The following is a 56,533-nucleotide window of genomic DNA, read 5'->3' as shown; positions in this document are numbered from 1 at the left end:
AAAGCGACCAAGCGGATCGACGATTCCCTGCATGAGCTCGAAGCGTTCGCAACAGGCAAAACGATCGCCGAGCTGGAAAGCGCCCTAGAAGGCAAAAGCCCCGAAGAAATGGTCGATGCGGTCAGCGGCGCGACGCTCCAGGACACCAAAGGCTACCTGACGGCGATCCTGGACGCGGCCAAAGCGGCCAAATAAATTTTTCGATTTATTAAGTGAAAAAAGTAACAATATGGCTTGAGCGGATTCAAGCGCATTTACGCATAAAGTTTCGGACGGTCCGGTTCAACGGGCTGCCCGAAACTTTTTTATTTTTGTTCTCGCCATGCTCGCCGAATCGGTTTAGAATGAAAAGGGAATTATGGAATACATAGAAGAAAGAAGAGGGATAAGGATTGAATAGAGCGGAAAGGGATTTCAAAAAGCAGTTGAGGAAGCGCAGATGGATCGGCTGGTCGTGCACACTGTTCTTCGGGTTCTGTCTTGCCGTGGCGGTCGCGATAGGCGACGTCCTGTTTAGTCTGCTGAGTCTGCTGATGACCGGACTGGGCATCTGGGTACTCGCAGGCGCAAGAAAGATGAGCGCGTATACTTCGGACTACCGTCCGGGCGAAGGTTTCAAGCGTTTTCGCAAAACGAGAGGCCAGAAGCTGCGCGCGCTGACGCTGACCCAGTGGGCGATCCTTGTCTTCGCGGCGGCGGTGCTGGTGTTCGATGCGGGCAGCCACACAACGATGCTTACGGTATCGCTGGTCAGCCTGCTGTCGATCCAGTTCTACATCAAGCCGAGAATCAAACTGCACCGCAGCGTGGACGCCCTGGTACTGGACGAACTTCGATATGTCGGGCTGTTTGCGCCGGAGGAAGAAGTGCGTGCTCTGTACAAAGATTTCGAATTGTGGACCGACGCGCGTCCGGGCAGCATGGTTCTGGCGGCTACCCGGTACGATTATGTCGCCGCCGCGCTGCGGCCTGACGGACACTTCGACGCCGTTCGCATTCCGCTGACGGAAGTGCGGCAGCTCCGCATCCAGAACACGGGCATGTCGGGCCGCGCGCTGCTGCTGTCGGTCGGCGACGGACGCTACGAGCAGATCGAACGCCATCTGCGCGGCCGCAGCCGGACCGACTCGCCCGAGGAATTCATTTCCGATTTCCTCGCGATTCTCGACGAATGCCGGCCCGGCTATGAACGGCCGCAGAACGATTCGTGGCCGGCATAAACAAGGCGGCGTTCCGGTCCGGATCGCCGGGGCGCGATAAAGGACGGCACTCCGCCGTCCTTTTTTTGCGTTGGCTTCCAGCGGTTTGCGCGCAGAAAATGACGATGCCCGCCGATTCGGGTATGCTGGTAGAAGAGCATCGCAGAATCGAGACAAGGGAGTGCTGAGCGATATGGAACAATTGGCCTGGATCGGAACGGGATATATGGGGCTGCCGATGGCCCGGAATTTGTTGAAAGCGGGTTATCCGCTGCGCGCGTTCAACCGGACGGCCGCCAAAGCGGAGCCGCTTGCCGATCACGGAGTGGAGCTTGCGCAGTCGCCGCGGGCGGCGTGCGAAGGCGCGAAGGCCGTTTTCGTCATGCTGACGAAAGGCTCGGCGGTCGAGGACGTCCTGAACGGCGCGGACGGAGTGCTGGCCGGTCTCGGCGCGGGAGCGCTGGTCGTCAATATGAGCACGATCGCGCCGGACGAAGCGCGGGAGTTCGCGCGGCTGACGGAAGAAGCGGGCGGCGTGTATGTGGACGCGCCGGTGTCCGGCTCGGTCGGTCCCGCGGAGAACGGTCAGCTGGTTATTCTGGCGGGAGGCGACGAACAAGCGGTCGACGCCTGCAAGCCGTACTTCGAGATTCTCGGCAAAAAAACGATCCGCTTCGGGGAAGCCGGCGCGGGCAGCTCGGCCAAGCTGTCGATCAATCTGCTGCTGGGCGTGATGGCGCAGGGCATCTCGGAAGCGCTGCTGATCGGCGAACATGCGGGATTGGACCGGGCGCAGCTGATCGAAATGATCGGCGAATCGGCGGTCAATACGCCGATGCTGGCCGGCAAGAAAGACATGTGGATGAACGAAGAGTTTCCGGCGGCGTTTATGGTGAGTCTGCTGTCGAAAGACCTGGGCCTGCTGGCCGCGGAAGCGCGGCGGGAGCAGATCGATCTGCCGCTGGCCGAAGCCGTCAACCGCACCTACGCCTCCGCCGTGCAGAGCGGTCTGGACGAACAGGATATGGCCGCGATCTGGACAGAGCTCAAGCGGCGCATGCCGGAGCGGAAACAATGAACCGTTCGGCGCCTGCGGCTTGCATTCGCGCATGTTCGGTCTGCCGGGCGCGCCGCGGCAAGGATGACGATAAGGAGTTTAGACAGGTATGAAAGCTAAAGGAATCGCCTTGAAAATATTTGCCGCGCTGCTGCTGATCGGCTACGGCGGCTGGCTGCTGTATTTGATGTTCTGGGGGTTCGGACGGGCGGAACATCTGAGCCTGAATCACGATTTGCGGTACAACCTGAAGCCGCTGGAAACGATCCGGCTGTTCGCCCGTTCGGCAAGCTGGCACAATATCCGCGCGCCGCTGATCAATCTGGCCGGCAACGTGGCGCTGTTCGTGCCGTTCGGCATTCTGTTTCCGTTCCTGTTTCGCGGCTGGCGGGGGTACTTCCGGTTTATATTCCGCTTCCTGATCCTGATCGCCGCGCTGGAGCTGCTTCAGGGCGTATCGGGCGTGGGCGTGGCGGATGTGGACGACCTGATCCTGAACGGGCTCGGCGCGACGCTCGGCTATGCGTTGTACAAGCTGGGCGGCGGCAACAAGCGGAAAGCAAAAAGCCGCGCTTCCGGCCGATCTCCGTCTGCGCGCAGACGGGAAGAGGCGGCGCGCAAAAGGAGGCGGTAGGAGATGAAGCTGCTGATCCAGGCTATATCGCTGTACTGGGACAAAGAAGTGCGCGGCGGTCCGTACGCAGGACTGCGCAAAGAAGCCGAATCCTTCGAGCTGCCGCCGGCCGAATCTTTTTCATTCGGCGCCGGGTCCGTAATAAGCGCCGGGGCAAACGCCGTCTACGTGCACGAATTGTCGCTGCGGCACAATCCGGGCGGCTTGAATAAATTTCGGGAAAACTGCGCGGGTTACGAGCTGTCCGCGGGAACCGTTTTCGACAAGCAGGAAGGATTGAGATTTTCGCTGCCGGAAGACCGGCGGGAATTGAACGTCCGTTTCCGCTACAGTCCCGCTTTCGGCAGGCCGATCCGTACCGACGGGCTCAGCGGGCTGCTGGACGAGCCCGCTTTCGCGCTGGCGTCCGAACAGTACGGCAGAATCGTCGTGAACGGCAGGCATCCCCGGGACGACGGCAGTTTGTACGAACTGCGGATCTGGAATATTCGCTGCGCGGAGAAATACCGGAAGAATGCTTTTACCGCCGACTTGCCGGAGCGCATCTACGATAAGCGCGCGTCTTTATACCGCGGCTGATTAAGATAAAATTGTAACTTTCGCCTTCCGCCGCGCGTTTAGAGGATAACGACCTTTATTTATTCGCGGAAGGAGGCAGGGAAGATGTGCTTGTTTACAAATCGAATCAGGCCGCTTTGGAGTCTGCTCGGCGTGCTGGCGATCGCTGCGGCCGCTCTACTCGGCGGACTGTTGGCGGAGACGAAGCCGGCATACGCGTGCAGCTGCGCGCTGGGAAGTTTGGACGAAAAGCTCGAATGGGCCGGCCAAGTGTTTGCGGGAACGGTGACGGACGTTCGAAAGCCGGGACCGGGCTTGAACGGAACGATTTCCAGCGGCGACCCGGTTTCGTATACGTTCGAGGTGGAACGCGCCTGGAAAGGGCGGGTCTACGAAACGACGACTTTGGAAACGCCGAGAGGTTCGGAATCCTGCGGAGCTTCGTTTACCAATGGACAAAAATATCTGGTATTCGCCCGCGAAAACGGAGGCGTGCTGACGACTTCGCTTTGTTCCGGCAATGAGCTCTACGACGGCTCCGTCGAGCCTATCGTCAAGCGGCTCGGGGAGCCCGTCGAACTGACGGCGGGCGCTTCTCCCGGCACGCCCGGCTCGGGCCGCTCCGTCCTGCGGATGATAGCGCCGATCGCGGCCGCCGCCGTTATTCTGTGCGCGGCGCCGATTATCTTGATCCGCCGGCGCAGACGCTCGCAGGCAGCCGGTAGATGAAGGAGAACCGCGCCAGTGAAGCGGAACGCAGGCGGGCAAGGAGCGGGAACGAACGCAAAGAGCGCGCGGAGAAATGCCGCGCGCCCGGGGTGTAGAGAAAGGCGGGTAGGGTTCCAAACGGAAAATAGCGCCGCAGTTACACTTATTTGGGGCGAAACGCTTCGGTTTGTTCAAATAGCGACACAGGTGCAACTATTCGAGAGCCAAAGGCCGAATCGAAGCGCAAAAGCTCGAAATAATTGTACGAGCGCAGTTATTTTCTCGAAAACGTAAGATTAAGCCTGAATAAGAGTCTATACGCAGCTATTTTGGATTCGCCCTGCCGCTCGCTTTATTTTCTCGGCTCCTTGCCCGACCGACCTTTCATTCCGATCGAGCCTACCTATTAGGTTGACGTCAAGTCGCTTCTCGACAATCCAAGCGCGCGGAGAAATACCGCGCGCTCTTGAAAGCGGGGAGACGGTGAAGCCGGACAGCGGATCGGGGAAGATCCGGGTCGCTTGCGCTAGGTTCCGCTTCCGTTCGGAGCCGCTTGCGTCAGCGGGTCGGCTTGCCGCCCAGCAGTTCGAAGATGATCTTCGCGTTGTCCGTGTTGTCGATCAGACCGGCGAAGCGTTCGCTGCTCGGGCCGTACGCGTATACCGGAACGTCTTCGCCGGTGTGTCCGCCCGTCGTCCAGCCGGTGAACGAGCGCGTATCGAAGATCTTCTCGATCGCGTTGTCGATCGTCGTCACGTCTTTGGTCGCAGCCGCTTTCTTAACCGAAGCCCGTTCTTCCTGCGTCAGCTTCAGCTTGATATTTTGCAGCAGAACGCGGTCGACCGGTTCGCCCGCGGCGATCTTCGCCGCCATGTAATCCGGCGTATGTACGGCCGCTTTGATCGGGGTCACGTCGAAGTTGTATTCGCCGTTTGCGCCCAGGCTCAGTCCGCCCGTCGAATGGTCGGCGGTCGTCACGACCAGCGTATTGCCGTCTTTCTTGGCGAAATCGATCGCCGCCCGGAAGGCGCGCTCGAAGTCTTCCATCTCGCTCATGGCCGCGACCACGTCATTATCGTGTCCGGCCCAGTCGATCTGGCTGCCTTCGATCATCAGGAAAAAGCCTTTGTCGTTCTTGCTCAGGCGGCTGATCGCCGCGTCTGTCATCTCTTCCAGCGAAGGGGTGGCCGAGGTGCGGTCGATCATTTTGTCGAGTCCGCCCGTGGCGAACAGCCCGAGCAGCTGATCGTTTTTATTCGCCAGCAGCCCTTTGCGGTCGGTGACGTAGCCGAAGCCGGCTTTTTTGAATTCGGCCGTCAGGTCGCGGTCTTTGCGCACGAAGTTGCCGCGGCCTCCGCCGAGCATGACGTCGATCTTGTGCTTGCCGCCGATCATTTCGTCGAAATAGTCGTCGGCCAGCGAATCCATGTTTTTGCGGTTGGGATCGTGCGCGCCGTAAGCGGCCGGCGTGGCGTGCGTGATCTCGGACGTGGCGACGAGGCCCGTCGACATGCCGTTTTCCTTGGCCTGCTCCAGCACCGTTTTGACGTTCGTTTCGTCGTTGTCGACGGCGATCGCCGCATTGTACGTTTTGACGGCGGCGGACATGGCTGTGGCGGCGGAAGCGGAGTCCGTGATATTCTGGTGCTCGTCTTCCGGGTAAGTCGTCTGTGCGCCCACCAGGTACGAATCGAACGCCGTTTTTTCCATCAGCTTCGTCGACGGCTTGTCTTTCATATAACGGTGGGCGGCCATATACGAAGGTCCCATTCCGTCGCCGATCAGGAAAATAACGTTTTTGGCGGTGCCGGATGCGGGTGCTGCGACAGCCGCGGCTGAATCGGCGCTCGGAGCGGCGACTCCCGTCACCACCGTACCGGCGGTGAGCGTCAGGCCGAGCAGGGCCGGAAATCCTTTTTTCAACAGACTGTAAATCGTAATCTCCTCCTTCGGATGATGAAAATAGGCGGTTTGCGCCGATAGCTTGAACACATGCTCAAGTATAGAAATCGAATGTGAACGCAGGCGGAGTTTTTTGTCAAAACCTTGTAAAAGGCATAAAGTATCGTTTCGTTTACAAGACCGCTTCCCTTTCTCTTCTCCGGCGAGTAAAGTGGAAGCAAACGAATCGGGGAGGGATCGGGAAATGCAAAAATTGTTCGAGTACAACTGGCTGGTGCGGGGCGAATGGTTCGATTGGTGCGGGCAGGTGCCGGAAGAAGAATTGACGCGGGAGCGGACGGGCGGCTTCGGCAGCATTTTGAAAACGCTGGTTCACGTGGTGGATATCGAGCATGCGTGGATTCGCGGGCTGATGGGCGAACCGGAAAGCCATTATCCGTTCGAGCCGTACGCGACGCTTGAAGCGGCGCGGAAGCTGTCGGACGAAGCCGCGGCCGAGATCCGTCCGTTCGTGCTGGACTGGACCGACGAGCTGGACGACAAACGGATGGATATCTTTACATACGGCGATATTATGCGGCATCTGATCGCGCACGAGATTCATCATATCGGGCAGCTCTCGATCTGGTCGAGAGAACTGGGACTCAAGCCGGTATCGGCCAATTTGATCTTGAGAGGACCGCGCTGACCGGAAAGAACCGGTAAAGAAAACGGACAGAGCAGAACCTCCGCGCCCAAAATGCGCGGACGCGAAAGGTGAGGAAGCAGCTTGACGATCTTTTATTTGATCCGGCACGGCGAACCGGACTGGCATACGTACAAGCCGCTGAATCTGAAAGGCAACGGCCGGGATCTGGTGCCGCTGACGGCGGAAGGAGAGCGGCAGGTGCAAGCGGCGGCGGGCGATTCCCGGCTCAAGGACGCCGGGCTGATCCTGTCTTCGCCGTATACGCGGGCGATGCAGACGGCCGCGATCCTGTCGAGGCGGCTGGACCTTGAACTCAAGGTTGAATACGATCTGCGCGAATGGCAGCCGGACCTGACGTTCGAGTACGACAGCGAAGAGCGGATGCGGGAGCTGCGCGACGATTACAACCGGAGCGGCGGCGCATATCCGGACGGAGAGCGGCGGCTGTGGGAAAGCCGGAGCGCGCTGCTCCGGCGTATCAACGGCGTATTGGAGCGGTATTCGGACCGCGGCAAAGTGATTGTGGCGGGGCACGGCACCCTGTTCGGGACGCTGATCGGACGCGCCGATATCGCGCTGGCGGAGATTGTGGAATACGATCCGGAGGCGGACGCCGAATGAGGGGCAGCCGAAGCCGGACGCACCGCCGGAAGCGGTATCCGCTCAGGCGGAGCTTCTATCTGGCCGCGCTGCTGGCCTGCCTGGGCCTCGGACTGGCTTCGCGGGCTTACGCTGCCGCGCTGCCGCCCTGGCTGGCGGAGAGCGCGGGCGACGCGCTCTGGGCGTCGATGGTCTACTTCGGCATCCGGCTGCTGCTGCCGGGGCGCCGCGCGCTGCTCGGAGCGCTGCTTGCGCTGGCGTTCAGCTTCGCCATCGAGTTCAGCCAGCTCTACCGGGCCGGCTGGCTTGATAGTCTGCGCGCCCAACGTCTGGGCGCGCTGGTGCTCGGCCGCGGCTTCCTGCCGGCCGATCTGCTGCGCTACGCGGCCGGCGTTCTGTGCGCCCTGGCGATCGATATCGCCGTTGTCGCGGCCGTCAAGCGCGGGCGAAAAGCGCGCAGGCGTCGAACGCGCGCAAGATGAACCGGGCGCAAATTGGCGCAATCGGGCGAAGGGAGGGATATGCCCGTGAAGAAAACGGTAATCGGCGGGGTATTGACCCTGGCCGGAGCCTGGCTGACCGGGTGCATTTTTGTTGCGGCCGCGCTGTTCGTGCCGAATATGTCCACCTGGCAGGGCACCCGGCTGTGGTACGCGATTTACGGCAGCGGAACTTACGAATCGGTAATTAAACAAAGCATGGCGCTCGGCGTTCCGTTTACCGCCGGCGTGCTGATGTTTGCGCTGGGCCTTGTGGTCCTGGGCATCGAATACTTTCGCCCGGAGGAGAACCGCCGCGCGCCGGCCGGAGAGCCGGCCCGGCCTTCTTCGACTTCCGCTTCCGCGGCATCCCCGTCCGCCGGACTGAGCGAGTCCGGAAGCCCGCCGGAGGAAGAACTCCCGACCATGACAAAAATAACCCAGGATGACGGACAGGAGCGCATATGATCGAAATTCGCGGCATTCAAACCCCGGAGCTTCCGCTGCTGGGCGCTTTATACGAAGAACTGCTGGACAAACCGTCCGATCCCGCCGCGATGGCGGAAACGTTTGCGGCAATCGAACACGATCCGAATTATTACCTGCTCGGCGCCTATGACGGCGAGCGTCTGCTGGGCAGCGTAATGGGCGTGGTCTGCCGCGACTTGATCGCCGACTGCCGGCCGTTTATGGTCGTGGAGAACGTGATCGTGTCCGCAGCGGCGCGCGGCAAGCGCGTCGGGCGGCTGCTGATGGAAGAATTGGAGCGGACCGGGCGCGAGCTGCGCTGCGGGTATGCGCTGCTCGTGTCGAGCGGCTACCGCAAAGAAGCGCACGCATTCTACGAATCGCTCGGCTACGACGAAGATGTGCGGGGGTTCCGCAAACGGCTGGATCGATAAGATCCGGCTTTCTTTTTTTTAGTAAAAGTTTAAAACCCGTCTTGTAATCGCTTTAGCTCCTGTGTTAGAATGACATCAACAACAGGATTGTGACCGGTAACGCGGGCAATGCCTAAGTTAAATCAAATACCATTAACTCGATTTGCGCTTCGTGTCGACTTGATGTTATTTGCATTAACTTAGGCTTTTTTTATAGCCTCATCCGGAAAAAAGCGGGATCGGGCAACCGGAAACGCGGAAGCTGCACTCGGGAGTGAGAACGATGATTATTGAAAAAGTGCTGAATAACAACGTGCTGCTCACCCGGAACGCCAAAGGAAAAGAAGTCATTGTGATGGGACGGGGGATTTCGTTCAACAAGGTGATCGGCGATCGGGTGGACGAGCACAAAATCGATAAAATTTTCATGCTGAATACGAACGAGCTGACGGCGCGTTTGACCGAACTGCTGAACGAAATTCCGGTCTCGCACCTGGAAGTCGTCAAAGCGATCGTGGAGCATGCGGGAACGGTGCTCGGCACCGAACTGAACGACAATATTTACCTGACGCTGACCGACCACATCTCGTACGCGATCGAGCGGCAGAAAAAAGGCATCGAGTTCAAGAACGCCATGCTGTTCGAGATCAAGCGGTTCTACAAAAAGGAATACGCCATCGGGCAGGACGCCATCCGCATGATCGACGAAGCGATCGGCGTCAAGCTGCCGGAAGACGAAGCGGGCTTTATCGCGCTGCATATCGTCAACGCCCGCACGGACGGCGCGGAGATGCGCATGACGATCGAGATGACGGAGATCGTGCACCACATCCTCAATATCGTCACTTACCATTACGGCATCGTGCTCGACGAGTCGTCGCTGAGCTACTCCCGCTTCCTGACGCATCTGCAGTATTTCTCGATGCGGCTGCTGCGCAAAGAAGTGCATCAGAGCGGCGAGGATTTCCTGTACGATCAGGTGAGCAAAAGTTACAAGCAGGCGTTCGACTGCGTGAAGAAGATCGACGAATACCTGCAAAACACGTATCAGCAGTCCCTCAGCAAAGACGAATACGTTTATCTGACGATCCATATCCAGCGGATCACGATGCGCGCCGAGTCGTAACACATTCGATCGGCGGGCCCACCATAATCGCATAGCATCATCTCCATTGGGAAACAGGGTGTAACTGGTCATGCAGGCAAAACCTGAGCTGGTGAGAGAACAAACGTTTTAATTTCGAGCGGCGAATCCGTAATCGGGTTTCCGCCAGGGAAGCGTCTGTTCCGTCACGAGTTCAGGTTTTTCTGCGTTTTACGGAGGCGAAAACGGCAGCCGGCGCCGCTTTTGTCGAGGATAAAACGCAGCAGAATCCGCTCGGTTCAACCCGAATTCGATATCCATCCAAAATCAAGCAGAGAGGGTGTCATCATGAGCGCCAAAGATCAGGAAATCGCCAAGAAAGTCATCGAAGGAGTCGGAGGGGAAAGCAACGTCAGTTCCGTGTTCCACTGCGCGACGCGTCTCAGATTCAAATTGAAAGACACAAGCAAAGCCGATAAAGACGGGCTGAGCAAGACCCCGGGCGTCGTCACCGTCGTCGAAAGCGGCGGGCAGTTCCAGGTCGTCATCGGCAACAACGTGCCCGAAGTATTCAAAGGCATTATGGATCAAACCAAACTCAAAGACGCGGAAAGCGCGGACAACAGCGAAACGACGGAAGAAAAAGGCAGCTGGCTGAACCGCGCGGTCGACCTGATCTCCAGCATCTTCTCGCCGCTGCTCGGCGCGCTGGCCGGGGCCGGGGTGCTCAAAGGCCTGGTCGCCCTGTTCCTCGTGCTCGGCTGGATCAACCAGGAATCCGGGACATACCTGATTCTCAACGCGGCTTCGGACAGCGTGTTCACGTTCCTGCCGGTGTTCCTGGCCATCACGTCGTCGCGCCGTTTCAAGACCAATACGTTCGTCTCCGTCGCCATCGCGGGCGCGCTGGTGTATCCGGCGATCGCCACGGCGCAGGGCGCTGGCGCTTCCCTGTATTTCCTCGGGATTCCGATCGTGCTCGTGACGTATACGTCGACCGTTATCCCGATCATCCTGGCGGTGTGGGTGCAGTCTTACGTCGAACGCTTCTTCGCTTCGTTTATCCATCAATCGGTCAAAAATATTCTCGTGCCGATGTTTACGCTGCTCGTGGTCGTGCCGCTGACGTTCCTGGCGTTCGGTCCGGTCGGCAATATCGTCAGCGAAGGATTGGCCAGCGGTTACACCTGGCTGTACAACCTGAGTCCGATCGTGGCGGGTCTGATCGCCGGCGGATTCTGGCAGGTATTCGTAATCTTCGGGGTGCACTGGGGCTTCGTGCCGATCATGCTCAGCAACCTGGGCGAGCTCGGCTACGATACGATGCTGCCGATGCTGGCGGCGCCGGTGCTGGCGCAGGCCGGCGCGGTGCTCGGGATCTTCCTCAAAACGAAAAACCGCGAGCTCAAAGCGCTGTCCGGTTCGACGACGGTTGCCGGGATCTTCGGGATTACCGAGCCCGCGATCTACGGCATTACGCTGAAATATAAAAAGCCGTTTATTCTCGCTTGTATCGGCGGAGCGGTGGGCGCCGCGATTATCGGCGCGGGCGGCGGACGGGCGATCTCGTTCGCGCTGCCGAGCGTATTGGCGATCCCGGCTTATGTCGGCACAGGCTTCGCCATGACGGTCGTCGGCATCGCCGTCGCGTTCTTCCTGTCGGCGCTGCTGAACTTCGTATTCTTCAAAGACGCGCAGGTTGAAGGAACTTCAGCCGCGGCCGTAACCGCGGACGGCGAACCGGCTTCGGCCCGTCCGGAAGAAGCGGTCTCCGCTTCGGCCGACAGCCTGGTCAAGAAAGAAATCATCGTCAGCCCGCTGGAAGGCGAAGTCAAACCGCTCGATACGCTGCCCGACCCCGCGTTCTCCTCGGGCGCGATGGGACAGGGGATCGTGGTCGATCCGATTTCGGGCCGCCTGACTTCGCCGGCCGCCGGCACGGTGACGACCGTGTTCCCGACGGGCCACGCGATCGGCATCACGACCGACGGCGGCGCACAGCTGCTGATCCACGTCGGCGTCAACACCGTCCGGCTCAAAGGGCAGTTCTTCGATAAAAAGGTCCAAGAAGGCGACCGCGTCGAAGTCGGCCAGCTGCTGCTCGAATTCGATCTGGAACAGATCAAAGCGGCGGGTTACGTGACGGCGACTCCGGTCATCGTGACCAACTCCGCCGATTATCTGGACGTGCTCAAAACGACCGAGTCTTCGGTCAACAACGGCGGTTATCTGCTGACGGCCGTAGTCTAAGCGCTGGTTGTCGGTTTGGACCGGCACAACGCCCGCTGCATGAAAAGCCCCGCGGCTTCGAATTCCGAAGCCGCGGGGCTTTTCGCCGTTTGCGCGCGCGGATTCACGGAACGAACCGACAAAGCAGGACGCGTTATATTTTTGGCAAAGAAATGGTTTCATTATGTGAAGATTGGATGAATCCGAAAAAGTGTTCGTTTGAAAAAGCCCCCTGGGGTTAACTATTGATTGTGTGTGTTTTTTATACTTCATCTACAATACTGGGAGGAAACCGGAAATGTTCAAACGCATGGAAGAGATCATGATCGAGATTCCGGATGTCGAAAAACCGGATGCCAACGCCGCCGCGGCCGTGCAGGAACTGCTCGGAGGCAAATTCGGGGAGATGTCCACGCTGAACAATTACCTGTTCCAATCGTTCAATTTCCGTTCCAAAGAAAAACTGAGACCGTTCTACGACCTGGTGATGAGCATCACCGCCGAGGAACTGGGGCACGTCGAGCTGGTCAGCCACGCGATCGGCAAGATCTATCAGGGCGGCACCAAGCCGGGCGATCCGGACAAAACTCCGCTCGAATCGATTAAAGACGCCCGATTCTCGTATCCGTTCCTGGCCGGCGGCCAGGGGGCGATGCCGTTCGATTCGATGGGGAACCCGTGGACCGGCGCCAACGTGTTCAACAGCGGCAATCTGGTGGAAGACCTGCTGCATAACTTCTTCCTGGAAGTCGGAGCGAGAACCCACAAGATGAAAGTATACGAATTGACCGATCATCCGGCTGCGCGGGCCGTTGTCGGCTTCCTGCTGGTGCGCGGAGGCGTCCACGTCGTGGCTTACGCCAAAGCGCTCGAAGTGGCGACCGGCGTCAATGTCACCAAGCTGATCCCGATCCCGTCGCTGGACAACCGCAAGTTCAACGAAGCGAGAAAATACGAGGAAAAAGGCGTGCATACGAAGCTGTATACGTGGAGCGACAACGACTTCGGCACGATCGACCAGATCTGGAAAGGCACGCACCCGGAAGACGGATCGCCGCTTGAAGTCATTGCCGGCGTGCCGAAAGGCGTTCCGATTCCGGAAGCGCCGGCGGTCGACGAAGAATTCGCGCCGGGCATTTCCGCGGAAGATTTCAAAGCGATTGCCAAGCGCCTGAAACAAGCGGGCAATATTTCGGAATAACGCAAGCCGATTGGCATATATTCGCATCAAAAAGCCGCCCCGCGCCGAGTCTTCGGTTTGCGTGGCGGCTTGTTTGCGTATGGAGAAAAGCGGTCCGGACCGAGCGCTCGGCGCTTAATTGCCGCCCTGAAGCAGCTTGGCGATCCGGACCATGTCCGCGTTGTCGAGAGCGGTCAGACCGGACATCAGCTTGCAGCCGTCTTCGAAGCCGACCCGACGGTCCAGGCCGAGCAGCACCGCTTCGGTATACATCGGCCAGACGGTGGAATCGAAGCCGTGCAGCAGCTGCGGCAGATAGCACTCGGTTTCGCGCAGAATCTGCCGGATGCGGCGCACGGTGCCGCGGTCGTCTTCCGGCGACTGCATCTCGATCAGCACGCGCAGGCAGCGGTCGCGCTGCGGCATGGACGCGAAGATTTCGGCGTCTTCCGGCGAAGACAGCCCGGCCTCCACGCCGATGCCGCGCTTCAGCAGGGCGGCGATTACCGGCTCCGCGTCTTCCTCGTTTACGTTGACGGAGACGTAATCGGGCAGTACGTTCCAGGCCCGGATGCACTCCAGCCGCGCCACGGGATCGGGCAGGATGCGCCAGGCGGTGGACAGGCCGACGGGGATTCCCGGCACCTTTTCCCGAACGACCCGCAGCAGCCGGTCCACATCGGCCGGTTCCATGCTTTCTTCGCCGTGTTCGGCGTAGACGTGAATATGCAGTTCATCCGCGCCGGCGAGCACGGCTTTCTCCGCTTCCGCGGCGACTTCTTCCGGCGTATGCGGGACCGCCGCATGGTAATCGCGGCTGCGCGAACCGTTCAGACAGGCCTGAAGCATCTTTTCTCCTCCTCCGATTCCGGACATGGCGCGATGGATAAGCCGGCGGTTCTATCCGCTCAAGGGAGCTCCGGGCAGAAGCGGCGCAGGCTTGGGGATTCAGTATAGCCGATCGGCAAAGCGGGAGCAAGTGCTCGCATAAAATCGTCACAAAGAAAAAAATGCAAATACTGTTTGTCGATTCAAAATGAACAAGAAACCGACTAGTAAGTTTGCCTCATTTTAGCGGGGGGTTTACCGGACTAAAGTACGGATTGTTCTGCGCTTTCTAATAAAAAAAAGCGGATTTCCGATATCTTTTTATATAATGATAGAAAAAAAGATGCGAGAATACCCAGGGGGTGCCCAATGCGAGTCCATGTAACGGAGCTTCAACACGGCGATATGCTGAGAGAAGACGCGTTCAACCCGATCGGTCTGCATGTGCTGCCGCGCGGCACGGTGATCAAAACGGAAGAAACCGATCTGCTGAACCGGCATCGGATCGACTACGTCGAAATCGAACCCCGGGGCGGCGATACGGGAGCGGGCGTACTGAGCCGGGCGATGCAAAGCCATATCGAGCTTGCGATCCGCGGTTATCAGTCGATCTTTCTGGAAGCGCTGACGAGCGGCAAATTCGATGAGGAAACGGTGGATATGCAGCTCGAACCCCTGCTGCGCGCGGTCGACGACCACCGGGATATCGTATCGCTGCTGCTGGTGCTGGAGCGCGAGGACGTCAGCTTGTACAACCACTCGATGCAGGTCGGGATGCTGTCTTATTACATAGCGACATGGCTCGGTTATTCGCGAGGGGAATGCTACGCAATCAGCAAATGCGGCTACCTGCACGATATCGGCAAAAGCAAGATTTCCCCGACGATCCGCAACCGGACGGATAATCTGACGGAGTACGACCGGCAGGAGCTGCGCAAGCACGCCAAGCTGGGTTACGACGTTATTCTTAAGTCGATGGAAGACAAAGTCACGGCGCTGGTCGCCTGGCAGCACCACGAGCGCGAAGACGGCACGGGGTATCCGCAGGGACTGACCAAGCCGGATATTCATCCTTACGCGCAGATCGTAGCGGTCGCCGATACCTATCTCAGATTGTCGGAAGGCAGGAAAGACGCGCCGAAGCGGGCGCTGCTCGACGTGCTGCACGAAGTGTACGAACTGGGCTTCGGCAAGCTGAACGAAAAGCCGGTCCAGGCGCTCGTCCAGCACCTGATGTCGAATCTGATCGGCAAGAGCGTGCGCTTGAACAACGGGGAGACCGGAACGATCATCCTCAACAATCCGTCGGATATTTTCAAACCGCTCGTCCGGGTGGACGATCAGTTCCGCGACCTGTCGCGCGAGCGCGGGCTCGCCGTCGAAGAAGTATTCGTTTAGAATATAAAAGCATCGGGTGTTTACCGGCTCGCTCGGAGCTCTGGAAAAGACTTTCTTTTGCGGAAAGTCTTTTTTTGCTTGAAGCCGCTTTGCGGCGGGAACTTTGAAGGAGGAATACATATGCAGCCGAAGTGGTTGGAATGGGCGCGGCAAATCCAGGCGATCAGCCAGGCGGGTCTGGAATACTCGCGGGATGTGTACGATCTGGAACGATTTCCAAATGCTGAGGGAACTCAGGCTGCTGGCCGTGCTGGACAAAAAGTTCCACGAACATCCGGTCTCGCCTTTTTACGTCTATAAGATGTTTATCCGCTGCGAAATTACCGGGGGAGAAGCGGCGAGCGGCATCGAGACGAGCGAGGTCGGATTTTTCGGCGAAGACGAACTGCCGCCGCTGTCGGCCGAACGCAATACGCAGGCGCAGGTGCGCGAACTGTTTGCGTTTCTGCGCGAGCCGGATCGACCGGCATGGATAGACTAAGGTCCGGCATGAGCCGACGGAAAGAAAGGGATACGAAGCGATGGAAAAAGAAACAAAAAACGGAGAAACAACGAACGCTGAAGCCGGCGGCCGCGGCGCCGCGATCCGGCAGATCCGCATGGAGGACGCGGAGAACTGGCTGGAGCTCTGCCGGAGCCTGGATGCCGAAACGGCGTTTATGCTGTACGAGCCCGGAGAACGCAGGACGACCGTGCCGGAGCAGACGGAGCGTATCGCGTCCGCGCTGCTGCATCCCCGCAGCATTGTCCTTATAGCGGAGTGCGAAGGCCGAATCGCGGGTTATATCGAAGCGCGCGGGTCGAACGTGAATCGCATTCGGCATTCGGCGCAGATCGTGGTCGGCATCCTCCAGGCTTATTCGGGCCGGGGCATCGGGACCCGACTGTTTGAAAAACTGGAGAACTGGGCGCGGGAACGCGGGATTTATCGGCTGGAACTGACCGTAATGGCGCATAACGAGGCCGCCGTTTCGCTGTACCGGAAGATGGGATTTCGGCAGGAAGGAATCCGCAAACATTCGCTTCGGGTGGAAGGCCGGTATATCGACGAATACGCGATGGCGAAACTCTTATGATTTTTTGGCGGCTTCCTATATTAAAAGAACATGGGATGAAAAATTCATGATAGAATATACCGATTGATTAAGCAAGGAAAAAGGACGACAATATAAGCAGAAGGACTATAAAGGGGATCACTGGGGGATGAACGAATGATCGAATTGCTGGTCGTGCGGCACGGGGAGTCGCAGGCGGACCTGGAAGACCGACACGAAGGGAGGGCCGATTTCGTGCTGACGCCGCTCGGCGAGCGTCAGGCGGGGCTTGCCGCGGCCTGGATCGCAAGATCCTACCGCCCGCACGAGATTCTTGCGAGCCCGCTCAAGCGCGCCGCCCGCACCGCGGAAGCGATCGCGCAGGAATGCGGAATCGGGGTCGCCTACGACGAAGACCTGATGGAGTGGGACAACGGTTTGCTTGCCGGCTTGAAGCGGGAAGAAGCTTCGGTCAAGTATCCGCTTCCGGCTTCAGGCCGGCAGCCGCACGATACGTTTGCGGAGGCCGAATCCGAGATTCAGTTCCGGGCGAGAGCGGAAGCTTTTCTGTCGGGACTGCTGTTCGCCAACCGCGGCAGGAAAGACTTTCACCGGATCTGCATCGTTTCTCACGGCGGTACGATCAATATGCTGTTTCACAGCCTGCTGAAGCTGCCGTTCGATACCGGCGTTTCGCTGGCGACCGGCGACACCGGCATCCACCTGTGGCGGATCGACGGCTCGCGCAGACGGATTGTGTTTACGAACGCGCAGGAGCATCTGCGGGGCTGAAAAAGGCCAGGGCTCTGCTCTATTTCCCCGGGCCGCTCCGGTGCTTCAACCGTAATCTGCATGATAAGAAAGGCCCTGTCCGGGCGTTAAAGCCGGATAAGGCCTTTTTCGTTTTGCAAATTTTGGGCCGTTGGTCTACGCTTAGAGAAGCACAGCTTTAAAGGAGGAAAGAAAGTGGCAAAGGTGATCGAACTGAAAGGCGTCTCCTGGAGACGGGGCGACAAGATGATTTTGCAGAATATCGACTGGGCGGTCGAAGAGGGACAGCACTGGGCCGTGCTCGGGCTGAACGGATCGGGCAAAACGAGCATCCTGAACATGATCAACGGGTATATGTGGCCGACCTCGGGCGAAGTCTCCGTGCTGGGACACAAGTTCGGCACGATCGATCTGCGCGAGCTGCGCAAGTCGATCGGCTGGGTCAGCTCCTCGCTGCAGGAGAAGATTCGCCCGAACGAGCAGGCGCTCGATATCGTCGTCAGCGGCCGGCATGCTTCGATCGGCTTGTATGCGGAGATGCAAACCGCGGATCGCGAACGCGCGGAAGAGCTGATGCGCGACCTGGGCTGCGGCCACCTGCTCGGACGGATGTACCAGACCTGCTCGCAGGGGGAGAAGCAGAAGCTGCTGATCGCACGCGCGCTGATGGCTTCGCCGAAGCTGCTTATTCTGGACGAAGCGAGCAACGGACTCGATTTTATTTCGCGCGAAGCGCTGCTGCGCAGTATCGACGCCCTGGCCGCCAAACCGGACGCGCCTACGCTGCTGCTGGTTACGCACCATGCGGAAGAAATTTCGCCGGTGTTCTCGCACTCGCTGCTGATCCGGCGCGGCCGCGTTTTTGCTCGGGGCGCTTCCGGCGAAGTGCTGACGAACGAACATCTGAGCGACTTTTTCGAAATGCCGGTGCAGGTGGACTGGCGCGGCGGGCGAGCCTGGCTGTCGGTCCGCTGACGAAAGTTTGCGCGGGGGATGTTTTCAATTTTCGGCAGCGGGTAATGATAGGTTGTCAAGGATTGCATATCCTAAATGTTGCATATCCCATTACAAGCTGAGGAGGAATTCATGATGACTGACAACAACACAGATCCGAACCAGAAGAGCGCCGGCGAAGACACGCTGATGGAGAAAGAAAAGAAAGAAAAAGGCGCAAACGTCGAAACCCAGGCGGACGAGTGGGCGGCCAAACCTTCTCCAAAAGCTTCGGGCGACGAAGAAAAGTAATGGCGAACATCGAAGGCTCCGCGTGAGTTTTCGCCAAAACGGGCATCCGGCTCAGGCCGATGTCCGTTTTTTGCGCCTGATTTAAGGAAGAAAAACTGCTGGTTTGCCTAATAAACGGAATTTCATGTAGAATAAAGAACGCCATCACACGGCTGCGGCTTTCCGCGGTCATTTTACATAGGACAGGAGCGAATACAATGAGCGAATTAATTATGCGAACGGCGGCAACGTCGGATATCGAACAGCTTGCGGCCATGCGTTTCGATTTTGCGCTGGAAGAAGAAGCGGGGCTGGAGGTCACCCATGAGCAGAAAAGCGATTACCACGACGAAATGCACGAATTTCTTGTCGAAGCGATCGGCTCGGAGCACTGGGTGGTCTGGGTGGCGGAATACGAAGAGCAGGTCGTGTCCCATATCTATCTGGAGATGATCCACAATGTGCCCCGCCCGGGCCGGTTGACCCAGCCGTTTATTTATATGACCAACGTCTATACGCTGCCCGAGTTCCGCGGCCGGGGCATCGGCAGCCGGCTCGCCCAGGTCGTCGAGCAGTGGGCGAGAGAACTGGAGCACGAATTTATTCTCGTCTGGCCGGAAGGCCGCGGCGAGACGTTCTACGCGAAGAACGGGTACAGCGTCTGCTCGGGTCCGATGGAGCTGACGTTCGGCCGGAGACAGGCGGAATAAGCGTGGCGCAGCTGTCGCCGGAGGCGCAGGCAGCCGCCCGCGGCTTCGGTATCGGACACATCCGATCGGAGAATAACGCGTCGGCCGGCATATCGTCGGGCGCGCGCCTGATTGCCTCGGAAACCGGTATTTACGTGCTGAGGCGCATGCGCGGCCGGGAGCAGGCGCTGACCGAATATCGCATCGCGGAAGCGCTGAAAGGCCGGTCGGTTTGTCCCGAAATACGGATTGCGTCGGACGGGAATCCGTGGATCGAATCGGAAAGCGCTTTTTACAATCTGCAGCATTATATCGAACCGCTGCCGCCGGGAGCGGTTGTCGTCGATTTTGAAGAGCTGGGCGCCAAAGCCGGTCTGCTGCATACCGCGCTTTCCGGACTGGAACTGGACGCGCAGCCCGACCGCTTCGAGCTGCAAAGCAAATGGAGCGCTTTTCTTGCGCGTTACCCCGGCGCGGAGCGGAATGCGGCTGTGAAGCGGATCGGAACGGCCGTCTCGGCGTGTTCGGAAGCCGAAGATGCCGCCCGCGCGGCGCGGTCCGGGCAAGAAAAAGCCGCGGAAAGTTATATCCACGGCGATCTTGGACGCTGGAATCTGGTGTTCGGCGCGGAAGGCGCGCGGATTATCGACTTCGGCGAAGTGCGCCGGGGAGACCGGCATTTCGATCTGGCCGCGCTGCTCGTTTCTACGCTGGAGCTCAAGGGCACGGAAACGGCCCGGCGGAATTTGCGCGCGTTCAAGCGGGGATACGAAGAGCGGGCGATACGCATCGAAGACACGCTGCTGCATGCCGCCATCAGGCTGTGGAACGTTCGCGGGGCGGCCGCGCTGCTGGAGAGCCGGGGACCGGACGAAAAGGTATTGCGTTATGCCGAATCCCTGCTGGTCCGTGTGGACGATTACGAGAAACTGCTGTTCGATAAGGAAAGCGGCAAATCGCAAAAAGTCCAAACCTGATCAAAAAGCGCGAAAACGGGCGGATGGAAACGATTGACCGCCGCGCAGCGCCCGCAAAGGCCGCTAAGCGGCGAAGATCGTTTTTGTTTTTAGCGGAAGCCGCTTTTATAATAAAGACGCAAGGTCAATAAAGGTCAAGATTCGTTCCAACGATCGCCAATTTCGGAAAGGGGAAATGGAAGATGTTTGAACAGGGTCCTTTTGGCAGACATGCGGAAGAGATATTCAATCAATTGGCCAAAACGTTCGGAGATACGTTCGGCGAAGAATTTGCCGGGCCGATGCGCGAGCGGGCCATGTCGTTTCGTACCGATATTCACGAGCGGGACGGCCGGTATTGGGTGGAAGCGGAACTGCCCGGCTTCAAGAAAGACGATATCGACGTCGATTATACCGCGCCTTACCTGACGATCCGGGCGGTTCGGCAGGAAGAAACCGCGCAGGAAGAAAGCGAACAGCGGCGTATCGTTCGAAGCGAACGGCGCTTCGGCGAGTTCGTGCGGCGCTTCTATATCGAAGACGCCGACCGCGAAGGCATTCGCGCTTCGCTCAAGGACGGGCTGCTCAAGCTGGAGATTCCGAAGCGCGACAATCCCGCCGTCAAACGCATTTTGATCGAAGGCGAAGACTGAGTCCGTTTAGCGTTGACAAAGGTACTGAGCGGCCGTCTCGCTCAAACAGTGAGATCGACGGTGTATTCGGAATGACGATACAGCCTTTGGCTCAAAAAAGGCGACAAATCGAGTAAGAAAAAAGACACCGGCAGCGGTGTCTTTTTTGGTCCTGTTTCGCTTCCTGACCGATAGAAAATCGCAGTCACGCGTGCACGGTGGACTTGAACTTCTCGACGGCTTTGCCCAGCGAAGCGCGAGCTTCGGTCAGCTTGGAAGCGCCGGCCGAACCCGACAGGGACGAAGCGGCCTGGTTGATTGCTCTGCGAAGCTCGCCGAACGCGGAACTCGGATACTGGCCGCTGCGGATTCCTTTGGGCGACGAGTCCATCAGCGAACGGGCCTGCGCCAGATCGGCGGCCAGGTTCAATCCTTCGGTCAGCGCCTCGTAAGCGCTCTGCACGGCGCGGTCGGCGCCTTCCACCGCCAGCTGGGTGGCGTTTGCGGCGAGCAGACGGTCGAGTCCGGCGGCGTGCGCTTCGAAGGAAGCCGTCAGCTTCGCGAAATCTTCGCGGCTTTGCAGTTCGCTTAGGCGCGCCTGGATATTCTGGCGTTTGGCGTCGAGCGAAGCGGCGTACGAGCCTTGGTCGTAGATGCGCGACTCCTGCAGTACCGCGAATCCGTCCACGTATTTGCGGTAAGCCGAGCGCAGCTGTTCCGGCGTGGCGTTCGGATCGTAAGCGACGGCCTGCGCCTGATCGATCACCGCCAGCATGGCGTCGACCGCCTGCTGCGGATATTTGCCCGGCGTCGTGCCGGCGGCATTGCTCAGCATTCTCGCGGTCTGGAACGTCTGGCGCTCCAGGATCGAAGCGTCGCGGATGTATTCTTTGATATAAGCGTCGAGCGCGGCGCTCAGACTGCGCTCCGCCGAAGCTAATTTGGTGGAAGTCACATCGGTTTCCTGAAGCAGCGCACGCGCGCGGTCGACAGCCGACTTCACCTCGACATACTTCGCATTGTCCGGATCGCTGTAGAAGTCGTCGGAAGCTCTGGCGCTTGCGGAGATGACTCTGAGAAGAGACGAGCGGGCGGGACTGGTCCAGTCCACGGCCGACTGCTCGGCGGACGAAGCGGCATAAACGGACGACTCGGAAAAAGGCGAGAGCGCGACTCCGCCGAGCGTCACCGTACAGGCGAGCGCGACCGGCAGCCATTTTCTCATACCCGGCAGCTTGATTCTATTCAAAAAGAACTCCTCCTTATGTCCCTGATGTTCATTTGCAAATTATGTATCCTTTTATTTAAACCACTACCCGGATATGAAACGAAACGCCTGTAAAAATCCCGGTAAAAGTATGCCATAAGACCATGTCTTCTATAAGACTGGGATTAAATAACCGATTCTTTCGCACCAGGAACCTCGATTGTAACCGTCCGGTATGGAGAAGCGGGAAGCAAAGCTTGAGAAAAGGAGGTACGAACAGAGCCAACCCTATATAATAGAGGGTAAAAGATCGATATAAGCGAAACGGCACAGTCCGGTTCGATCGCGGGGGAGGAACAGCCATGCCGGAAAAAAATTACTACGACGTACTTGGGGTCGGCGCCGACGCGGCCCAATCCGAAATCAAAAAAGCTTACCAGAAACTGGCGAAACAATGGCATCCGGATGTCAATAAATCGGCGGAAGCGGAAGGCCGATTCAAAGAAATCGCCGCCGCTTACGAAGTGCTGGGCAGCGAAGACAAACGCCGGGAATACGACGAAACGCGCCGGTATTCCGGCGGTTTCGGAGGCGGGGCTTCCCGCCGTTCGGGCGGATTCGATCCGTCCGGACAGGGGAACGCGCCGGGCGGCTTCGACTGGATCAACGATCTGGCGCACGAAGATATGTTCGATATGTTCTTCAACGAACGTGTGGGCGGATTCGGCTCCGCGGCCGCGGGCTCCATTCCGCGCCAGCCGGCCCAATCGACGCTGGATATTACGCTGGAGCAGGCTTATAACGGCGAGACCGTCCGCGTGCAGATCGGCGGCAAAACGATCGGGCTGAAGCTGCCGGCGCGTTCGCAGAGCGGGAACGTCATCCGGATGAACGGAACCGGTTCGAACGGCCTGGCGCCGGGCGAAGAGCTGCGCATCGCGTTGAACATTGTCCCGCACGCCGTCTATGCCGTCGAAGGCGACAACCTTGTCGCCGTGCTTCACATATCGCCCTGGCAGGCGGCGCTCGGAAGCCGGGCGAGAATCCTGCTGCCGGACGGCGCGGCGGTGAACCTGAATATTCCGCGCGGCATATCCGCCGGGCGCAGACTGCGCATTCCGCGCCGGGGACTGAGCGCTGGCGGAGGCGGGCACGGCGATCTGCTGGTGGAGATCGAGATCGTCGTGCCGGATCCGTCGGCCGAAGAAGAAGAATTGTACCGCCGGCTGGAAAGTCTGTCTTCGTTCCGGCCGGAACTGGGCAAACGCAAATCTTGAGCGGGAGGGAAGCGCGATGGACTTTAACCGGTTGACGCAGAAACTGCAGGAAGCCGTCTCGGAGGCGCAGTCGCTTGCGGCTGTCGGCGGCCATCAGGAGATCGATACGCCGCATCTGCTCAAAGCGCTGCTGATGCAGCGGGGAGGGCTGCTGACGAGACTGTTCGAGCGGATGGACGCAAGCCGGGACCGCGTGCTTGCCGCCGCGGACGAACTCCTGCGGCGGCGGGCGCGCGTCAGCGGCGCGGCGGCTCCTTACCTGTCGCCGGCGCTGCTGGGCGTGCTGGAAGAAGCGCAGCGCGAAGCGGAGCGGATGCAGGACGACTTTACGGCCGTGGAGCACGCCCTGCTGGCGTTCGATCACGACAAGCGCGGCGGCGCGCGGGAGATTCTGCGCGCCGAAGGCGTCACCCGGACCAAGCTGCTCGGCGTGCTCAAGGAGATTCGCGGCAGCCGGCGGGTGACCGGCCGCGAGCCGGAAGCCGTCTACGAGGTGCTGGAGAAATACGGGCGCGATCTGGTCGCGGAAGTGCGGGCCGGACAGGTCGATCCGGTGATCGGGCGCGACGCGGAGATTCGACGGGTAATCCGCATCCTGTCCCGCAAAACGAAAAACAATCCGGTGCTGATCGGCGAACCGGGCGTCGGCAAAACGGCTATCGTCGAAGGATTGGCGCACCGCATCGTCCGCCGGGACGTGCCGGAAGGACTCAAAGACAAAACGGTCTTTTCGCTCGATATGAGTTCGCTCGTCGCCGGGGCCAAGTACCGCGGCGAGTTCGAGGAGCGGCTCCAGGCCGTGCTGCGCGAGATCAAAGAATCCGACGGGCGGATCATCCTGTTTATCGACGAAGTGCACACGATCGTCGGCGCCGGCAAAGCCGAAGGCGCGATGGACGCCGGCAATATGCTCAAACCGATGCTGGCCCGCGGCGAGCTGCACTGCATCGGCGCGACTACGCCAGGCGAGTACCGCGAGCATATCGAGAAAGACCCGGCGCTCGAACGCCGTTTTCAGAAGGTGCCGGTCGGCGAACCGAGCGTCGAGGACGCGATCTCTATCCTGCGCGGACTCAAAGAAAGATTCGAGGTGCATCACGGCGTCAAGATCCGCGACAGCGCGATCGTGGCGGCGGGCGTGCTGTCGAACCGCTATATCCCGGACCGCTTTTTGCCGGACAAAGCGATCGACCTGGTGGACGAAGCGTGCGCCATGATCCGGACCGAGATCGACTCCATGCCCGGCGAGATGGATGAAGTCACCCGCCGCATGATGCAGATGCAGATCGAAGAAACGGCGCTCAAGAAAGAAACGGACTCCGCCAGCCTGCGGCGTCTGGAGAACCTGCGGCGCGAACTGGCGGATTTGAAAGAAAAGCACCTCGGTATGAAAGAACGCTGGGAGCAGGAGAAGCGGGTGATCGAGAACGTGCGCGATCTGCAGCGCAGACTGGAGCAGGCGCGCAAAGAACTGGAGCTGGCCCAGGAGGACTACGATCTGAACAAATCCGCGGAGCTGAGCTACGGCATTATTCCGGGATTGGAGAAAGAACTCAAGCAGGCCGAGGAAGCGGCGCAGCAGGGGCGCGAACAACGGATGCTGCGCGAAGCGGTAACCGAAGAAGAAATCTCCGATATCGTATCGCGCTGGACGGGCATTCCGGTCAGCCGTCTGGTCGAAGGCGAGCGCGAGAAGCTGCTGCGGCTGGAGGACATCCTGCAGCGGCGCGTAGTCGGGCAGAGCGAAGCGGTTCGGCTCGTCACCGACGCCGTGCTGCGCGCCCGGGCCGGTATCAAAGATCCGAATCGGCCGATCGGCTCGTTCTTGTTCCTCGGACCGACCGGGGTCGGCAAGACGGAACTGGCGAAGGCGCTGTCGGCCGCGCTGTTCGATCGCGAGGAGAGCATGATCCGCATCGATATGTCGGAATACATGGAGAAGCACAGCGTTTCGCGTCTGATCGGCGCGCCTCCGGGATATATCGGCTACGAGGAAGGCGGCCAGCTGACCGAAGCGGTGCGCAGACAGCCGTATTCGGTCGTGCTGCTGGACGAAGTGGAAAAAGCGCATCCCGACGTATTCAACATTTTGCTTCAACTGCTCGACGACGGACGGCTGACCGACTCGCGCGGAAGAAACGTGGACTTCAAAAATACGATCGTAATCATGACGTCGAATATCGGTTCGGCGCATCTGACCGGGATAGCGGCTTCGGCGGATAACGCCGTGCGGCAACATATTCCGGAGCAAGCGCGAGAACTCGTCATGCGCGAACTGCGGAGCCGCTTCCGGCCGGAATTCCTGAATCGGGTCGACGATATCGTATTGTTCCAACCGCTGGGCCTGGCCGAGATCGAACGCATCGTGCTCAAACTGGCCGGCGAGCTTCGCGGACGGCTGGCCGACCGCCGGATCGAGCTTGAACTGTCCGGCGCAGCCGCCCGCCTGATCGCCCGCGAAGGTTTCGATCCCGTTTACGGGGCGCGTCCGCTGAAACGCTTTATCCAGCGCACGCTGGAAACCCGCGTCGCCCGCGCGCTGATCGCCGGCGAAGCGGGCGAAGGAGACATGCTGCGGGTGGATGAGCGAAGCGGCGAACTGAGCATCGCCGTGCTGCGCGCCGGCGAATCGATTTCGGAAGCGGCGGCGAAATAAGATCATACCCGACATACCCGATAGACATAGACGAGCACACACAAGGAGAACGAATATGAAAGATACGCAAACCGGGATTACGGCGCGGCAGCGCAATATTTTGCGAGCGGCCGAAGAACTGGCGCGGCGCGAGCTGGAGCACGAAGGCAGCGGGCACGACTGGTGGCATATTTACCGGGTGACGCAGCTGGCGAAACGAATCGCGGCGGGGGAAGGCGCGGACCCGTTCGTCTGCGAGTTGGCCGCGCTGCTGCACGATCTGGCGGACGAGAAGCTGGTCGACGATCCGGAAGAAGGCAAGCTGCGGCTCAAAGCGTGGATGCTGGAGCAGGGGACTCCCGCGGACGATGCCGATCATGTCATGGAGATTATCTCGACGATGTCGTACCGCGGAGGAACCGGAACGCCGATGACCACGCTCGAAGGCAGGGTCGTTCAGGACGCGGACCGGCTCGATGCGATCGGGGCGATCGGGATCGCGCGCACTTTCGTCTACTCCGGCAAAAAAGGGCGTCCCATGCACGATCCGAACGTGCCGGCGCGCGAAGCCATGACGGCGGAAGAGTACCGCGGCGGCGGCGATACGGCGATCAATCATTTTCACGAAAAACTGCTCAAGCTCAAAGATTTGATGAACACCGGTGAAGGCCGCCGCATCGCCGAAGACCGGCACCGGTTTATGGAAGCGTTCCTGGACCGGTTCGGCGGCGAATGGGACGGATTGGAGTAAGGCAAGCTGTGATTTCACGCATGGAGTTTTCCGCGTACGACGGTTATCTTGGAGAAATACATACCGAGCAGCCAAATCGAAACGGAGGAAACGGACATGAGTGAAATCGTCAAAGCTTATTACAATGAAGGGGCGCAGCGGGAGTGGGAACGGCTCGACAATCCGTATACCGCCATAGAGCTGGCTTGTACGCTGCATCTGATCGACAAGTATTTTCCGCCTGCGGGCAGAGTGTGCGACATCGGCGCGGGACCGGGACGATATTCGCTGGAACTGCTCAAACGCGGATACACAGTCAGCCTGTTCGAACTGTCGGAGCGCGAACTGGAGATTGCCGAAGCGAAGATCGAAGAAGCCGGTTATGTGGCGGAAGCGTATATTTGCGATAACGCGGTCAATCTGCATACGCTGGACGGCGAAGCTTACGACGCCGCCCTGCTGATGGGTCCGCTGTATCACTTGACCGAACGGGAACAGCGCGTCGAAGCGCTGCGGCAGACGCTGCGCATCCTGAAACCGTGCGGAACGGCGGTGCTGTCGTATATCAATTCGTGGGGAAGCCTCAAAGCCGGGGTGCTGGAATTCAGCGAAACCTATCGTCTTTTGGACAATGTGCACGCGTATCGGGACGAACAATCGTTCGACCGCGAACGCGGTTTCACCGAATGCTACTTTACGATTCCGCCGAAAGCGCTGGCCGAGATCGATGAAGCCGGATTTGAAGTTTTGTCCCGCGCGGGCGCGGAAAGTTTCCTGGCCGGTTTGGGCCGCGAAGTGTTCCGGCTGCATCGCGAAGACCGGCCCGTTTACGACAATCTGCTGACGGCGGCGCCGGAGCTGTGCGAAGCGCCGCAGTATCGCGACGCGACCGAGCATCTGCTCGTCGTCGTCAGAAAGCCGCTTTAAGCCGGGCGGCAAATCATAAAGGAGGCGTTCCCATGCCCGCTCATACCGACAACGATCCGATTCTGCTGGATTTTCCCGAACAATTTCAAACGGAGCGGCTGCTGATCCGCGCGCCGCTATTCGGGGACGGACCGGCGCTCAACGCGGCGATCCTCGAAAGCCGGGCGGAATTGGCGCCGTTTCTGCCCTTCGCCCGCACGCTGCCGGAACCGGAAGAAACCGAGAGCGTGGTGCGCCGCGGCCGGCTGCATTTTCTGGACCGGACCGATCTGATGCTGATCCTGACCGACCGGCACAGCGGACACATTCTCGGAGCCAGCGGGCTGCACCGCATCGATTGGAAAGCCCGCAAGTTCGAGATCGGCTACTGGATCCGCACATCGCGCTCCGGGGAAGGACTGGTTACGGAAGCGGTGCGCGGGATTACGGATTTCGCCGCTGCGCATCTGGAAGCCAACCGGGTCGAGATCCGCTGCGACGACCGCAACGCGCGCAGCGCGGCGGTGGCGAGAAGAGCGGGTTTTACTCTGGACGGCGTGCTGCGCAACTGGAAGCGCGAAGAAGACGGCACGTTGATCCATGAAATGATTTTCTCCAAAGTGCGCGGAACCGATTTTTGAACAAAACGAAGATGAACGAAAACGGAGGATCGGCTATGACGCAAATCGCGATTATATCGGACATACACGGCAATCTTCCGGCCCTCGAAGCGGTACTCGAAGATATTGAAAGCCGTGGCATCGAAGAAATTTACTGCCTGGGCGACCTGATCGGCAAAGGACCGGACGGCGATCTTACGGTCGACCTGGTCCGGCGGCGCTGCCGGCATACGGTGCGCGGCAACTGGGACGAATTCACTTCGCAGCCGACCGAATACGAAGCGCTGCGCTGGCACCAGAAGAAGCTCGGCCGGGAGCGTTTGGATTACCTGGCCGCGCTGCCTTTTTCGATCGAATTCAGGCTGAGCGGACGCTATGTGCGATTGTTCCACGCGTCGCCGCGCAGCGTGTTCGAACGCATCCAGCCGTGGGACGACTACGAGCGCAAGCTCAGCTTGTTCGATCCGTCGGATCTGAGCGTGGAGCCGGTCAAAGCGGACGTGGCGGGTTACGGCGATATCCACAACGCTTATATGCAGCATATGGACGGACGAATGCTGTTCAACGCCGGCAGCGTGGGCAATCCGCTCGATGCGACGCAGGCGTCGTACGTCATTCTCGAAGGCGACCCGGGCGAACGCAGGAAAACGCGCTTCGATATCCGGTTTGCGCGCGTTCCTTACGATATCGCGCGTTCGATCCGCCTGGCGGTCGAAGCCGGGATGCCGGAGCTGGACGCTTATGTACAGGAGCTGCGCACCGGGCGCTACCGGGGGTTGAAAGACTGAGTCCGGCGCGGCCGGCGGAAACTTTATCGCATACGGAGATTTACGGACAGAACCGAACCTTCGGCACGGGACCGGCTTGGGCGCGAACGCGCGGGAGCGTTTCGAAGGGGCGGTTCTTTTTGGCATGAGCGGGTAATGAACAGAAAGAAATACGGGTGTACGTCCGGCATGCGTTCGAAGTCATCGGGGAAAATATCAGACGAGGAAGGTGCGCACATGGAGACCAATCAAACGACGCAGAACCCGCACGCGGAACGGCCGAAAGTCATTTTGACCGGAGCCAGCGGCTATATCGGCCACAATCTGATGCAGAAACTGAAAGAAGACTACGACGTGATCGCGCTGTCCCGCCACGGAAGCTCGCACGAGGACGAAGAGCATGTGGAGTGGAGAAGCTGCGATTTCTATTCGATGGACGACGCGGTGGAGGCGCTGCAGGGCGCGGATTACGCTTTTTACCTGATCCATTCCATGATGCCGACCGCGAAGCTTACTCAGGGCGACTTCGAAGACATGGACGCGATCCTGGCGGATAACTTTGCGAGGGCGGCCAAAAAGAACGGCATCGGGCATATCGTGTATCTGAGCGGAATCGTGCCGGACAATATGGAAGAAAAAGATTTGTCGCGCCACTTGAGAAGCCGCCTGGAAGTGCAGCGCATCCTGGAATCGTCCGGCGTGCCCGTGACCACGATTCGCGCCGGATTGATCGTCGGGCCGCAGGGTTCGTCGTTCCCGATCCTGTACAAGCTGGTCGACCGGCTGCCGCTGATGACGCTGCCGAAATGGACGCGCACGGAAACCCATGCGATCGCGCTGGACGACGTGCTCAATTCGCTCAAGAACAGCGTCGGCAACGAAGAAGTCCAGGGACGCGTCGTCGACGTGGGCGGTCCCGACGTAATGAGCTACAAGGAGATGATGCGCCAGATGGCCGAGGTGCTCGGCGTCAAGCGGCATTTTATCGACGTGCCGTTCCTGACCGTCAATCTGTCGCGGCTCTGGGTCACGCTGGTTACCCAGGCGCCGCGCGAGATGGCTTATCCGCTGATCGAAAGCCTGATCCACCCGATGGTCGCCGATCCCGACAAGATGGTCGAAGGGATCAGCTACGGGACCAAATCGTTCAAGGAAGCGGCCAAAGAATCGCTGGAAGAAGAAAAGCGCAAACAAGAAGACGCCGAGCGCAAACAGCGCGAATCTTCGCGCAACGAGGAATCGAAGCCGACGGAAAGCAGCGCGAAAAAGGCCGACGTCCGTTCCGTGCAGCGCGTGACGCTGCCGGAAGGCAAAGACGCGCATTGGGCCGGCGAATACTATATGGATTGGCTGGGCCGCGTAATGACGCCGTTGATCCGCACGGAAAGAGACGAAAACGGCGTCGGCCGCGTGTATATCCGCTTTTTCAGCCGGCCGATCCTGGAACTGACCTACGATGCCGCCAAAAGCGGCCCGGACCGCGCCGTTTACCGGATTACGGGCGGGATGTTCGCCAGAGCGGAGGAAGGACACACCGGGCGGCTCGAATTTCTGCAAATCCCGGGTTCGAGCGACTGTGTCATTGCAATCCACGATTATATGCCGGCTATACCGTGGTTCCTGTACAAATATACGCAGGCCAAACTGCATCTGATCGTGATGTACGTCTTCCGCAAACATCTGGAGCGGCTGGGTAATCTCGGCCCGTCCGCCACGTCGAAGCACGCGGAAGAATCTCCGCGCACGGAAGATTCGGCGTCGGGCATCGTACCGGCCGGAGCGGAAAGCTGACGCCGGAGTCCAGCCCGCAAGTCGAAAAAGCCGCTTCGATCGTCGATCGACGATCGAAGCGGCTTTTTGGCGTAAAGTCAGCCGGCGAACGCGATAAAAGGTATCTCTTCAACGAAATGACGATTTGCAGGCTGCGGACTGTGATAAAAATCTTTGCGTATTTATAAGATTTGGGTTATTATTAGATTATAATCATTCTAATTAGAGATGGTAAGACATAGGCGTCACAGAAGTTCAAAGGAGGTTCGAATACATTGATTACCGTGGAAGAACACCTGAAATCGATGAAACAGCAGATGATCGCCAAAGGCTACAAGTCGACCGTCCAGCGCGAAGCGACGATGCGGGTGCTGCTCGAACACGAGCGGGACCACATGAGCGCGGAAGACGTATATATGAGAGTCAAAGAAAGATTCCCGGAGATCGGCCTGGCGACCGTGTACCGCACGCTCGAACTGCTGACGGAACTGCATCTGGTGGAAAAAATGAATTTCGGCGACGGGGTGGCCCGGTTCGATCTGCGCAGCGAAGACCACGAGCATATGCACCATCATATGATCTGCTCGATCTGCGGCGAAGTCGAAGAGATCAAGGACGATTGGCTGACCGAACTGGAACAGCGGGTCAAACGCGAATACGGCTTCAACGTGACCGATCACCGGCTGGACTTTATCGGAACGTTTTCGGCCTGCAAACACGGCGAATGCCGGCGCACCTGCGAAACGGCCTCCTGAACCTGAATCGCGGTACGAATGCGCGGGGACGATAAATGAAAAGCTTTATCGAACAGAGACGGCCGCCGGCCGTCTTTTTTGCGATAAGATACTATTGACACAACAAGTGTAAATGAATACATTTGTATACACAGGTATACAAATTTCTTGAGCAGAGCGGAGGATTAGCGATGTCCCGTCACGGAAAAAGAGAAGAAGACCCAGTATCCGGCCGCGCGCACAATGAAGAAAGCGGCAGCGGATCGGAACGTCCCGGCGACAGCGGCGGACGCGTCCGGGGCGAAGGCGCGCAGACGTTCCGCCGCGGCCGGGCGCTGCATTTCCTGGAGCGCCTGGAGCTGCGCCGGCAGACGCTGGCCGATCAGTTGGAGCAGGAAGCGTTCGCCAGTATTCACCCGGTGATCGCGGGCGAGCTCAAAGCGGTGGACGGCATCATGCGGGAATTTGTGCAGGTGTTCGAGCTGCACGAGATGCCGGAAGGCGGATGCCGCAAAGGCGGGGATCGCCGGAGAAAGGAGGACAATTGAATGTGGCGGCTGTCGAAATACTTGAAGCCTTACTGGCTGCCCGCGCTGCTGGCGCCGCTGTTTATGGTGCTTGAAGTGTGCATGGACCTGGCGCAGCCGCGGCTGCTCCAGACCATTGTCGACGACGGCATCTCGGCCGGCAATCCGGATATAATCCGGCATACCGGGCTGCTGATGCTCGGCGCGGCTCTGCTCGGCGTGATCGGCGGGGTGGGCTGCACGATCTACTCCAGTATCGCTTCGCAGAACTTCGGACGCGATCTTCGCTCTTCGCTGTACCGCAAGATCCAGACGCTTTCCTTCCGAAATCTGGACCGGCTGCCGACAGGCACGCTGATTACGCGCGTAACGAACGATGTGACGCAGCTGCAAACGTTCGTGCAGATGCTGCTGCGGATGTTCGTCCGCGCGCCGATGCTGATCGTCGGCAGCCTGGTCATGGCGGTGACGATCAACCTGAAGCTGACGGTTATCCTGGCGGTGGCCGTGCCGCTGCTGTTCGCTTTCCTGTTCTTCCTGGTCCGCTTCTCGCTGCCGATGTTCGCCAAGGTGCAGAACCGGCTCGACCGCGTCAACGGCCGGCTGCAGGAGAACCTGAACGGCATCCGCGTGGTGAAAGCGTTTGTCCGTTCCGATTACGAGGAAGAACGTTTTGCCGAAGTCAATCGCGATTACACGGCCGTCATGACGCGCGGCATGCGGGTTCTGTCGCTGAACATGCCGGTCATGACGCTGATTCTGAATATCAGCATCGTCGCCGTTCTCTGGTACGGCGGAGCGCTGAACCGGACCGGCGGCATCGAAGTCGGCGCGCTGATCGCCTACATCAACTATGTGACGCAGATGCTGTCTTCGATGCTGTCGATCGGCATGATCCTGACATTCGTTTCGCGCGCGAAAGCGTCGGCCGACCGCGTCAACGAAGTATTCGGCGAACAGCCGGATATTGTCGACCCGGAGCATTCGGACAGCGTCTCCGTTTCCGGCGGACAAGTGGAGTTCCGCGACGTTTCGTTCGGCTACGGAGAAGACGGACAGGATCTGGCGCTGCGCGGCGTTTCGTTTACGGTCCGCCCCGGACAAACGCTGGGCATTCTCGGCGCGACGGGTTCGGGCAAAACTTCGCTCGTCAGCCTGATCCCGCGGCTGTACGACCCGAGTTCGGGCAGCGTGCTGCTGGACGGGGTGCCGGTGAACGAGATCGGCCTGTCGGAGCTTCGCTCGCAGGTGGGCATGGTGCTGCAGGAAGCCAATCTGTTCAGCGGCACCATCCGCGACAATATCCGCTTCGGCCGACCGGACGCGCCGGAAGACGAAGTGCTGCGCGCGGCCCAAGCGGCCCAGGCGCACGAATTCATCGAACGCATGCCGGACGGCTACGATACGCGGTTGGGGCAAAAAGGCGTCAACTTGTCGGGCGGGCAGAAGCAGCGGATCGCGATCGCCCGCGCGATGCTGCTGCGGCCCGAAGTGCTGGTGCTCGACGACAGCACCAGCGCCGTCGACCTGACGACCGAAGCGAAGATCCGCGGCGCGCTCGAACGGGACATGACCGGTTCGACCAAGCTGATTATCGCGCAGCGCATCTCGGCGGTGCAGGGCGCGGACCTGATTCTCGTCATGGACCGCGGCCGCGCGGCCGCGCTGGGCACGCACGAAGAACTGCTGAAGACCAGCGAGATCTACCGGGACATCTGCCGTTCCCAGGGGAATGAAGGGAGCGAAGCTTATGCCTGAACGACCGAATGAACAGCGCCGCGAGCCGGCTGGAATCCCGCCCGGCATGCCGGGACCGGGAGGCCCGGGACGCGGCGCGCCGCGACCGAAAGAACGCGCCAGGAATACCGGCGCGACGATCCGCAGGCTGTGGGCGTATCTGAACCGCCAGCGGGCCGGACTGATTCTGGTTTATATCCTGACCGCGCTGGCGGCGCTGGTTACGATGATCAGTCCTTATCTGCTGGGCGTGGCAATCGACCGCTTTATTACGCCGGGCCGCTTGGAAGGACTGCTCGGGCTGTGCCTTCTGCTGCTCGGCCTGTACGCCGGCGGAGCGGCTGCAACCTGGCTTCAAGCCTACGTCATGACCGGGGTCGCGCAGCGCATGCTCCAATCGCTGCGCGGCGACCTGTTCCGCAAATACCAGCAGCTTCCGGTCTCTTTTTTCGATACGCGGACGCACGGCGAGCTGATGAGCCGCAACACGAACGATATCGAGAACGTTTCGAACGGGCTCAACCAGACCGTTACGCAGATGCTGACCAGCCTGATCGTCGTGATCGGTTCGCTGGTCCTGATGCTGAGATTGAATGTGTGGCTGACGCTGGTCGGCCTGGTCACGATTCCGCTCGTCATGCTCGCGACCCGGCTGATCGGCGGAGTGACCCGCCGCAACTTCAAAGCCCAGCAGGAGAAGCTGGGCAGCCTGAACGGATTGATCGAAGAATCGGTCGGCGGGCAGCGGACCGTACAGATCTTCCGCCGCGAGCAGGCGATGCAGGCGGAATTCGGCGAGATCAACGGCGAGCTGAACCGCGCGGCGGTCAAAGCGCAGATCGTGTCGGGCCTCGTGGGCCCGGTCATGAATATGCTGAACAATATGAACTTTGCCCTGATCGCCGCGATCGGCGCCTGGATGGTTTTTCGCGACATGACGAGCGTGGGCGTGATCGTCAGCTTCCTGAACTATTCGCGCCAGTTCGGACGTCCGATCAGCGATCTGGCCAATCAATACAACCTGATCCAGTCGGGCGTGGCCGGCGCGGAGCGCGTGTTCGAGATTCTGGACCTGGAAACGGAATACGAAGAAGAAGGCGAGCTCATCGGCGGCGCTTCCCTACGCGGAGAAGTAGCCTTCGACAGCGTTTCGTTCGCTTATAAGCCGGAACGCCCGATTCTGCAAAACGTTTCGTTCCGGGCGGAACCCGGTCAAAAGATCGCGCTGGTCGGGCCGACGGGAGCGGGCAAAACGACGATCGTCAATCTGCTTACCCGCTTCTACGAAACGACTTCCGGAACTATCTCGATCGACGGGCGCGATATCCGCGAACTCGACAAAAACGATCTGCGGCGCAGCGTCGGCATGGTGCTTCAGGACGCTTACGTATTCGCCGGCACGATTCGCGACAATATCCGGTACGGCCGGCTGGACGCCGGGGATGCGGAGATCGAGCGCGCGGCCGAACTGGCCAACGCCGATTCTTTTATCCGCGCGCTGCCCCGAGGTTACGATACGCCGCTGACGATGGGCGGAACCAATCTCAGCCACGGGCAGCGGCAGCTGCTGACCATCGCCAGGGCCGTGCTCGCCGATCCGGCGATCCTGATTCTCGACGAGGCGACCAGCAGCATCGACACGCGCACGGAAATGCATATCCAGGAAGCGATGCGCAGCCTGATGCGGGGACGCACCAGCTTCGTGATCGCCCACCGGCTGAGCACGATCCGCGACGCGGACCGCATTCTGTTCATGAGCGGCGGAACGGCCGCGGAGCAGGGCACGCACGACGAGCTGCTGGAAGCGCGCGGCCTGTATTACGAACTGTATATGAGCCAGTTCAAGCGTTTGGGCTGAAGCCCGAACCGCTCGGCGAACCGTATAAAGACCTTTCGCTCCGCAACGATGGAGAGGAAGGTCTTTTTTGCGCAAAAAAGCTGTCGGAAAGCGATGGATCGAAACGATTTTGCGCCATGCCCTTGCGAAAACAGAGCGATATCGTTTAGAATAGTTGAAAATGAGAATCAATATCATAGTTGTTTACATAGGAGGACGAAAACCATGGAAGAGCTCGAATTGTACGACTTGACGATTATCGGCGGGGGTCCCGCGGGGATGTACGCCGCTTTCTATAGCGGAATGCGCGATATGAAAACGAAAGTGATCGAAGCGAAAGAAGAACTGGGCGGACGCATGCTGATCTATCCGGAAAAAATGATCTGGGACGTGGGCGGCGTCACGCCGGTGCTGTGCGAAACGCTGGTCGGCGGCCTTAAGCAGCAGGCGCGCACATTCGATCCGACCGTCGTGCTGGGCCAGCAGGCAACCGGGCTCGAGCGCCGCGAAGACGGCACATTCGTGCTGACGACTCTGACCGGCGAACGCCACTGGACGCGGACCATCGTGCTGGCGATCGGCTACGGCATCCTGCAGCTCGCCAAGCTGGATATCGAAGGCGCCGACCGCTACGAGGTTTCCAACCTGCACTATACCGTTCAGGAACTGGAAACCTTCCGGGGCCGCAACGTACTGATCTCGGGCGGAGGCAATTCGGCGGTGGACTGGGCGAACGAGCTGGAACCGATCGCGGCAAGCGTGACGATCGTGCACCGGCGCGACAAATTCTGGGGCCATGAGAAAAATGTGATCAAAATGCAGGAATCTTCGGTTGACGTGCGCATCCTCCAGGCGGTCAGCGAACTGCACAGCAGCGACGGCCGCACGATCGAAGAAGTCACGATCAAACATGTCGAAACGGAAGAAGTCGAACGCCTGAAAGTCGATGCGGTCATCGTCAATCACGGACTGACCAGTGATTACGGTCCGCTCAAAGAATGGGGCCTGCATATGGAAGACAGCGTGGCCGTCGTCGACGCGCGGCTCAAAACGAATATCCCCGGCATCTTCGCGGCGGGCGACTTCGCCAGCTACGAAAGCAAGCTGCGGCTGATCGCGGGCGCTTTCACGGACGCGGCTCTGGCCGTCAACAGCGCCAAGCTGTATATAGACCCCGAAGCGCCGAAAGTCGCTTACGTTTCTTCGCACAACGACCGGTTCAAAGAAAAAAACAAAGCGCTCGGCGTAGCGGTGGACGAGTAAGAAGCAAAGGGAAATACGAAAAAATCAAGCTGCGAAAAAAATCACAAGACAGCACGGGCGTTTTGTGTTATATTTATTCAAATCTTACTCGCCGGCAGGAGAGCCGCTTTACCGCGGTTATCCTGCCGGCGATCCATTAACTGGCGGAAGGTTGTGTCGTCGCGGAAGAAGCCCAATAATCGTATAAAGGAGGACGTACACATGCAAGTGATTTCATGTACGGAAGAACACAAGGACCGGTTGACCGAGATCTGGCTGCTGTCCGTGAGCCGCAGTCTGTCCGACGCCGATCCGGGTCAGCTCGGATTCTACACGCGGATGTTCAAGGAAGAGATTCTCGAACGTTTCGAGATCTGGGCGGTACGCGCAAGATTCGGCGGAGACCTGACCGGATTTATCGCCATGAACGGTCCCAAAGTCGAGCTGCTTGTCGTTCATCCTCATTATCAGGGCCAGGGGATTGCGCGCCTGCTGCTCGATCATGCGGGTCAGCGCGGAGAACTTGCGGTGGATGTCGGCGAACAGAACGCCGGCGCGTACGATTTCTATCAGCGGTACGGATTTGTCGAAACGGGGCGTTCGGATCTGGACGTGCACGGACAGCCGTCGCCGACCCTCCATCTTCTGCGTCCGCAGCTGGAACCGCAAACGGGAGCTTCCTGATCCCGCCGGCCGATCCGTTGATCCGGCCGGCTCGATCGTAAGCCGGATCAACGGATCGGCCGCAAAAGCATAAAGAGACGTCGAACGATGTTCCAAATATTGGGATAAAATGGTTCGATGATCGCACATAAGAAAGCGAAACGCTGAGTAAAAAGCGTTTCGCTTTCTTTTTTTCACAAATCGTACATTTTTTTGAGCGTAGTATAAATTTCCATATTGACAAGATATATAAAGGGGAGTACAGTAGAGACAAGCACAAAATGTCGAATAATATCGAATAACGACGATCTTTTGTCGACAACTATCATATTAACCGAAATGGGGCGTTATAGCAATGAAAGCAACGGGTATCGTAAGACGAGTAGACGAACTGGGCCGTGTAGTTATTCCGATCGAACTGCGCAGAACAATGGGTATCGACATCAAAGACGGACTGGAAATTTTCGTGGACGGCGAACGCATCATCTTGAGAAAATACGCGCCGACCTGCATCTTCACCGGCGAAGCCGAAGACCTGGTTTACTTCAAAGGCAAAATGGTCAGCAAAGCCGCAATCGAAGAACTGATCGAAATGTACCAAAACTCCGAATCCAAGTAAGAACGTATCGGCAAAAGCGCGCAGCCTCGCTTTTCCGTCATAAAGAGTCCGCGGCTATGCAAGCCGTCGGGCTCTTTTTCGCGTTCGAGCCGGCAGGGACCTTACCGAAACCAAAGGAAGAAAACTGGCGGGCGAACGGAAGAAGTGATACACTTGGCGAAATTGCGCTCGGCCGGTATAAAAAAGCGAAACTTCGGGCCGCTTGCGAAAAGAAAGAACCGAAAGGAGAATATCGGGAAATGCGGAAAGAATTTACCTCCGATCGGGATTCGGCTCCCGGCATCGGCATGCTGATGCGGGCGGCGGATCAAGCGATTGAGACTGCTCCGGCGCAAAGGACGCCGGATATGCCGGCGCCGGAACGTCCGGTAACGGAAGCAGGGGGCGAAGCGCCTTTGCGCGAGGAACTGCGCCGGACGCTGCGCGAACTGCGTTTGTCGGGCTTGCGGCCGGAGGCGGGCCGTCTCGACCGGCTGCTGGCCGCTATGCTGGAGCATATCGGCGATCCCGACCCGGAGCTGCGCGACGAGCTGATCTACGGCAGCTTCTCGGATTGGATTCAGGCCGGCGCGCTCGGCGCGCAGCAGCTGCTTATGCTGGCGAACGCGGCTTTGGACGAACGACATTTGTTCTATCGAATCGGGGAGAACGGGAGCGACTCCGTGTTTACCCGCAGCTTCTCGGTGCTGCTGCTGCCGCTGATTCTGTCGGCGGACCGGGCCGCGCCGTTTCTTGCGGACCGCGACTGGCGGCGGCTGCTGGAAGCGGCGCTGCGCTATGCCGCGCAGGAGCGGGACGTGCGCGGCCCTGTGCCCGAAGGCGGCAAAGGCTGGGCGCATGCGGCCGCGCATACGGGCGATGCGCTGGAAGATCTGGCGCAGTCGCCGCAGGCCGGCCCGGCCGAGCGGCTGAACATTCTGGAGGCGCTGCGCCTGAGGCTGCGCAGCGCGGACCGCGTCTTCGTGTTCGACGAAGACGAGCGGCTTGCGGCCGCGGCGGAGACCGCGCTGACGCGGGGCGGGCTTGAGCCGGGCGCGTTCGACGCCTGGCTGCAAAGGCTCGGCGAACCGGCGGAAGACGGCGCGGCGGAAAGCTTCGAAGAAGCCGCGCGCGTGCGCGTCAATGCGCGGCTGTTCCTGGAGCGCCTGCATGCCCGGCTGCTGGCGCATCCTTCCGCGGCGGAGCAGGCGGAAGCGGTTCGTCTGCGCGGCGCGCTGCTGCGCATGGAATAGGGAAAGCGGGGCGCGGCTCGATAGCGGCGCGGGATGCCAAAAAGAAGAGGTCCGGGCGGTTTGCCGGACCTCTTCTTTGCACTGCTGTATAGGCGCGCTCCCGGGCTGACCGGCCGCCGGTTACTCGGCGGCGGTCAGCGTGTATTCGGCGCGGTCGTTTTTGAGGCTGAGGCTTGTGCCGCCCTGGCCGCCCACCTCGAGTTCGTTCAGCACGATCTCGTAGGTATCGCCCGGAACCGGCACGGATTCGCCGTCGGCGTTGACAATGCTGCCCGAACCGCGCAGCAGCAGCGCGCGTTCCAGATAGTCGTCGACCGGATTGTCCTGCGGACGCTCGCCGACTTCCTGAAGTTCGAAGTGGACGATATCCGTATCGCCGTTTTCCGTTTTCTCGATCTTGATCGTTTTGCCGTTCAGCGCATTCAACCATTCGGTCAGACTTTGCACCTGCTTGTCCATTGTATCCACCCTTTCTTCCGGCGGCGCCTTCGCGGTCCGTCGTCGTAACATCCATTTACCCCGCCGGGCGTCGCGGCAAACGCGGCTCGTTCGCCGGCTTGCGATTCCGTCTTTGGCGAACGTTCAGCGGCGATCCCCGTCTTCTTCGGCGCAGCGCGGTTCGGCAGAGGGAGCGGCGGAGGGAATAGCGGAGGGAATATCGGCGGCTCCGGCGGTCCGCCGCAGCCAGATCCGGTATACGGCGTACACAACGAGCAGGAATCCTCCGTACACGCCGAGCGCGGCCAGCGTTTTCGGCAGATCGGTGAACAGGCTGCGGCCGATAAAAGCGAATGCCAGCATGGCCGGGATCTTGCCGAGCGCCGAAGCCGCGAAATAAACAGCGGGCCGGATATTCAAAAAGGCGGGATACAGATTGACCAGCGCCTGCGGCAGCAGCGGAACGAGCCGCGCGGCGAGAATAACGGCGAACGGATGGCGCTCCATCAGAAGCCCCGCCCGGTCCAAACCGCGGAAGCGGTTCAGAAACGTCCGGCCCTGCTCGCGGAAAAAATAACGCACCAGCGTATATTGAAGCGCCGAAGCGGCGGTCACGGAGAGCCAGGCCAGCAGCGCGCCGAGTGCGGGACCGTACAGAAAACCGAGCGAACCGATTACGAGCTTATACGGCAGCACCGGAAAAAAAGCGAACAAAAATCCAAGCGCGAACCCTGTTCCGGCCGGGAGCGACACGCTTGTGAGCAGCGTTTGAAGCTCGTGCCGGTAAAGAAAGATCAGCAGCAGAGCCGCCGTGTACAGCGCAAGCGTCAATCCTTTTTTCATGCGTGTTCGCAGCTCCTTCGGGTATAATTCGCGGTACTTACCGATATTGTACGTCTTTCGCGCCGCGCGGTATACTTGTGGCGAACAGGTATCCGGCCGGGAACGGCCCGAGTAAGGAGGAAACGGATATGCAAAGCGGGAATATAAACGGCGAAAACGACAGGATTCAAGTGCGTCCTTACCGCCCCGAAGACCGCAGCGGCGCGGAGCGGCTGCTTGAAGCTTGCGGAGCGGCGGGCGAAGTCGGGCTGCTGCCGGAGTCGGAACGAAAAAACGGTTCGGCGAAGGACGCCCGAGCCTGGACGGCCGAACGCGCCGGGGAAGTGGTTGGGATTGCGCTGCTGCGGCAAAAAACTTTTCATCCGCATACGGGTTATCTGGCGATCCGCAGGTATCCCGACGAACGAGGCGGGCATGCCGAAACGAAGCTGATGGAGGCGCTGCTCGCCGAACGGCCGCGCATGCCGCTGCAAACCTCGTTTATGCCGGGCGACGCGCCGGGCGCGGAATTCTACGAACGATTCGGATTTGCCGAAACGAGGCGGACCTTTATGCCGGCTCTGCGGCTGAGCGAGCTGCAAGGCGGCACGGGGGCAAGCGAGCCGGCGGTTGGAGATCGCTTGCGGATTGCATCGCTTGCGGAGCTGGCCGGGAACGGGGAAGCGCTGAACCAAATCGCCGAAAGAGCCCGCGATTCCTACCGGGCGACGCATACGTTCAATCCTCCGGGAGTTCATCCGCTGTCCGTATGGCGAAGACTGATCGAAGCGGACGACGTGCTGCGGGCAGGCTCTTTCGCGGCGTTCGACGATGCCGACGGCAGCGCGGCGGCATTTGCGCTGCTGCACGGCGAAGAAGGGGGAAGCGAAGCGGAGCTTGGCTGGCTCGGATGCGCTCCCGGACAAGAAAAAGCGATGCAAAAAGTGGACGAGAAGCGAATGATGTTTTGCCTGCGCAGTGGATTCGATACGGTTTCGGCGGAGATCGATACAACGGATTTCTATCAGTATCCGCTGCTGGAGCGCTATGGGTTTCCGCCGTCGGAACCGCTGCTGACTTATTTTCGCGTGCCCGCGTCGAGGGAATAACCGGGCCGCGGCGAGAACGGGATAAACGATCGGAAGGAATGGGGAAGATGAAAAAGGAAACTGTACTGTCCGCCTCAAGCGGACAAAACGCCGGCGCTTACGGCCGGATGACCGATACCGGGACGCTGCGCGATCCGCTGTGGGGCCAAACGGTCGAACCGACGCCGACAGAGCGCCGTTTGCTCGGTACCCGGGCGCTGCGCAGGCTGCACCATGTACGGCATGCGGGCCCGGCCGCGCTGCTGACGCAGCATACGTCGACAAGACTCCAGCATACGCTCGGCGTGTTTACGCTGATCGCGCATTTCAGCCCGGACTGGCCGGAGCTGAGAGCGGCGGCCCTGCTGCACGATATCGGGCACGGGCCGTTCAGCCATGCGCTGGAAGGAATCGAAGGCTTCGATCATCATAACCGCGCGAACGATGAGCTGGCTTCCGGCGAGATCGATTCGGCGCTGGACGGGCTGGACCGGCGGCAGGTATTCGCGCTGATCGAAGGCGATATCCCCAGTCCGCTGCGAAACAAAGAACGGATTCTGCACGCGGACCATCTGGATTCCTGGGTCCGCAGCGCGGCGGCGTTCGGTATTCTGCCGAAGCCGGCTTCCGAGCTGTTGGGCGGATTCCGCCTGAACGGCCCTCATCTCGAAGCGGACGAGGAGACGGCCGAACTGACGCTGAAGCTGATCCTGCACGAAGCGCATTATCATGCTTCCACGGCCAATATCGGCCCCGTGGCGGTGCTGCGCGCGGCTGCGGAGCGCCTGATCGCAGCCGGCGGCCTGGAAGCCGCCGAACTCGGCCGGCTGACCGACCTCGAACTGACCGGCCTGCTGCTGCGGCATCCGGCCACCTCCGAGGAAATGCAGCGGCTGCTGTACCGGGCCGATCTGCTGAATGTCGCGCGCGCCGAAGAAGCCGCGCCGGATACCGCTTACCGCCACAGCCTGCGCAAGCTGTATCTGGCGCTGCCGCTGATCGCGGGCGGACAGCCGCCGGAAACATTGCCTTCGTATCCGCTGCTGGCGGATCTGCCGAGTCTGCTCGGGGAGTACCGCGTATTCTGGCCGCAGCCGATATCCGGCTAATGAAATTCGCGAAGCCCGGCTCCGGCAGCCGGGAAAAAGTTGAAAAAGCCTGTTCGGTTGGTATAATGATCCAAACGAACAGGAGGAATGGATATGATTCTGGAAGCGGCGATACTTCAAGTCAAGCCCGGTAAAACGGCGGATTTCGAGCGGGATTTTGCCGAAGCATCGGTCTACATCGGCCGAATCGGAGGATACCTGGGACACGAACTGCAAAAGTGCCTGGAAGACGACCACAAATATCTGCTGCTGGTCAAATGGGCGGCGCTTGAAGACCATACGGAGGGATTCCGGGGATCGCCGGAATATCAGGACTGGAAAAAGCTGCTGCACCCTTATTACGATCCGTTTCCGGTCGTCGAACACTTTGCGCGGGTTTATCCCGCCGAATCGGCGCTTTAACTTTTTGACCCGACCGGCTTGACAAGGATTGTCCGCAGAGATTAGAATAGCCAAAACTCGATAACAAACGCAATGAAGGGGATTATTAACCGGCAAGGCCGTCAAGAGAGCTGCGGATTTGCTGCGACGCAGCCGGCACAAACCGTCGAACTCGCCCCCGAGCGGCCGGACCCAGCTGATCGGCCGGCGGCGCGTCACGAACGCAATGTTCGAAACGCGCGCCGCCGATGCAGCAAGTCCGGACGGATTCGCCCACGTGACCGGGCCGACGAGCGGATTCCCCGCTTGTCCGCAGACAAGCGGCCCACAGCCGCTAAACGAAGCGGAACAGCCGGAATCAACGAGAGTGGTACCGCGACGGATGACCCGTCGTCTCTTATACAGGAGACGACGGGTCTTTTTGACGTTTGAAGGACAGGCAGGATGCACGAATCACGGATTGAACAAACTGCGATGAACGGGAGCAGTAGGACGGGAGCGTTTCTCAGAGAGCCGCGGATTCGGTGCGACGCGGCAGACGCTTTGTCCGAAACTCGCCCTGGAGCGCGGCGGGCCGAACGTTCGGCCGGAACAGGCGCATAAGCGCCCGGTTCCGGCCGGATCTCAAGTCCGCCCGGCCTACCCGGCCGTTATCCCGGGCATAAGCGGATTCCCGCGCAGTACGCGCCGGAATCAACAAGAGTGGTACCGCGGCGGCCCAGAGCCCGTCGTCTCTTACGGATCGGATTCGATCGGAGAGCGACGGGCTTTTTGACGTATATGCCGAAGCGCCGGCGCATGAGCGCCGCTCTTCGGCCCCCTGCACGACCATCCCACATTTTTGGAGGCGAACGATAATGACAGAACCGAGAACGATCAAGATCTTCGATACGACGCTGAGAGACGGCGAACAGGCGCCCGGCGCTTCGCTGGACGTCGAGCAGAAAGTGGAACTGGCGCACCGGCTGGCGCGGCTCGGCGTCGATACGATCGAACCGGGCTTCCCGATCTCCAGTCCCGGCGATTTCCGCGCGGTCCAGCGCATTTCGCGCGAGGTCGAAGGCGTCGAGATCTGCGGCTTTGCCCGGGCGGTAAAAGACGATATCGATGCGGCGGTACGGGCCACGCAGGACGCGCAGCGCAGACGCCTGCATATGTTCTTGTCGTCGTCGAATATCCATCTGGACTTCCAGCTCAAAAAAACGCGTGCGGAAGTGGTGCGGCTGGCGCGGGAAATGGTTTCTTACGCCAAAGGGTTTGTGGACGAAGTCGAATTCTCGCCGATGGACGCGACGCGCACGGGCGACGAGTTTTTGTTCGAGGTGCTGGAAGCGGTGATTGAAGAAGGCGCGACGATCCTGAATATTCCCGATACGGTCGGCTTCGCACTGCCGGAGGAGTACGGGGATATGTTTACCCGGGTGATGCGCGGCGTGCGGGGCAGCGAACGCGTGGAATTCAGCGCCCACTGCCATAACGATCTGGGCATGGCCGTCGCCAACAGTCTCGCCGCGGTCAAAGCGGGGGTCACCCATGTCGAAGTAACGGTCAACGGAATCGGGGAACGCGCCGGCAACTGCTCGCTGGAAGAACTGGCGATGGCGCTGGCGACAAGAGGCGAGAAGTTCGGCGTTCAAACGAATATCCGCCCCGAAGAAATCTATGCGACGTCGCAGATGGTCAGCCGGATGATGGGTTCGCCGATCGCGTTCAACAAACCGATCGTCGGGCGCAACGCGTTCCAGCACGAAGCGGGCATTCATCAGGACGGCCTGCTCAAGAACCGCAGCACGTACGAGATTATGGACCCCGAGCGCCTGGGCATTCCGCGCAGCATGATCGTGCTGGGCAAGCATTCCGGCCGGCATGCGCTGCGCCACCGCGTGGCGGAATTCGGCGTGGAGCTGGACGAGCGGCAGCTCGAAGAGCTGTATGCGGCGTTCAAGGAGCGGGCGGACAAGCAGAAAACGGTGCACGACCACGAGCTGCTGCAAATGGCGGGCAGCGCCGTCGACCGGGCGCTGGAGCCGTATACGCTGAGCGAAGTGCAGATCGTGACCGGAAGCGGCGGCCATCGCGTGGCATCGTGCCGCATTCGCGACAACGAAGCGGAAACCGAGCGGATTGTGACCGGCGGCGGAGAAGGACCGGTCGAAGCGGCGGTGAACGCGATCCGCAGCGCCGTGCCGGAGCCGGTGGAATTCGCCGGACTGGAGCTGTACTCGCTGTCGGCGGGCGAAACGGCCAACGGGGAAGCGAGCGTCACCGTAAGGTTGAACGGCGAGCTGCACCGGGGCACGGCGGCGAACCGGGATATTATGCTGGCGGCGGCCGAAGCGTATATGGCCGCTTGCAACAGAGCCGTGCGGACGGCCCGCGCCGCGCGGGCGCCCGGAGACGATGCGGCAGATTCGGGTGGGAGTCCGGTCGGCGAATCGGAGATTACGATTTCGTAGACGTCAAACCGCTCAGAACAGGCTCCAGTCCATTTTGCGCGATAAGCGCTCGAGCAGGTGCACGCCCGCGCTGCTGTTGCCTTTGGCATTCAGCGCCGGGCCGATCACGCCGATGCCGAGCGAGCCGGGCACAAGCGTCAGGATGCCGCCGGACACGCCGCTTTTGGCGGGCAGGCCGGCTTTGATCGCGAATTCGCCGGACGCGTTATACATGCCGCAGGTAATCATGAACGTTTTGGCGACCTGGACGTATCGGCGGGGGATCAAACGCCCGCCGCTGAACGGGTCGATGCCGTCGGAAGCCAGCACCAGCGCCATCCGCGCCAGATCGCGGCAGGTGCACTCGATCGAGCAGTGGCGGAAATACACGCTCAGCACGTCTTCCACGCTTCCGCCCAGCACGCCGTTCTCGACAAGCAGATAAGCGATCGAACGGTTCAGGTTGCCCGTTTCCAATTCCGAACGGTAGACGTCTTCGTTGACTTGAAGCTCGACGCCGCCCGCCAGGCTGCGGAAGAACTGTAGGATCCGCTTCGACTTCTCCGCCGGCGAATCGCCGCGGATCAGCGAAGTGACGGTAATCGCGCCGGCGTTGATAAGGGGATTGAACGGGATGCCGGGGCGGACCAGCTCCAGCTTGAGCATGGAATTGAAGTTGTCGCCGGTCGGCTCCATGCCGACGCGGCGAAACACTTCTTCTTCGCCGTTGTCCATCAGCGCGAGGATCAGGGTGAACACTTTGGAGATGCTTTGCAGCGTAAAGGAAAGACTGCAGTCTCCCGCGGAAGCGGAGCTGCCGTTCTTGTCCAGAATATGGATGCCGAGCGCGCTGTGCGGCGCTTTGGACAGCTCGGGAATATAGGAGGCCACTTCGCCGAAAGCGGCTTCTTTGCGGCTGTCTTCCAGCCATTCCGGCAGCAGGGCGTCCAGGACGCGCAGCTGCTCTGCGGTCGTATTCATGATCGAAGCCTCCTTTAATATATGCGGCGTCGGTTTGCGCGTCCGTGACGGATCTGCGCGCCGCTGTTTTCATCATACCCGCTCATCGTTCGTTTTCAACCCGAAGATCGAATACCTGCGCAAAACAATGTTCGGGAATGCGTTTTTTGCAGCCGAAACGTTTCCCCGTTCTTCCGCGCCGCGCCGACACCTAACATCTAATGTATGCTTGACTGCCAGATGGACAAGCAGTTACAATATTATATACGGTTTCGTAAAATAATGTTCTCATGACCATACAAAATGTTCGGATTAAGCGCGCTTTGGACGCGGCCAACGGATGCGGACAGAAAGCGCGAGAACGGCATGCGAAAAGCGACAAACGGCCCCCGGAACCAAACGGACGGGCTTTACAGGGAGTGGTGAGGATGGAAAGACTTCTCGAAGTCAAAGATTTGGCGATTTCATTCAGAACGCGCGGCGGCGAAGTGCAGGCAATCCGTGGCGTGAACTTTCATCTGGACAAAGGCGAAACGCTCGCCATCGTCGGCGAATCCGGCTCCGGCAAGAGCGTAACGTCGCAGGCGATCATGAAGCTTGTGCCGACTCCGCAGGGACAGTACAAGCGCGGACAGATTCTGTTCGAAGGACAGGACCTGATCAAGAAGTCGGACGGGCAGATGCAGAAGATGCGCGGCAAAGAGATCGGCATGATCTTCCAGGACCCGATGACCTCGCTCAACCCGACGATGAAAGTCGGCAAGCAGATCACGGAAGTGCTGTTCACGCACGAGAAGATTTCGGGCGACGCGGCCAAGCGCCGCGCGATCGAACTGCTGACGCTGGTCGGCATCCCGAATCCGGAAAAACGCTATACGCAGTATCCGCACGAATTCTCCGGCGGCATGCGTCAGCGCGTCGTGATCGCGATGGCGCTGGCGGCGAATCCGAAGCTGCTGATCGCGGACGAGCCGACAACGGCGCTCGACGTGACGATCCAGGCGCAAATCCTTGAGCTCATGAAGGATCTGCAGGCCAAGATCGGCACGGCGATCATCTTCATTACGCACGACCTGGGCGTCGTGGCGAAGATGGCGGACCGCGTAGCGGTAATGTACGCGGGACAGATTGTGGAAATGGGCACGGCGGCGGAGATCTTCTACGATCCGCGTCACCCGTATACCTGGGGACTGCTTTCTTCGATGCCGAGCCTCGACAGCAACGGCGAAGAGAAGCTGACGGCGATCCCGGGCACGCCTCCGGATCTGCTGCATCCGCCGGTAGGCGACGCCTTCGCGCTGCGCAGCAACTATGCCATGAAGATCGATTTCGAGAAAGAGCCTCCGATGTTCAAGGTTTCCGACACGCACTTCGTCAAGTCATGGCTGCTGCATCCGGACGCCCCGGCCGTTCAGCCGCCGGAAGTGGTGCAGCGCCGTCTGCGCAAGCTGAACAATACGTACGAGACGCCGGTTCTGGTCGAAGCTTAACCGATCGAAACGGAAAACGCACAATCGCAAAAGGGATGAAGTCCGGTGTTTCCGGGCTTCATCCCTTTTTTGCTGCGGCTTTTCCGGCGGCCGCAAAACTCAATTTGCGGCCGCGCCGCCCATGCCCGGGGCCGTCTTGGGCTCGCGGAACTTGAAATAATACAGCAGCGAAGCGCAGACGTACAGCGCCCCGGTAATGCTGAACGTGATCGCGTATCCCCAGTAGCTGCCGTAGGTCGTCACCAGATAGGACTGCACCGGCCCCATACTGGCCCAGCCGAGCATAAAAGCGGTCTGGGTCAGCGAATTGGCGATGCTGCGGCGGTTGTCCGGAATCCGGTCGATCATGATCGAAGACTGGATCGGGTTGGCCGCGTTCATCAGCGCCTGCCGGAACAAGAACGTCACCGAAGCGACGAGCGCGATATTCGTAAAGCCCGTGGTCAGCAGAAACGGCAGCGACAGCATCTGGAAGATCACGACCGCCCGTACCGGACCGACTCTGCGCGACAGCGACGGACCGATCAGCATCGACACGATCGTCATAATCTGGCCGAGCGAGATCAGCAGGCTCATCGTCGTCAGCGACACGCCGAAGCGGTTCGTGAAGTACAGGTTCAGGTAAGGCACCACCAGGCCCGACCCGAGTCCGATCGGGAGCTGGGCGAGCACGAACCAGAAGATGATGCGCGAACCGCCGGAGCGCGGTTCGCTCGGTTCCGCGCCGGACTTCGCGCCGAGCGGCGCCGTCCGGGGCGGTTCGGACTGCCGCTGGTCCTCGCGGATAAACAGCATGGGCACAAACGCGGCGAAGGTGGCCGCGCCGCCGACGATCAGCGTCAAACGCATGCTGGTTACGAGTCCCAGCCCCGCGTGCTGAAGCGTATCGGCCAGCACGCCGCCGCCCATGCTGCCGAGCACCTGGGCGGCGAGCATCAGCGACGAATACGCGCTGAACAGCGCGAGGCGCTGCGATTTGCGGACGTTCTCGGCCAGAAACGGAATAGCGAGCACCTGGAAGAAAGCGGCGAACACGCCGGAACAAACGGCAAGCGCCAACAGGGCCGTCTGTCCTTCGGCCAGCGCGCGCAGCGCGAAAGCGACCCCGCTCAGCAGCGCGCCCAGGATCAGCAGCATCCGGCGGCTGAGCCGGTCGCCGAACAGGCCGATGGGGATAAAGATGCAGGCCGTCGCCAGCGATTGGATGCTGACGACGCGGCCGTTCATGGCGTCGTCGTAGCCGATTCCCTGGATATAAAGATTATAGAGGACGGAGAACATGCCTCCGCCGATCTGGTACAGCAGATTTGCGGCAAAAAACAGTTTGACGTTGCGCGGCCATTCGGCGATGCCGGCCGTGATGCGCCTGAGCCAGTCCAATTGCGAGCCTCCTTTTGTAAACACAGCTTTTCCATTCTACCAGTTTGAAGGAAAGGGGGAAAGGAAACGCGCTGCCTCGCAGGTGCTTTACAGCGGAAAAGTTTGTGGGACGGAGCTTGCGGACGGACTGCCGTTTCTTGAAAGCGGCCGATTAGAAATCGCTGCGCTTTATCGCTTATACTTATAATGGAAAGAAGAGTAAAAAAGGAAAGAAGGGTCGATGATGAGTTTGAGTGGAGAGAATCGCAGCCGGCTGCTGCAGGCGATCGAAGCGCACGGATTCGAACACGCTTCCGGCTATCTGCTGCGGACGGCGAAGCAGATCGTCGCATTGTCCAAAAAAGAAGCGGACCGATATCCGCAAATCGGGAATTCGCGAATCGGAGGAGAACCGGATCTGCCGGAAATGCTGGAATGGCCGACGGACTCGGACGGAGACCTGATGTCCTTTGTGCTCCAATTGAATGCTGCCGAACTGGAGGACACGGAGCGGCGGCTGCCAACAGAAGGCGTGCTGTTTTTTTTCGTCGGCGATTACGGGCTGGAAGTCGAACACCGGGTGCTGTATGCGAGCGCTCGGCAGATGGAGGGCGCGCGCCGAACCGCGGCTCCCGGAGAACTGAAGCTGGAAGAAAACGGTCCTTACCGTCCGTTCAAACTGAACGCGCAGTCTTCGCTGGAACTGCCCGGCTACGCCTATGTCGACGAAGAAGCGGTCGAGAGCGAGGAGCACGGTTGGGAGGAGTACGAAGATCTGAACTTTGCGCTTCACGAAGAGGATGAAAGGCCGGTCGTGAAGATGTTCGGCTATGCCGAAGGGCAGCACGGCGACGACGAATACATGGCCGCGCTGGAACTGTTCGGCTGCGAATCGACTTACGATCCGACCGAGGCGATCGAGCGGCTGGCCGGGGCGCTGGGCGGCGATCCGGAGCTTGCGCGGCGGGAAGTGGCGGACATCCTGATGCTGGCGGAGATCGATTCGGACGACGACGTGGGCTTTATGTGGGGCGACGCGGGTGTACTGCATTTTTTTATTCGCAAAGAAGACCTGCTCCGGGGGCGCTTCGACCGTACGTACTGTTCCTATTATTCAAGCTGACCGCTTCGGCGAAGCGGGACGCCCGCAAGTCGGGCGGAAGTTTCGGTTATCTTATCATCAAGCGGACAGGCGGATCGCTTCGAAGATCCGCGGCCGCCGGGGAGGCGCGCAATGACGACGGAACAAAGCGGTTATGAAGAAGAACGCGAAGAAGGCGTCGGCGAGGAAAAGCTTGATCCGGAAACGGAAGGAATCCTGGAGTCGGAGCGGGATTTCGGTTTTGCCCGGGTGTATGCGATCGAACTGAAATACAAGGAGAAACCGGATTTTTCGCGCGAGCGGCTGTTTGAGAAAATGCAGCTGTATACGGGCGCGCTGGAGCGGCCGGAACAGCAGAAGCGGCAGGACGATTTGGCCGTTTGGGAGCCGTCGGAGAAGAAGGAAACGGACATGCTGCACTTTTTCCATCTGAATTATCCGGTACGCTACGCGGACGCGGAGCTGCCGGCGCAAACGTCGCTGATGGCCGTTCCCGGGCGCCCCGCCGAAGAATACGAAACGGCGGTCCAGCAGGCGTGGCATTGGCCGCGCGCGGGCGAAACGCTGGCCGAGTGCCGGTATTCGGTAGAGCTGATCGACATGATGGCTTCGGGCCTCGATCCCAAAGAACGACTGTCGCTGATCACAGGCGCGCTGCGCGCGGTACTGGAAACCGTGCCGTGCGACGCCGTGTATTTCCGCGGCAGCGACAAACTGCTGGAACCGGGCGATTATCTGACGGCGATCGAAGCGGGAAGTCTGCTGTACGGGGCGATGAATATCCGGTTCTTTAACGTCGAAGGCACGGGAAGCGGACGAAACGAAATGCTGATGGACACCATCGGTCTGGCCGCGCTCGGCATTCCCGACGTGCAGTGCCATTATTACGATCTGGAACCGAACGATGTGGCGCAGCAGCTGACCAATCTGGGGTATTATCTGTTCGACCGGGGCGACGTCATCTCGGACGGGGAGACGTTCGGCTCGGACGAAAACGTGCGCTGGCGCTGCGAACACCAATATGCGCTCGCCGCTCCGCACCGAGTGGCGCTGGATATCGATCCGGGCCGGCCGTATTACGCGGGCAGGCAAAACGCTCCTTTGAACGATGTGTAAAAGTTTATATAATCAAATATTTCACAGAATTGTAGCATTTGTGTCGTCACCGCTCGCTGTGTATACTGAAGTGGACAGCAGAGACGATCAACTTCCTGAAGCGTATGAAGCGGACGGTGTCGGCTGATCGCTTACGGGAGTGTGACGAATGCGCAGAATTAAAGTGGTTACGGACTCAACCGTCGATTTGAACGAAACAATACTGCGGGAACACGGGATCGAAATCGTTCCGCTGACTTTTACGATCGACGGGCAGACTTATACGGACGGGGTGGATTTTACGCCCGAATCTTTTATCCAGAAAATGATCCATGCGGCCGAACTGCCGAAAAGCTCGCAGCCGTCGGTAGGAGCGTTTGTCGAAATGTACGATCGTCTGGGCGGCGAAGGATTCGACGTTCTGTCGATCCACATGACCGGCGGGATGAGCGGCACGGTGCGATCCGCGGCCATGGCGGCGGAGATGACGGACACGAACGTAACCGTGGTTGATTCGAAATATATTACCAAAGGACTGGCGTTCCAGGTGCTCGAAGCGGTGCAGATGGCCGAACGCGGCTGCGCGATGGAAGAAATCCTTGCGCGCCTCGACGAAGTCCGAAACGCGACCCAGCTTTATGTCGTGGTCGATACGCTGGAGAACCTGGTCAAAGGCGGCCGGATCGGGCGCGGCAAAGCGCTGATCGGTTCGCTCCTGCATATCAAGCCGATCGGAACGCTGAAAGACGGCGAATTGAATATCGTAAATAACGCCCGCAGCCACGCCCAGGTCGTCAAGCAGCTGTCGAAGCAGTTTGCGGAAGACGTCAAAGGCCGCACCGTCAAGGGGGTCGGCCTAGTGCACGCGGAAGGCTGCAAGCTGGCCGAAAGCCTGAAAAGCAAAATTCACGAGCTGACGGGGTATTCCCAGATCGAGATCGAATATACGACGCCTGTAATCAGCACGCATACCGGGGTCGGAGCGATCGGATTTACGTATTACTGCGAATAAGAATACATGCGAAGAAAGCCGTTCCCGGCTGCGGGAACGGCTTTTGTTTTTCTTTTGAAAGAGGGGGGTTAAACGGTCTTGAGATACTGCACCAGCGTCAGCAGGCCTTTGTCGAAATTCTCCAGGTTGAAGTGTTCGTTCGGAGCGTGCAGGTTTTCGTCCGGCAGACCGAAGCCCATCAGCACGACCGGAGCGTTCAGGACGCGCGAGAATGCTTCGATGATCGGGATGGAGCCGCCGTCTTTGGTAAACAGCGCGCGCACGCCGTATACGGCTTCGTAAGCGTCCGCGGCTTTTTGCAGAAACGGGTGGGACGGATCGATATTGAACGCAAACGCGGTTTCTCCCGGTGTGATCTCGATCTTGGCGCCGACCGGAGTGTGTTCTTTCAGGTGGCGGATAATCTTGTCCAGCACGTCTTTGGGGTCCTGGTTCGCCACCAGACGGCAGGTGATCTTGGCGCGGGCTTCTTTCGGGATCACCGTCTTGGTGCCTTCGCCCTGGAAGCCGCCGTAGACGCCGTTCAGTTCAAGCGTCGGCCGTACGCCGGTGCGTTCGAGGAACGAGAAACCTTCTTCGCCGAACAGCGAACCGAGGCCGAGGTCGCTTTGCAGCTTGGCTTCGTCGAACTGCATCTTGACCAGTTCTTCGCGCAGCTCTTCGGTCAGCGGAAGAACGCCGTCGTAGAATCCGTCCACCCGCACGCGGCCCGTTTGCTCGTCGTGCAGCGAATTCAGCAGGCTGACGATCGCGTGCAGCGCGTTCGGAACGCCTCCGCCGAACGAGCCGGAATGCAGGTCGGTATTGGCGGTGTTCAATTTGAACTCCAGCGAGCACAGTCCGCGCAGTCCGGTGCTGATCGCGGGTTTGCCGCGCTCAAGCAGCGAGGTGTCGGAGATCAGTACGGCGTCCGCGGCCAGCTTCTCGGCGTTGGCGTCCAGGAAACCTACCAGGTTGGGACTGGAGACTTCTTCTTCGCCTTCGATGCAGAGCTTGACGTTGACGGGAAGTTTGCCTTCCTGTTTCAGGATCGCTTCGAGCGCTTTGACATGCAGGAAGACCTGTCCTTTGTCGTCCGTCGCGCCGCGCGCGTAGAGCTTGCCGCCGCGTTCCGTCGGTTCGAACGGAGGCGTTTCCCACAGATTCAGCGGATCGACCGGCTGGACGTCGTAATGGCCGTAGATCAGCAGGGTCGGCGCGCCTTCGGCATGCAGATGGTCGGCGGTGAGGATGGGATGTCCGCTCGTCTCGTTCAGCGTAACGTGCTCCAGGCCGGCCCGCTCAAGCGAATCTTTCAGCCACTGCGCGGCGCGGATCATATCGTCTTTGTGCTGGGAAAGAGCGGAGATGCTCGGAATGGACAGCCATTCCTTCAACTCGTCGAGGTGCTGCTCGCGATTTTGTTCAAAATAAGTCCGGTAATTGTTCATCGGGTCAAAAGAGGCCTCCTTGTGCGAATCGTTTCAACCTGTATTGTACTACAAAAAAACGCATGCCGGGAAGGCATGCGTCGGGTTCTTGGCGTCGGAGGGCGCGCCAGCGGGCGGCGAGGCCGCCATCCGCGTCGCCTATTTGTGCAGCGAGAAGCTGATCGATTGGACCATGGTGCCGCTGCGGGCGAAAGTCAGCTCGTAAATGCCCGGTTCCCAGTCGGCGCAGTCCAGCGTCATTTCGACCTGGGTCAAGCTTTCGTCTTCTTCGACTTTCTCCTGCTGCACGACGCGGCCCGTGCTTTCCGAAATAACGGACAGCAGCGCCGTATGGTCTTTGGTTACGCCCGATTCCGGGTAAATGGCGAACGCGTAGAGCGGTTTGGCGCGGCTGAACGAGGTTCCGTCGTCGGTTACGCCGATCCCGTCTACGCTGCGCTCCTGACCCAGCTGCACGCTGAACGGATTCTGCGGCGGATTCGACCGGACCACGACGAGGAACACGATCAGCGCGACGACAGCCGCCACTCCCACGATTCCGCCGGCGATGCCGAGCATTTTCTTTTGATTCGAATTCATCTGTTGGTTCCTCCTTGGAATTCGGTTCCGCTATTCAGTATACGCCAAATCGCCCGTTTCTACCAAGAAACCGGAGAAGTCCGGCAAACAGGAGAGCGTAGGAAAAAACCTTTCCCGCACGGAGAAAGGTTTTTGAGTGAAGTTTGAATCAGAAGCGGCCGGTCAGCCGATTCTGCGTTGTCTGCGTCTGCGCAGCAGATAAACCTGGTTGCGCAGGGCAAGGTGGAAACGGATGCTGTTCATCAATTCCGGATTGTCCTCCCGTTCGACTTCTCGGATGCGCTGCTCTTTGACGGAATCCGGACTGCGTAAAAACTCGGTCAACCACAAAGAATAATTCGGGCTGCTTGTCATAACGGTCCCTCCTCGAAGTTGGGGTGAGGTTAAGCTTATTTCCATTATACGCCACCCGCGGAAAAAAAGATGAGCGAGGCATTAAAATTTGCTTAATTTTGGATTCGGGACCGCCCGCTTTACCTGCCGCCGCGCCGCTCGTCCAGACCGGCCCGGAGTTCGGCAAGATCCAGGGCTGTAAACAGACCGTTGGCCGAGCCGGCATAAACGGTTGCGCCGTCCGAAGAAAGGCGCGCGCCCGGCAAAGAAGTCGCTCCGTCTTTCGGATCGTCGAAAGAGATGCCGTCGACGCGGCGCAGCAGATCGCCGTTTTCGGCGTCCAGCACAAGCAGGTCGGAACCGTAAGTCAGCAGCAGATAGCCGCCGAATCGGGCGAAGCTTTCGCTGCGTCCGGAAGATGCTTCGTCCGCTGCGAGCCCGAAGCCGGAGGTTTCCGTTCTCCAGAGCGGCTCTCCGCTTTGCAGGGACAGCGCGGTCGGGATGCCGTTCAGCAGCACATACAGGCGATCTTCGCCCAGCAGCGCGTTTGCGGCCTGTCCCGGCACGCTCCAGAGCTCGCGCCCCTGCTTCGTATCGTAAAGCGCGGTCTCGAACAGGCTTCCTTCCGCGTAGCTCGCGGCATCGAGCGCGCGGCGCACCAGCAGATAACCGCCGCCCGGGGTTTCGAGCCGTTCATTGTCGAGGTAAGGAATCCGGGCGGTAATTTGTCCGTTCGCTTCGTTCAGCTTCACCCATTCGCTGCCCAGCACGACCCAGCGTTCGCCGCCCGGCGCGGCAAGCGGATCGGAGGGCGTCGCCGCCGTAATCCGCGTTTCGCCGCTTACGGCCGGCGGTTCGTCGGATTTGACGCTCCATACGGGGCGTCCGGTGCGCGGATCGAGCGCCTGAATCCATTGTCCCTGCCGCAGCAGTACATAGGGATCGTCCGAGCCTTCGTTCAGAATCGTATAAGGATCGGCGAAGGTCTTGGTCCAGCGCACGTAGCCGCCGCTGCGCGAGAGAGCGCTGAGCGCGCCGCGCGCTTGTTCGCCGGGCTGCGAGTAGAGCAGGATGGACGATCCGGCCGCCGCGGCCTTCACGCCGCCGCCGGAAGAATCGGCTTTGTAAGTCCAACGCACGCCGCCGTCGTCCAGCCGTACATGGCGCAGCACGGAAGCCGCTTCGCCCGTTTGCGGATCGGCGTCCATAAGCACCGCGGCGGCCGCTCCGTCCGGATCGGCCAATACCGTCGTTTCGCCGGCGCCGGCATCCAGCTTCCACAGCCGGCGGCCGTCCGCGCGGTCCAGTCCGTACAGCTGTCCGCTCCGGTGCAGTTCGCCCGGCAGTCCGTCGTCCCCGCGCACGACCAGTACGCCACGGGTCGCCGCGACCAGGCTGTTGCCGCGGAGTTCCGACTGCGCCTGCCAGCGCAGCCGGGCCTGGATCGAAGCCGCGATCGGCAGATCGCGGAATTCGTACCGGAATTGATACGGCGGCTGGGCGGGATTGAGGTTCATCTGCTCCGCTTCCGATGTCGGCAGAATCCAGTTCCAGCCCGTCAGGCGCCCGTCGGGACCGAACGAAACGGTCAGATGGGCGTCCGGGCGCTCGTAGCGCCATACTTCGCCGCGCTGTTCGTTTTTTCCGTCTTCGCCGTCGGCCGGGA

General features: G+C 59.8%; 56 protein-coding genes and 1 pseudogene (2 of these 57 cut by a window edge). 46 read left to right on the top strand and 11 right to left on the bottom strand.

The window, feature by feature from the left end; translation table 11 throughout:
* The 6 genes from QWJ34_RS13890 to QWJ34_RS13865 form a co-directional block, all read left to right on the top strand.
* Positions 1-195, top strand: partial view of a hypothetical protein gene (locus tag QWJ34_RS13890; protein ID WP_302728655.1) — the 3' portion only. It extends 393 nt beyond the left edge of the window; the window shows 195 of its 588 coding nt (coding positions 394-588); its start codon lies beyond the left edge, outside the window; the stop codon is at positions 193-195.
* Positions 196-392: 197 nt separating this feature from the next.
* Complete coding sequence (locus tag QWJ34_RS13885; protein WP_302728653.1) at positions 393-1,220, top strand: hypothetical protein; 828 nt, start codon at positions 393-395, stop codon at positions 1,218-1,220.
* A 172-nt stretch (positions 1,221-1,392) separates the two neighbouring features.
* On the top strand, positions 1,393-2,277 hold the full coding sequence (locus QWJ34_RS13880; RefSeq protein ID WP_302728651.1) for an NAD(P)-dependent oxidoreductase: 885 nt from the start codon (positions 1,393-1,395) through the stop codon (positions 2,275-2,277).
* A gap of 88 nt (positions 2,278-2,365) precedes the next feature.
* Positions 2,366-2,890: a VanZ family protein gene (locus QWJ34_RS13875; protein ID WP_302728650.1), complete on the top strand. Its 525-nt coding sequence runs from the start codon at positions 2,366-2,368 to the stop codon at positions 2,888-2,890.
* 3 nt (positions 2,891-2,893) lie between these two features.
* The gene (locus QWJ34_RS13870; protein ID WP_302728649.1) at positions 2,894-3,469 is read left to right on the top strand and encodes a hypothetical protein; all 576 of its coding nucleotides are present in this window, start codon (positions 2,894-2,896) and stop codon (positions 3,467-3,469) included.
* An 84-nt stretch (positions 3,470-3,553) separates the two neighbouring features.
* Positions 3,554-4,177 carry a hypothetical protein gene (locus QWJ34_RS13865; protein ID WP_302728648.1) on the top strand — a complete coding sequence of 208 codons (624 nt, stop codon included), beginning with the start codon at positions 3,554-3,556 and terminating at the stop codon, positions 4,175-4,177.
* Positions 4,178-4,714: 537 nt separating this feature from the next.
* Here the strand turns inward: QWJ34_RS13865 and QWJ34_RS13860 are convergent.
* Positions 4,715-6,091, bottom strand: a complete 1,377-nt coding sequence (locus QWJ34_RS13860; protein ID WP_302728811.1) for an alkaline phosphatase — start codon at positions 6,089-6,091, stop codon at positions 4,715-4,717.
* 211 nt (positions 6,092-6,302) lie between these two features.
* Here QWJ34_RS13860 and QWJ34_RS13855 point away from each other — a divergent pair, with 211 nt between their 5' ends.
* The 8 genes from QWJ34_RS13855 (at position 6,303) to QWJ34_RS13820 (ending at position 13,220) form a co-directional block, all read left to right on the top strand.
* Complete coding sequence (locus QWJ34_RS13855) at positions 6,303-6,746, top strand: DinB family protein (protein ID WP_302728647.1); 444 nt, start codon at positions 6,303-6,305, stop codon at positions 6,744-6,746.
* An 81-nt stretch (positions 6,747-6,827) separates the two neighbouring features.
* Positions 6,828-7,367 carry a histidine phosphatase family protein gene (locus QWJ34_RS13850; RefSeq protein ID WP_302728646.1) on the top strand — a complete coding sequence of 180 codons (540 nt, stop codon included), beginning with the start codon at positions 6,828-6,830 and terminating at the stop codon, positions 7,365-7,367.
* Positions 7,364-7,828, top strand: coding sequence for a ribosomal maturation YjgA family protein (locus QWJ34_RS13845; protein ID WP_302728644.1), 465 nt, complete (start codon positions 7,364-7,366; stop codon positions 7,826-7,828). The genes QWJ34_RS13850 and QWJ34_RS13845 overlap by 4 nt, the downstream gene beginning before the upstream one ends.
* 45 nt (positions 7,829-7,873) lie before the next feature.
* On the top strand, positions 7,874-8,293 hold the full coding sequence (locus QWJ34_RS13840; RefSeq protein ID WP_302728642.1) for a hypothetical protein: 420 nt from the start codon (positions 7,874-7,876) through the stop codon (positions 8,291-8,293).
* On the top strand, positions 8,290-8,727 hold the full coding sequence (locus tag QWJ34_RS13835) for a GNAT family N-acetyltransferase (protein ID WP_302728640.1): 438 nt from the start codon (positions 8,290-8,292) through the stop codon (positions 8,725-8,727). The genes QWJ34_RS13840 and QWJ34_RS13835 overlap by 4 nt, the downstream gene beginning before the upstream one ends.
* Positions 8,728-8,989: 262 nt before the next feature.
* Entirely contained in the window at positions 8,990-9,832 is an 843-nt protein-coding gene (gene licT / locus QWJ34_RS13830; RefSeq protein WP_302728638.1) for a BglG family transcription antiterminator LicT, read from the top strand.
* Positions 9,833-10,138: 306 nt separating this feature from the next.
* Positions 10,139-12,040, top strand: a complete 1,902-nt coding sequence (locus tag QWJ34_RS13825) for a beta-glucoside-specific PTS transporter subunit IIABC (protein ID WP_302728636.1) — start codon at positions 10,139-10,141, stop codon at positions 12,038-12,040.
* Between the two features lie 277 nt (positions 12,041-12,317).
* Positions 12,318-13,220, top strand: coding sequence for a manganese catalase family protein (locus QWJ34_RS13820; protein ID WP_302728634.1), 903 nt, complete (start codon positions 12,318-12,320; stop codon positions 13,218-13,220).
* 114 nt (positions 13,221-13,334) lie between these two features.
* On the opposite strand, the gene QWJ34_RS13815 is transcribed toward QWJ34_RS13820, so the two are convergent.
* The gene (locus tag QWJ34_RS13815) at positions 13,335-14,048 is read right to left on the bottom strand and encodes a 3-keto-5-aminohexanoate cleavage protein (RefSeq protein WP_302728632.1); all 714 of its coding nucleotides are present in this window, start codon (positions 14,046-14,048) and stop codon (positions 13,335-13,337) included.
* 348 nt (positions 14,049-14,396) lie between these two features.
* Between QWJ34_RS13815 and QWJ34_RS13810 the strand changes: the two genes are divergently transcribed.
* From QWJ34_RS13810 to QWJ34_RS13770, 9 genes and pseudogenes are all read left to right on the top strand, one after another.
* Positions 14,397-15,425, top strand: a complete 1,029-nt coding sequence (locus QWJ34_RS13810; protein WP_302728630.1) for an HD-GYP domain-containing protein — start codon at positions 14,397-14,399, stop codon at positions 15,423-15,425.
* Positions 15,426-15,545: 120 nt separating this feature from the next.
* A pseudogene (locus QWJ34_RS13805) lies at positions 15,546-15,906 on the top strand (NUDIX hydrolase).
* 118 nt (positions 15,907-16,024) lie between these two features.
* Entirely contained in the window at positions 16,025-16,501 is a 477-nt protein-coding gene (locus QWJ34_RS13800; protein ID WP_483314272.1) for a GNAT family N-acetyltransferase, read from the top strand.
* Between the two features lie 135 nt (positions 16,502-16,636).
* The gene (locus QWJ34_RS13795) at positions 16,637-17,251 is read left to right on the top strand and encodes a histidine phosphatase family protein (RefSeq protein WP_302728627.1); all 615 of its coding nucleotides are present in this window, start codon (positions 16,637-16,639) and stop codon (positions 17,249-17,251) included.
* Positions 17,252-17,476: 225 nt separating this feature from the next.
* Entirely contained in the window at positions 17,477-18,205 is a 729-nt protein-coding gene (locus QWJ34_RS13790; protein WP_483314271.1) for an ABC transporter ATP-binding protein, read from the top strand.
* A 114-nt stretch (positions 18,206-18,319) separates the two neighbouring features.
* Positions 18,320-18,475, top strand: a complete 156-nt coding sequence (locus tag QWJ34_RS13785) for a hypothetical protein (RefSeq protein WP_302728623.1) — start codon at positions 18,320-18,322, stop codon at positions 18,473-18,475.
* A gap of 197 nt (positions 18,476-18,672) precedes the next feature.
* A complete protein-coding gene (locus QWJ34_RS13780; RefSeq protein ID WP_302728621.1) occupies positions 18,673-19,164 on the top strand; it encodes a GNAT family N-acetyltransferase in 492 nt (163 codons plus the stop codon).
* Positions 19,165-19,166: 2 nt separating this feature from the next.
* Positions 19,167-20,120: a phosphotransferase enzyme family protein gene (locus tag QWJ34_RS13775; RefSeq protein WP_302728620.1), complete on the top strand. Its 954-nt coding sequence runs from the start codon at positions 19,167-19,169 to the stop codon at positions 20,118-20,120.
* A 182-nt stretch (positions 20,121-20,302) separates the two neighbouring features.
* On the top strand, positions 20,303-20,752 hold the full coding sequence (locus QWJ34_RS13770; protein ID WP_302728618.1) for an Hsp20/alpha crystallin family protein: 450 nt from the start codon (positions 20,303-20,305) through the stop codon (positions 20,750-20,752).
* A 184-nt stretch (positions 20,753-20,936) separates the two neighbouring features.
* Here QWJ34_RS13770 and QWJ34_RS13765 read toward each other — a convergent pair whose 3' ends face one another.
* Positions 20,937-21,980: a hypothetical protein gene (locus QWJ34_RS13765; RefSeq protein ID WP_302728616.1), complete on the bottom strand. Its 1,044-nt coding sequence runs from the start codon at positions 21,978-21,980 to the stop codon at positions 20,937-20,939.
* A gap of 320 nt (positions 21,981-22,300) precedes the next feature.
* Here QWJ34_RS13765 and QWJ34_RS13760 point away from each other — a divergent pair, with 320 nt between their 5' ends.
* The 15 genes from QWJ34_RS13760 (at position 22,301) to QWJ34_RS13690 (ending at position 39,234) form a co-directional block, all read left to right on the top strand.
* Complete coding sequence (locus QWJ34_RS13760) at positions 22,301-23,215, top strand: DnaJ domain-containing protein (RefSeq protein ID WP_302728615.1); 915 nt, start codon at positions 22,301-22,303, stop codon at positions 23,213-23,215.
* A gap of 16 nt (positions 23,216-23,231) precedes the next feature.
* Positions 23,232-25,871, top strand: coding sequence for an ATP-dependent chaperone ClpB (gene clpB / locus QWJ34_RS13755; RefSeq protein ID WP_302728613.1), 2,640 nt, complete (start codon positions 23,232-23,234; stop codon positions 25,869-25,871).
* 55 nt (positions 25,872-25,926) lie between these two features.
* Positions 25,927-26,601 (top strand): HD domain-containing protein, encoded by a 675-nt coding sequence (locus QWJ34_RS13750; RefSeq protein ID WP_302728612.1) that lies wholly within the window; start codon positions 25,927-25,929, stop codon positions 26,599-26,601.
* 96 nt (positions 26,602-26,697) lie between these two features.
* Positions 26,698-27,507, top strand: a complete 810-nt coding sequence (locus QWJ34_RS13745; RefSeq protein WP_302728610.1) for a class I SAM-dependent methyltransferase — start codon at positions 26,698-26,700, stop codon at positions 27,505-27,507.
* A gap of 32 nt (positions 27,508-27,539) precedes the next feature.
* Positions 27,540-28,127, top strand: a complete 588-nt coding sequence (locus tag QWJ34_RS13740) for a GNAT family N-acetyltransferase (protein ID WP_302728609.1) — start codon at positions 27,540-27,542, stop codon at positions 28,125-28,127.
* A 35-nt stretch (positions 28,128-28,162) separates the two neighbouring features.
* A complete protein-coding gene (locus tag QWJ34_RS13735) occupies positions 28,163-28,894 on the top strand; it encodes a metallophosphoesterase family protein (RefSeq protein WP_302728607.1) in 732 nt (243 codons plus the stop codon).
* Between the two features lie 216 nt (positions 28,895-29,110).
* Positions 29,111-30,664 carry an NAD(P)H-binding protein gene (locus tag QWJ34_RS13730; RefSeq protein WP_302728605.1) on the top strand — a complete coding sequence of 518 codons (1,554 nt, stop codon included), beginning with the start codon at positions 29,111-29,113 and terminating at the stop codon, positions 30,662-30,664.
* Between the two features lie 254 nt (positions 30,665-30,918).
* Positions 30,919-31,398: a ferric iron uptake transcriptional regulator gene (gene fur, locus QWJ34_RS13725; RefSeq protein ID WP_302728603.1), complete on the top strand. Its 480-nt coding sequence runs from the start codon at positions 30,919-30,921 to the stop codon at positions 31,396-31,398.
* Positions 31,399-31,568: 170 nt separating this feature from the next.
* Positions 31,569-31,925, top strand: coding sequence for a hypothetical protein (locus QWJ34_RS13720; RefSeq protein ID WP_302728601.1), 357 nt, complete (start codon positions 31,569-31,571; stop codon positions 31,923-31,925).
* Positions 31,926-33,662: an ABC transporter ATP-binding protein gene (locus tag QWJ34_RS13715; protein ID WP_302728599.1), complete on the top strand. Its 1,737-nt coding sequence runs from the start codon at positions 31,926-31,928 to the stop codon at positions 33,660-33,662.
* Complete coding sequence (locus tag QWJ34_RS13710) at positions 33,655-35,499, top strand: ABC transporter ATP-binding protein (RefSeq protein ID WP_483314269.1); 1,845 nt, start codon at positions 33,655-33,657, stop codon at positions 35,497-35,499. The genes QWJ34_RS13715 and QWJ34_RS13710 overlap by 8 nt, the downstream gene beginning before the upstream one ends.
* Positions 35,500-35,703: 204 nt before the next feature.
* A complete protein-coding gene (locus QWJ34_RS13705) occupies positions 35,704-36,741 on the top strand; it encodes an NAD(P)/FAD-dependent oxidoreductase (protein ID WP_302728597.1) in 1,038 nt (345 codons plus the stop codon).
* 201 nt (positions 36,742-36,942) lie between these two features.
* A complete protein-coding gene (locus QWJ34_RS13700) occupies positions 36,943-37,404 on the top strand; it encodes a GNAT family N-acetyltransferase (protein ID WP_302728595.1) in 462 nt (153 codons plus the stop codon).
* Positions 37,405-37,738: 334 nt separating this feature from the next.
* Positions 37,739-38,002, top strand: a complete 264-nt coding sequence (locus QWJ34_RS13695) for an AbrB/MazE/SpoVT family DNA-binding domain-containing protein (RefSeq protein WP_302728593.1) — start codon at positions 37,739-37,741, stop codon at positions 38,000-38,002.
* A 239-nt stretch (positions 38,003-38,241) separates the two neighbouring features.
* Positions 38,242-39,234: a DUF2785 domain-containing protein gene (locus tag QWJ34_RS13690; protein WP_302728591.1), complete on the top strand. Its 993-nt coding sequence runs from the start codon at positions 38,242-38,244 to the stop codon at positions 39,232-39,234.
* Between the two features lie 120 nt (positions 39,235-39,354).
* Here the strand turns inward: QWJ34_RS13690 and ymzB are convergent, their stop codons facing one another.
* Together ymzB and QWJ34_RS13680 are read right to left on the bottom strand one after the other, a co-directional pair.
* Entirely contained in the window at positions 39,355-39,693 is a 339-nt protein-coding gene (gene ymzB, locus QWJ34_RS13685) for a protein YmzB (protein ID WP_302728590.1), read from the bottom strand.
* A gap of 123 nt (positions 39,694-39,816) precedes the next feature.
* A complete protein-coding gene (locus tag QWJ34_RS13680) occupies positions 39,817-40,515 on the bottom strand; it encodes a TVP38/TMEM64 family protein (RefSeq protein ID WP_302728589.1) in 699 nt (232 codons plus the stop codon).
* 128 nt (positions 40,516-40,643) lie between these two features.
* Here QWJ34_RS13680 and QWJ34_RS13675 point away from each other — a divergent pair, with 128 nt between their 5' ends.
* From QWJ34_RS13675 to QWJ34_RS13660, 4 genes are all read left to right on the top strand, one after another.
* Positions 40,644-41,603 carry a GNAT family N-acetyltransferase gene (locus tag QWJ34_RS13675; RefSeq protein ID WP_302728587.1) on the top strand — a complete coding sequence of 320 codons (960 nt, stop codon included), beginning with the start codon at positions 40,644-40,646 and terminating at the stop codon, positions 41,601-41,603.
* A gap of 47 nt (positions 41,604-41,650) precedes the next feature.
* Positions 41,651-42,691 carry an HD domain-containing protein gene (locus tag QWJ34_RS13670; protein WP_302728585.1) on the top strand — a complete coding sequence of 347 codons (1,041 nt, stop codon included), beginning with the start codon at positions 41,651-41,653 and terminating at the stop codon, positions 42,689-42,691.
* Positions 42,692-42,784: 93 nt separating this feature from the next.
* Complete coding sequence (locus QWJ34_RS13665; RefSeq protein ID WP_302728583.1) at positions 42,785-43,093, top strand: antibiotic biosynthesis monooxygenase family protein; 309 nt, start codon at positions 42,785-42,787, stop codon at positions 43,091-43,093.
* An 836-nt stretch (positions 43,094-43,929) separates the two neighbouring features.
* Complete coding sequence (locus tag QWJ34_RS13660) at positions 43,930-45,528, top strand: 2-isopropylmalate synthase (protein ID WP_302728582.1); 1,599 nt, start codon at positions 43,930-43,932, stop codon at positions 45,526-45,528.
* Positions 45,529-45,540: 12 nt separating this feature from the next.
* Here the strand turns inward: QWJ34_RS13660 and glsA are convergent, their stop codons facing one another.
* Positions 45,541-46,488: a glutaminase A gene (glsA, locus tag QWJ34_RS13655; protein ID WP_302728580.1), complete on the bottom strand. Its 948-nt coding sequence runs from the start codon at positions 46,486-46,488 to the stop codon at positions 45,541-45,543.
* A gap of 398 nt (positions 46,489-46,886) precedes the next feature.
* On the opposite strand from glsA, the gene QWJ34_RS13650 reads away from it, so the two are divergent.
* Complete coding sequence (locus QWJ34_RS13650) at positions 46,887-47,957, top strand: ABC transporter ATP-binding protein (protein ID WP_302728579.1); 1,071 nt, start codon at positions 46,887-46,889, stop codon at positions 47,955-47,957.
* 99 nt (positions 47,958-48,056) lie between these two features.
* Here the strand turns inward: QWJ34_RS13650 and QWJ34_RS13645 are convergent, their stop codons facing one another.
* The gene (locus tag QWJ34_RS13645; RefSeq protein ID WP_302728578.1) at positions 48,057-49,337 is read right to left on the bottom strand and encodes an MFS transporter; all 1,281 of its coding nucleotides are present in this window, start codon (positions 49,335-49,337) and stop codon (positions 48,057-48,059) included.
* Positions 49,338-49,557: 220 nt separating this feature from the next.
* Between QWJ34_RS13645 and QWJ34_RS13640 the strand changes: the two genes are divergently transcribed.
* The 3 genes from QWJ34_RS13640 to QWJ34_RS13630 all read left to right on the top strand — a co-directional run bounded on the left by QWJ34_RS13640 (position 49,558) and on the right by QWJ34_RS13630 (position 52,525).
* Entirely contained in the window at positions 49,558-50,439 is an 882-nt protein-coding gene (locus QWJ34_RS13640) for a YwqG family protein (protein WP_302728576.1), read from the top strand.
* Between the two features lie 111 nt (positions 50,440-50,550).
* Entirely contained in the window at positions 50,551-51,534 is a 984-nt protein-coding gene (locus tag QWJ34_RS13635) for a DUF4261 domain-containing protein (RefSeq protein ID WP_302728574.1), read from the top strand.
* A gap of 148 nt (positions 51,535-51,682) precedes the next feature.
* Positions 51,683-52,525: a DegV family protein gene (locus tag QWJ34_RS13630; protein ID WP_302728572.1), complete on the top strand. Its 843-nt coding sequence runs from the start codon at positions 51,683-51,685 to the stop codon at positions 52,523-52,525.
* Positions 52,526-52,593: 68 nt separating this feature from the next.
* Here the strand turns inward: QWJ34_RS13630 and QWJ34_RS13625 are convergent, their stop codons facing one another.
* The 4 genes from QWJ34_RS13625 to QWJ34_RS13610 form a co-directional block, all read right to left on the bottom strand.
* Positions 52,594-53,955, bottom strand: coding sequence for a dipeptidase (locus QWJ34_RS13625; RefSeq protein ID WP_302728571.1), 1,362 nt, complete (start codon positions 53,953-53,955; stop codon positions 52,594-52,596).
* Positions 53,956-54,093: 138 nt separating this feature from the next.
* Entirely contained in the window at positions 54,094-54,534 is a 441-nt protein-coding gene (locus tag QWJ34_RS13620; RefSeq protein WP_302728570.1) for a hypothetical protein, read from the bottom strand.
* Between the two features lie 162 nt (positions 54,535-54,696).
* Positions 54,697-54,888, bottom strand: a complete 192-nt coding sequence (locus QWJ34_RS13615; RefSeq protein ID WP_302728568.1) for a hypothetical protein — start codon at positions 54,886-54,888, stop codon at positions 54,697-54,699.
* 119 nt (positions 54,889-55,007) lie between these two features.
* Positions 55,008-56,533: the 3' portion of an outer membrane protein assembly factor BamB family protein gene (locus QWJ34_RS13610; RefSeq protein WP_302728566.1), read on the bottom strand. The gene runs 793 nt beyond the window's last position; only the last 1,526 of its 2,319 coding nucleotides appear in the window; the start codon falls outside the window, past its right edge; it ends in the stop codon at positions 55,008-55,010.

Origin of the sequence: Saccharibacillus sp. CPCC 101409 (assembly GCF_030518235.1) — a bacterium.
Lineage (GTDB): Bacteria > Bacillota > Bacilli > Paenibacillales > Paenibacillaceae > Saccharibacillus.
This window is presented reverse-complemented; position numbering and strand designations above follow the sequence as displayed.

What these genes read in the sequence shown, in the direction of transcription:
- QWJ34_RS13740 (WP_302728609.1), top strand. Translation starts at nt 27,540, where the DNA reads ATGCCCGCTCATACCGACAACGATCCGATTCTGCTGGATTTTCCCGAA.
- QWJ34_RS13715 (WP_302728599.1), top strand. Translation starts at nt 31,926, where the DNA reads ATGTGGCGGCTGTCGAAATACTTGAAGCCTTACTGGCTGCCCGCGCTG.
- QWJ34_RS13700 (WP_302728595.1), top strand. Translation starts at nt 36,943, where the DNA reads ATGCAAGTGATTTCATGTACGGAAGAACACAAGGACCGGTTGACCGAG.
- QWJ34_RS13800 (WP_483314272.1), top strand. Translation starts at nt 16,025, where the DNA reads ATGGAGGACGCGGAGAACTGGCTGGAGCTCTGCCGGAGCCTGGATGCC.
- QWJ34_RS13640 (WP_302728576.1), top strand. Translation starts at nt 49,558, where the DNA reads ATGATGAGTTTGAGTGGAGAGAATCGCAGCCGGCTGCTGCAGGCGATC.
- QWJ34_RS13790 (WP_483314271.1), top strand. Translation starts at nt 17,477, where the DNA reads ATGATTTTGCAGAATATCGACTGGGCGGTCGAAGAGGGACAGCACTGG.
- QWJ34_RS13675 (WP_302728587.1), top strand. Translation starts at nt 40,644, where the DNA reads ATGCAAAGCGGGAATATAAACGGCGAAAACGACAGGATTCAAGTGCGT.
- QWJ34_RS13665 (WP_302728583.1), top strand. Translation starts at nt 42,785, where the DNA reads ATGATTCTGGAAGCGGCGATACTTCAAGTCAAGCCCGGTAAAACGGCG.
- ymzB (WP_302728590.1), bottom strand. Translation starts at nt 39,693, where the DNA reads ATGGACAAGCAGGTGCAAAGTCTGACCGAATGGTTGAATGCGCTGAAC.
- QWJ34_RS13760 (WP_302728615.1), top strand. Translation starts at nt 22,301, where the DNA reads ATGCCGGAAAAAAATTACTACGACGTACTTGGGGTCGGCGCCGACGCG.
- QWJ34_RS13680 (WP_302728589.1), bottom strand. Translation starts at nt 40,515, where the DNA reads ATGAAAAAAGGATTGACGCTTGCGCTGTACACGGCGGCTCTGCTGCTG.
- QWJ34_RS13785 (WP_302728623.1), top strand. Translation starts at nt 18,320, where the DNA reads ATGACTGACAACAACACAGATCCGAACCAGAAGAGCGCCGGCGAAGAC.
- QWJ34_RS13750 (WP_302728612.1), top strand. Translation starts at nt 25,927, where the DNA reads ATGAAAGATACGCAAACCGGGATTACGGCGCGGCAGCGCAATATTTTG.
- QWJ34_RS13875 (WP_302728650.1), top strand. Translation starts at nt 2,366, where the DNA reads ATGAAAGCTAAAGGAATCGCCTTGAAAATATTTGCCGCGCTGCTGCTG.
- QWJ34_RS13615 (WP_302728568.1), bottom strand. Translation starts at nt 54,888, where the DNA reads ATGACAAGCAGCCCGAATTATTCTTTGTGGTTGACCGAGTTTTTACGC.
- licT (WP_302728638.1), top strand. Translation starts at nt 8,990, where the DNA reads ATGATTATTGAAAAAGTGCTGAATAACAACGTGCTGCTCACCCGGAAC.
- QWJ34_RS13865 (WP_302728648.1), top strand. Translation starts at nt 3,554, where the DNA reads ATGTGCTTGTTTACAAATCGAATCAGGCCGCTTTGGAGTCTGCTCGGC.
- QWJ34_RS13620 (WP_302728570.1), bottom strand. Translation starts at nt 54,534, where the DNA reads ATGAATTCGAATCAAAAGAAAATGCTCGGCATCGCCGGCGGAATCGTG.
- QWJ34_RS13780 (WP_302728621.1), top strand. Translation starts at nt 18,673, where the DNA reads ATGAGCGAATTAATTATGCGAACGGCGGCAACGTCGGATATCGAACAG.
- QWJ34_RS13815 (WP_302728632.1), bottom strand. Translation starts at nt 14,048, where the DNA reads ATGCTTCAGGCCTGTCTGAACGGTTCGCGCAGCCGCGATTACCATGCG.
- glsA (WP_302728580.1), bottom strand. Translation starts at nt 46,488, where the DNA reads ATGAATACGACCGCAGAGCAGCTGCGCGTCCTGGACGCCCTGCTGCCG.
- QWJ34_RS13695 (WP_302728593.1), top strand. Translation starts at nt 37,739, where the DNA reads ATGAAAGCAACGGGTATCGTAAGACGAGTAGACGAACTGGGCCGTGTA.
- QWJ34_RS13795 (WP_302728627.1), top strand. Translation starts at nt 16,637, where the DNA reads ATGATCGAATTGCTGGTCGTGCGGCACGGGGAGTCGCAGGCGGACCTG.
- QWJ34_RS13845 (WP_302728644.1), top strand. Translation starts at nt 7,364, where the DNA reads ATGAGGGGCAGCCGAAGCCGGACGCACCGCCGGAAGCGGTATCCGCTC.
- QWJ34_RS13670 (WP_302728585.1), top strand. Translation starts at nt 41,651, where the DNA reads ATGAAAAAGGAAACTGTACTGTCCGCCTCAAGCGGACAAAACGCCGGC.
- QWJ34_RS13625 (WP_302728571.1), bottom strand. Translation starts at nt 53,955, where the DNA reads ATGAACAATTACCGGACTTATTTTGAACAAAATCGCGAGCAGCACCTC.
- QWJ34_RS13630 (WP_302728572.1), top strand. Translation starts at nt 51,683, where the DNA reads ATGCGCAGAATTAAAGTGGTTACGGACTCAACCGTCGATTTGAACGAA.
- QWJ34_RS13730 (WP_302728605.1), top strand. Translation starts at nt 29,111, where the DNA reads ATGGAGACCAATCAAACGACGCAGAACCCGCACGCGGAACGGCCGAAA.
- QWJ34_RS13835 (WP_302728640.1), top strand. Translation starts at nt 8,290, where the DNA reads ATGATCGAAATTCGCGGCATTCAAACCCCGGAGCTTCCGCTGCTGGGC.
- QWJ34_RS13825 (WP_302728636.1), top strand. Translation starts at nt 10,139, where the DNA reads ATGAGCGCCAAAGATCAGGAAATCGCCAAGAAAGTCATCGAAGGAGTC.
- clpB (WP_302728613.1), top strand. Translation starts at nt 23,232, where the DNA reads ATGGACTTTAACCGGTTGACGCAGAAACTGCAGGAAGCCGTCTCGGAG.
- QWJ34_RS13820 (WP_302728634.1), top strand. Translation starts at nt 12,318, where the DNA reads ATGTTCAAACGCATGGAAGAGATCATGATCGAGATTCCGGATGTCGAA.
- QWJ34_RS13690 (WP_302728591.1), top strand. Translation starts at nt 38,242, where the DNA reads ATGCGGAAAGAATTTACCTCCGATCGGGATTCGGCTCCCGGCATCGGC.
- QWJ34_RS13720 (WP_302728601.1), top strand. Translation starts at nt 31,569, where the DNA reads ATGTCCCGTCACGGAAAAAGAGAAGAAGACCCAGTATCCGGCCGCGCG.
- QWJ34_RS13880 (WP_302728651.1), top strand. Translation starts at nt 1,393, where the DNA reads ATGGAACAATTGGCCTGGATCGGAACGGGATATATGGGGCTGCCGATG.
- QWJ34_RS13735 (WP_302728607.1), top strand. Translation starts at nt 28,163, where the DNA reads ATGACGCAAATCGCGATTATATCGGACATACACGGCAATCTTCCGGCC.
- QWJ34_RS13745 (WP_302728610.1), top strand. Translation starts at nt 26,698, where the DNA reads ATGAGTGAAATCGTCAAAGCTTATTACAATGAAGGGGCGCAGCGGGAG.
- QWJ34_RS13810 (WP_302728630.1), top strand. Translation starts at nt 14,397, where the DNA reads ATGCGAGTCCATGTAACGGAGCTTCAACACGGCGATATGCTGAGAGAA.
- QWJ34_RS13770 (WP_302728618.1), top strand. Translation starts at nt 20,303, where the DNA reads ATGTTTGAACAGGGTCCTTTTGGCAGACATGCGGAAGAGATATTCAAT.
- QWJ34_RS13705 (WP_302728597.1), top strand. Translation starts at nt 35,704, where the DNA reads ATGGAAGAGCTCGAATTGTACGACTTGACGATTATCGGCGGGGGTCCC.
- QWJ34_RS13855 (WP_302728647.1), top strand. Translation starts at nt 6,303, where the DNA reads ATGCAAAAATTGTTCGAGTACAACTGGCTGGTGCGGGGCGAATGGTTC.
- QWJ34_RS13870 (WP_302728649.1), top strand. Translation starts at nt 2,894, where the DNA reads ATGAAGCTGCTGATCCAGGCTATATCGCTGTACTGGGACAAAGAAGTG.
- QWJ34_RS13660 (WP_302728582.1), top strand. Translation starts at nt 43,930, where the DNA reads ATGACAGAACCGAGAACGATCAAGATCTTCGATACGACGCTGAGAGAC.
- QWJ34_RS13635 (WP_302728574.1), top strand. Translation starts at nt 50,551, where the DNA reads ATGACGACGGAACAAAGCGGTTATGAAGAAGAACGCGAAGAAGGCGTC.
- QWJ34_RS13710 (WP_483314269.1), top strand. Translation starts at nt 33,655, where the DNA reads ATGCCTGAACGACCGAATGAACAGCGCCGCGAGCCGGCTGGAATCCCG.